We start from the raw sequence: 56,042 nt of genomic DNA on the forward strand, positions 1-56,042 counted from the left end.
CTAGACCCGGATTACGACAAGGCAGTCTCTTCATCAATAAAGGCAGTTGAGGAGATACTGCTTCCCCTCGTTAGCCCCACCAACGACGGTCACCGCACTTTGACGAAGAGTCTTGCCACGCTGAAACGTGAGGCATCCGACTGGGAGGTCGCGTTGCCGAACCTGCCTTCCGGCTCGTCCGCCATTTCGATCTTGAGCGACTTGATGCACGCAATGATGAAGGCGCACTCCTCGCGTCATGGTGGATCATCCACATCTCGAATTCCATTCGCAGTTGAAGCGGAAACCGTGCTCCACCTCGCGATTGCGCTTGTTCAAGTGCTATCGATCGGCGGGCTGAAGAAGGCATAGACCCGCATCGCCGCACAGCAGCCCACAGCAGTTCGGCCCAGCCCATCAGTCCGAAGTCCAGCACTCGCCGCCGCATCGTCGCTGAGCGCCGCGGCTGGTGCGCCCGGCCGAAGATCGAGCCTTCCGGTCAGCACATGTTCGGCCGCTACCGGATCGCCGGCCGCAATCCGGTAGCCGCGACGCACGTTGCGCGCCGCCAGCTCGGCGAACTTCATGATCAGCTCCGTTGTTGCTGGTCAGGCCGGGTTGGGGGACACGGAGACACGAGAGTCGGCAAAGGATCGGCCCCAATGCGCACAACCGACTCGGACTGTATGTGGGATGCCCAAGTCCACCAGGCTGAGGCACCATATCGTTCGTGTCGATGCCCTCACAGAGCACCAGCTCTTCTGGCAGTCATGATCCGCTGATCTCAGAAGCAACGATTTACTACACCTTCACCAGCGCCACCGAAAAGCCACTTGATCTACATAAGGCAGCGACACGACTACTCAAGTCCGGTGTGGCTGAAACTGTGTGCTCGCCAGCAGAAGGTGAGGTGAGGGTTTCACCGAGGTATCGCCAACTTGCCAAACTCCACCGAAAAGCCACCAGGCTCCAGGAGAGCCAGAGGTTACTGTCAGAGGGACAATTTCGGTCGCTGATTACACGGCACCCTCTTATGGCTATGCGGGTTGCAGCCTCTATCGGCCGCTCACTGCTTCGGGGTGAGATTCCCCAAGAGGACGTGGTAGAAGAGGACACGAGTCCTGATGATTCCACACTTGACGAGGCAATCGAGCTTATAGAGCGATCCGTTGCCGCCAGACAATCAGTTAGCGGTGCTCAACATGCCATAGAATCGACATTGCTTCGATCTGCCTATCGCGATAGCGAGCCGTACCTACGCTTGCTTCTACGACCATCTCGGCACTGGCTAATACATATGGCAGGCGGAACACAGCGCGAGATTGACGACTTCGGCTCCCCCAGTCACGTTGAGGCGCTTCTGCTAATTCACCGCTCTGGCGTACTACAGATTACGTTCGCACTAACCCTTCCCGAAAATCTCAAAGGCAGCGCCTTTTCCGCTTTTACCTTCGGCGGAAATCTTGTTTGTCAAGCATCCGAGATATCCGAACCAATAATTGCGAACGCCGCACGCGATCGTTACGAGAGAGATGTTTCACACTGGCTGGGAGAATGGAGGGAGGAGGAAGAGGAGGGAACACGCTGGCGGCGAATGCAGTTCAGGGAGCACGCAAGCTTTGCAGACCTGTTTGCGCTATATATTGACGCAATTCTAAAAGTCGTGAAACAGGATGGTGGGCATGAATGGCAGTGCTATCCAGTAATCTGTATCGACAAGGTCACATGCTGCGATGGCGAATCTGAGTGGCTAGAGGCTCACGGGGCATACATGGCGACCATCTGCAACGGTGGGCCGTCGAAGCTACGAGAGTCAGCCATTGCCGAGCTGTCACCAAAGAACCGATCCCTCGTGCCTGACCATTCAGTTTTCGTGACGGCTACCAATAGTTTGCGTATTGCGTGGACGGAGTCCGATTACGAAAGCTCCTTCATCGACCATCTTCAACTGATCGTTCCGATCGAAATCACTCTACTTCAACATTGGCAGCTCAGAAACCTTGAGTCCCGCCTACACGCTACAGATGAACGCGGATTCGATGTGCAGGCAGTCCAACACGAGGCAATCTACGGACTTCGCGAGTATCGACAAAGCAGCCTTCAGCACGGCACTGCAATCGAATTAACTGAGCACCTACTAGGTGCGTGGCGGACAGAGAGGCTCCACGCACGGATCATCGATTCGCTGGATCAGCTACAACAACTTGCAGCCATGGAGCAAACCCGCCAGTCGGCCAGCCGAGCCAACCGTCTAGCAGCGGCAGCAGTAGTGGTCGCCCTCGCTGTCGGATTGCCCGCCATCGAGGACACCATGGAAATCGCTAAGAAGATACCCGAAGATGGACTATGGGGAACGCTCGCATGGCCACTAAAGCACTTCGCCAATCAGGGCGATCTCGGCTATTGGAAGCTCTACATAGTCCTACTAGGAACTGTGACCGCCGCATACATCGCGCTGCTGCTAAAACGCTATCGTTTCGGGGTCATGGTACTGCGCAGGGCTGGATACTCTTGGCAACAGGTAACAATTGCCAGTCCGTCGCAGCGAAGCGAAGAGGGCGCTGACTCCGACGGGTAAGCCACATGCCGCCGTTAGACGGATGCGATCATGTAGCAAGCTCATCTGCGCTACTGAATTAGCGTCCGCTCGGCCCTCGCCTGGTTGGGTGGCAATGCCGGTAACACGGCCATCATGTCGAGGTCGCTCCAACCAGATCGGACACGGTCACGACCGGTAGCTGGACACCTCACCGACTTCGCGCTCGAAAAGAGCCCCGGAGCCGCGATGCCCATAGTTCATCGTCCGGACGTGTCGGAAGCCCTGACGCTCGTAGTAACTGTGGAGTGCGTGGTTCGTCTGCCATGCGTCGAGCCGAAGCCAGCGCTTGCCCTGGCGGGCGGCTTCAGCCGCTGCCCAGTCGAGAAGCGCCTTGCCCACGTCTCCGCCAGCCGCCTGACGGCTAACGATCATGCGGTGAACGTACAGTGCCTCTTCCGGCCGGTCCTCCGGAGCCCAGAATTCCGGGTCAGCGAATTCGTCGAGTGTCAACGTCCCAACAACCTGGTTATTGAGGCGCGCGACATAACATGTCCCGGCCAGGATTGCCCTCTCGATCCGCCCACGAACTTGCTCCAGGTGCTGCACCTGCGACACGCCAGCAGGCTGCCACTGCCCCAGCCCTTTGCTCTTCAACCATGCCTGCGCCTCGCGGTACAGATCGAAGATCGCGTCGAGGTCGGCCGGAAACGCAAGGCCCATCTCGAACATCAGCTTTCGGCTTCCTTCGCCCGGTCCCGCTCGAACACGATGACGTGGCGATCACCAGGAAGGATGTTGATCACGACGCGCACCGGACGGCCGTCCTCTGTTAGCCCAGTACAGATGTGGCAGGAGACAGGGGTTCCTGGACCGAGCTGGAGTCGTGCGGCCTCGTCTGGAGTGGGCATCCGTACGTAGATTTCATCAAGCGCGCGAACCTGATGTGCACCGTTCTCCGTGAGCACCTGATTCGCCCCACGCGCGATGTCGTGCGGCATCATGATCTCAGTTCCCTGCGCGAGCGCCAGCGGGAAGTAGCTGTCGTTAGTGTTGTACGGCTCGCCATCCAGATACCGGACGCGCCGGCGCACTACCGCCAACTCCCCCGGTTCGAGTCGCAGCCTCTTCGCAACATCTGATGATGGCTCGACTATCGCCACATCGATCGTCTGCTTAGGCTCTCGACCTGCTTCCGAATGCTCGGCAAGGAAGATGTCCATCTCAGGGCTCAGGGGTCGAGGCCGGAACTCGGTCTGCGGCCTGTAGTACAGCGGCTTGCGATCTTTGACGAAGTAACCACGTGGCGGCTGAGGCACGACGAGACCTTCGTTCACCAGCGCGGTTAGTGCCTGCCGTGCGGTCGCACGGGCGACGCTGTAGCGGCTCGTCAGCTCGCTCTCCGTTGGGAGCTGCGCACCTGGCGCGAGTGTTCCGTCAGTGACCTGATTGCGCAGGTCAGCTGCAATCTGCTGCCACTTGGACCGGCTCTGTCCAGGCATTCTCGCTCCCTCGGGACCTCCAGCGCACATCTGTCTAGACAGTATAGGCAGTGGCCTTGACAAGCCATCACCCATGCGTCACAGTCTTACTGTCTAGACAGTCTGGACTGACTAGACGAGGCTCTGCGTATGGCCAGGTGGATGCGGGGAAGGCGACCGACGTCGCACGCCCACAGCTGCCTGTGATCGGTCGTTCCTTGACAAGTGAATGGGTGGTCCACCTGCCCGAGAACGAAGGTGGACGCGCACGGCTGAGGTTCGTGTAGATCTGCCCGGCGTGGCCGGGCCTCAGAGCTTTGCAAGTAGCACCGGGACGCGGCCCGGCCTGGAAACCATCTGGCCGCGCCCCGGCTTCCCATCCACCCACTGAGTAGGAGGAGGTACCTCCATGGTCGCAAATCTGCGCGTCACGATCCGCAGCTGCGCCGTGTGGCGCACCTGCGAGTGCGGGGCGCTGGCTCCGCTGTCTGCCGACGAGGACCGCTGTGCGGACTGCCGCAGCGGCAAACGTGCCCCCGGCCGTCGCCGGTCGGTGCGTCCCCGAGGAAGGAAGTAGCGCAACCATGGCTTTCCTGGATGACATCGACGGCCCTTCCGATGCGGAGCTGGCCGCGGTCGAGCTGGAGTGGCCGCTGATCGCGGCCGAGATGGACCTCGCCGAGATCGAGGCGCAGATGCTGACCGCCGAGTGCGGTCCGGTCGAGCTGGACTGGCGCAGGCTGCGCCGGGCGGAGCGGCGCGTGCTGCGGGTCCTGGTCGAGCTGCTCGACCTCACCGACGACGCGAACCGGCAGAGCGAGCAGGAGCAGCGGTTGGCGGTGGCTGCCTGATGAGCGCGCAGATTCCGCCGCACGTGCCCCTGCCCCGGCTGGTGAAGCTCATCGACGCTCACGCCGCTGAGCTGCTCAACCCCACAGAGCTTTATCCACAGCTTGTGGACGCAGTCGGCAAGCGCCGCGCCCGCTGGATGTGGGCGGTTGCTCTGGCGATCATCACCGTTCGCGATGACCTGGTTCGCGATGACGTGTCCGCTACCGAGGTGTTCGCGTCGCTGTTCGGGCTGATCTTCCTGCTGCTGATGCTCGCGGTTGATGGCTGGTGGGACGGCGCGCTGTGCGGCGCGGCTGTCGCGCTGTTCGCGGTGTCGCTGACCAAGACCCTGTTCCGGCAGATCCGAGACGAGTGGTGGTCGTGATGGCCAGCCGCTCTGCGCTTCCCCTCACGCCCGGCGACGCCGGGGCCGTTCCCGCTTCCTGGAGGCACGAGATGGACACCCCTGAGCGGGCCAAGGGTCCGCTGCACCTGCTGTTCGTGTTCTACCTGGCCATGGCTGGGCTGGCGCTCTACGGCCAGTCCGATGGCCTGATGGCCTGGCTGAACATCGACCGTATCCCTGCGCTGCTGATCGGGTTCGCGATCGAGCTGCTCGCGGCGGTGCTGCTCGGGTTCGCCGACTGGCGGCGCACCGACCGGGGCGAGCAGGCGATTGCGGCCCGCCTCCTGTCGATCGCGGTGGCGCTGGGGGTGGCCGGGCTGAACTTCTTCGGCCATGACGCCAGCGTCGGGCAGCGGCTGCTATTCACCGGGGCGAGCCTGGCCGGATACGCGGTGTGGACGCTGCACAGCAACGCCCGTCGCCGTGACGCGCTGCGCGCGGCCGGTCGGCTTGCCGGCCAGCCGCCCGTGTTCGGGCTCGGGGCCTGGCTGCGGGAGCCGAAGGTGGTCTGGCGGGCGCGCCAGCTTGCCACCGCTGACACGGCGCTGAGCGTGCACGACGCGATGGCGCAGGCCCGTGCCGATATGGCGGCTGAGGAGCGGCACCGGGCGATCGCCGCAGCGCTGCGCCGCAAGCTGGCCAAGTCCCTGGACAGCACTTCGGCGGACATCGCGATGGTGTCTTACGACCTGGACGAGGTAGCCGCACGGCTGGCCAAGTCCGTGGACTACGGAAGGCTGACCGGACTGCTCGCGGCCGACATCCACCCGGATCGCATCGCCGAGGGCCGGACCGCCAAGCGCTCTGCCCCGAATGCTGCGCCGGACGCGGTCCGTGTCGATGATGCGGACAAACCGCAGCCTAAGCCCACCAATACCCGCAAGGCCGACAGCGGACGTAAGGCGGACGCGGCGACCCGCGTTCGGGCGGCGCTGGCGGACAACCCCGGCGCGACACAGGCCGAGATTGCCCGCGCGGCTCGGACCTCCGACCGGACGGTGCGGCGTGTGCTGTCGGCCGCGCGTCCGGACATCGTCGCCATCGCCGCTGCCGCCTGAGGCCGCGGTATCGGCCGATCGCCAACAACCTAACTGGCAGTTAGAGGCGGGCGCGTTCTGCGCCCATAGCGTCACTCGCGGTTGGACACAGCGGGGTGCGGCACCAGGCCTGAGAAACCGCGCCGCACCCCTCGCCCCTCTACCGAAGGAGCTGTCTTCAGCATGCCAAAGTACGAGTTCCGGACGGTGCAGCACACCCCCGCGCGGGTTGTGTACCGGTTCCTGTCCGGCCGATTCCTCGACGGAGAGCGGCGCACCGATGGCGGCTACCTGCGGCCCGGTCGCCGCGTGCTGGCCGAGTCCGGGCACGCCTCGAAGTGGGCGATGCTGCCGGGCTGGCAGCGTCAAGCCTGGCGACTGGGTACGCCCGTCGCGCTGTGCGGGGTTTCCTCCGCCTACCTGACCAGCCCCGACCTGACGGCCGGCACAGCCGCCGTACTGGCCGCTGTCGGCGGCACGCGGGTCGCTCGGCGGGCGCGGGCGGCGTGGCGGATGCGCAGGTTCAACGCCGCCTACATCAACCCCACCCTCGCCGCGCTCACGGGCGCGCTCGGGGACGCACCGGTGAGGCTGCACGTGTCACCGGAGCTGGGCAGCCTGGTGCCCCGGCTGGTCAAGCCGATGAGCCCTGCCGAGAAGGCCGTACGCGCCTGGTACGGCGAACACGTGGAACCGGCGGTGCGCTGGGCACCCGAGCACATCATGCGGGCGCTCTGGCTGGCGCAGAAGAAGGCCAGCCCGGTAACGCGCTGGCTGGAGCAGTTCCGACGACCGGTCGACAGCGACACCGGGCCGCGTATCGAGCTGCTCACGTCGGTGCCGTACCTGACCGATGACCAGCGCCGCTACGTGTCGTCGGTGGTCAATGCCAAGATTCCGGCCGGTGACCTCAACGAGCGCTGGGACCAGGTCGGCCCGCAGGTGCGGGTCACGTGGACGGTGCGCAAGCGCCCGCCGTCGAAGGTCGGCTACGCGGACCTGTCGGCGCGGCTGGCGCAGCTGGCTGAGTGGGAGTACTTCCTGGGGCTGGGCGTGGGCGGCAAGCCGGTCACGATCAGCCTTAAGGAGGACTCGCCGCACATCGCGTGTTCGGCCGGCAGTGGTGCGGGCAAGAGCGTGCTCGCGCAGACCGTCGCCGTTCAGGTCCTCGCCAGGGGCGGGCGCGTGGTCATCCTCGACCTGAAGGGCTCGCACCGGTGGGCGCTGAACCTGCCGGGCGTGGACTACTGCACCAGCCCGGAGCAGATGCACAAAGCCCTGGTCGCGCTGGCGCGGCTGGCTGAGGAGCGCAACAGCCGCGCGCTGCACGAGAGCGAGGACTGGGACCCCGGCTACCGGGTGTTCGTCATCGCCGAGGAACTGAACGCCACGTTCGCCAAGCTCAAGGACTACTGGAGCGAGGCACGCGGCACGGGGGACGCGAAGGTCAGCCCGGCAGTGCGCGCGTTCCGTGACCTGCTGTTCATGGGTCGCTCGGCGAAGGTGAACGTGTTCGCGGTCGCGCAGATGCTCACCGCGCACACCACCGGCGGGCCGGAATCGCGGGAGAACTTCGGCATCCGCGCCCTGGCCCGCTACACCAAGAACAACTGGCAGATGCTCGCTCCTGAGGCGGGCATGCCGCGTGCTTCGCGCACGCTCGGCCGGTGGCAGATCGTCGTGGGCGGTGTGGCCACCGAATGTCAGGTGGCGTACCTCAGCCCGGCTGAGGCGCGTCTGCTCGTGCACAAGCACGCGCCCGTGTCCCCGACCGCGCAGTCACCCTTGATGGGCGCTCACCAGGAAATGTCCCCGAGACAGACGACTGTCGGGGACAGCGTCCCGGCTGTCGTGGACCCGCTGAGCGAGACCGTGACCCTCCGGGACGCGGTCGCGCGAGGCATCTCCCCGTGGGCGTTCGACGCGACCAAGAAGCGGCTCCAGCGCGCCCGCAAGGCTCAAGCGCCCACGGCACCGGCGCCGGTGGGCAAGGAAGGGCTGGCCGACGTGTACCGCGTCGGCGACCTCGTGATCTGGATCGAAAGCGAGCTGGTGGCCTGAGCGCCGCCCGACATCCACGGAGGAACCAGTGATCAAGCGCATGTATGAGGCCATCATCGGCACGCCCTGGACCACGGGGCGCAGCTGCACCGCCGATTTCGGCCCGACCATCGCAGCCCGCTACGTGGCCGAGATTCTCAGCCTGACCGAGCAGGAGCTGCACGCGCTCCACCCGGCCATCGCGGTCGCCTACCTCGAACACGTCCGGGAGATCCACGCCCTGGACGACATGGAGCACCCGTCGGCGCTCACCCGCCACTGACCACACCGACCCGAGGGCGCGGCCGACCAGCAAGGTCGGCCGCGCCCTTCCGTAAGGAGGACCGGATGAGCGCCACCAGCACCGACATAGAAAACCGACGGGCTGGCGTACCCGCCACCCACCGTAAGGCTCGGACGAAGCAGCCCCGACTGCTCGACCTGTTCTGCTGCGCCGGCGGGGCCACCCACGGCTACCAGCGGGCCGGATGGCACGTCACCGGCGTCGACCTCCTACCCCGTCCCGACTACTGCGGTGACGAGTTCATCGCGGCCGACGCCGTCTCGTTCGTTCGGGCGCACGGACACGAGTTCGACGCGATCCACGCCAGCCCACCATGCCAGGACCACAGCATGCTCACCCGCTCCAACCGCAAGCGCGCCGGTTGGACAGACGGGCACGTCAACCTCATCCCGCCCACCCGCGCGGCGCTGCTGGCCACCGGCCGGCCGTGGGTCATGGAAAACGTCGTCGGCGCGCCGCTGCGCCCGGATCTGGTGCTGTGCGGGCTCATGTTCGACCTGCGGGTGTTCCGTCACCGCGTGTTCGAACTTCACGGCTTCGCCGCGTTCTCGCCCGCGCACCGCACACACCGTGGGCACCGGGTCGCCGGTTGGCGGCACGGCGTGCGCCACGACGGGGACATGGTCGCCGTGTACGGCGACGGGGGCGGCAAGGGCACCACCGAGCAGTGGCAGGCCGCGATGGGCATCGACTGGACCGCTGATCGGGAAGCCATCGCTCAGGCCATCCCACCCGCGTTCGCCCACTACATCGGCGATCACCTGATGACCGCTGTCGGGGCGATCGCATGAGCACGATCAGCACCGATGTCGAGATCTGGCTTACCGGCGACGCCGCCAGCGTCAGCCGCGCGATCAGCGCCCTGGCCGCCGATGCCCGGATCACTCAGCTCAGCGAGGAGCACCCTCTGGTGGGTGCCGACGCTGGCCGGGTGCGCCGTTACGTGCGGCTGGCCAAGCACACCAGCGGCCCGCAGCGACCCGCACGGCCCGCCGCCGAGCAGCTGCCCATCACGAAGGAGACAAGCCGATGACGACACCCCACCTGGTCGCGGTCGCCCTCGGCCTGGCCGAGCAGGGCTGGCACATCTTCCCCCTGATCCCCGGCGACAAGCGTCCCGCCGTCGAGCGTTGGGAGCAGCGCGCCACCACCGACCCTGAGCGCATCCGCCGCTGCTGGTCGGCTGGCCCGTACGGCATCGGGATCGCGTGCGGCCCGTCCGGGCTGGCGGTGCTCGACCTGGACCAGCCCAAGCCCGATCAGGCCGTGCCCGCACAGTGGACGGGGCACCGGGACGGCTGGCACGTGCTCGGCACGCTCATGCGCCGGGCGCACGCGAGCCTGCCGGCAACGTTCACCGTGCAGACGGGGCGCGGCGGGACGCACCTGTACTTCCGCCACCCAGCCAGCGGCCCGCAGCTGCGCAACACAGCTGGCAAGCTCGGCTGGCTCATCGACACCCGCGCCCACGGCGGCTACGTCGTCGCACCTGGCAGCACCGTCGCTGGCCAGCCGTATCAGATCGTGTGCGAGCTGCCCGCTGCCGAGCTGCCCGCGTGGGTCGCTGAGCGGCTCGCGCCGGAGGAGCTGCCGCCGCAGCAGCCGGTCACAGTCGCGCTCTCCGACGACCAGCACGGCCGCTACGTCGCCGCCGCGATCAGCCGCCAGCTCGCGCACCTCGCCCAGGCGGGCGAGGGAGAGCGCAACCACGCGCTATACCGTTCCGCAGTCGCGCTCGGCCAGCTCGCCGCTGGCGGGGCGATCGGGCAGGCAGAAGTAGAGGGCCTGCTGACGCAGGCTGCCTACAGCGCCGGGCTGCGCCCGGCCGAGACACGCCGCACCATTACCTCCGGTCTACGTGCGGGCGCGCGCCGTCCCCGGAGCGTGACCGCATGACCGCAGCGAACGCCGCGCACCTCAGCGTCGTGCCGGCAGGGCCGCAGCCGGAGCGCAAGCGGCCCGCGCTCGGCGGGACGTGGACGGCCGACAAGCTCATGGGTGCGGAGTTCCCGCCACCGGCGTGGGCGGTGCCGGGCATCCTGCCCGAAGGGCTCACACTGCTGGCGGGTGCGCCGAAGGTGGGCAAGAGCTGGCTGTCGCTTGGGCTGGGGCTGGCGGTCGCGTCCGGTGGCATGGCGCTGGACAGCATCCCCGTCCAGGCCGGGCCGGTGCTCTACCTCGCGCTGGAGGACACTCCACGGCGGTTGCAGTCGCGCATGGGGCGCATCCTCGGCGGGCAGCCCGCACCGGCAGGACTCACCCTGGCCACCGAGTGTCCGCCCCTGCGGGCGGGGGGTGCGCAGGCCATCGCCGATTGGATCAAAGCCAACCGGGGCGCGCGCATGGTCGTCATCGACGTGTTCGCCAAGGTGCGCGGCAACAACGCACCCGGCATCAGCCCATACGAAGCCGATTACGCCGCGATGACACCCGCCAAGATGCTCGCCGACCGGTTCGGCATCGCTGTCGTGCTGGTCCACCACGTACGCAAGGCAGCGTCCGAAGACTTCCTCGCCGAAGTCTCAGGCACCAACGGCCTTGCCGGCGCGGCTGACACCACGATCGTGCTCAAGCGCGGGCGTGGCCAGGCCGATGGCGTCCTGCACACCACCGGTCGTGACGTAGACGAGGCGGAGTACGCGCTGTCGTTCCACGCAGCGGCGGGCGCGTGGCAGTTGCTCGATGGTCCCGCCGTGGACCACACGCTGAGCGACACCCGCAGCGCGATCCTGCGCCACCTGCGCCAGCACGGCCAGGCACAGCCACCCAAGGCGGTCGCTGAGGCCACCAGCCTGGCGTACGACACGGTCAAACGCACCTGCCTGCGGATGGCCGCAGACGGACAGCTCATCTCTGACGCCAGCGGGCGCTACGGCGTCCCCGCCGATGGGGCACCCGCTGTCCCCCGTGTCCCTCGTGTCCCCCAATCAGGTCTGACCAGTGGTAATGAAACTGATCATGGGGGACACCGGAGTGACCATGCTGTCCCCCGTGTCCCCCATGTTCGCCAAATCGACGAGGAGAGGAGCACCGATGCCTGAGAAGTACCTCACCATCCCCCAAGTCGCCGAACGGCTCGGCACGACCGAGCGCTTTCCGCGACGCCTCGTCGAGGAACGCCGGATCGAGTTCAAGCGGTTCGGCCGGCACGTCAGGATCGGAGAGAGTGTGCTGGCCGCGTACATCGAGTCATGCACGATCACCCCCGTCGAGCGTCGGCGAGGTCGCACCCGCCGGAGCGTGAGCCGATGAGCGGGCGCAAACGGAGCCGCAAGCGCGAGTTCGGCAGCGTTCGAAAGCTTCCTTCCGGCCGCTACCAGGCCCGCTACACCGGGCCGGATGGAATGATCCGGCCCGCCCCGGACACGTTCGACACGCAGAAAGCAGCCACTGAATGGCTGGTCGAGAAGCAGGCCGAGATCCTTCGTAGCGAATGGATCGACCCTGATGCTGGCACCATCACCTTCGGCGAGTACGCCGCCCGGTGGGTTAAGGACCGCGACCTCAAGCCACGCACACGGGTGGAGTACGAACGGAACCTGCGGCTGCACATCAAGCCGCAGCTCGGAGAGAAGGCCCTCAACGGCGTCACTCCCCCACAGGTCCGGGCATGGCGCTCCGCCCTCCTAGCGGCCGGGGTGGGAAGACCTACGGTGGCGAAGAACTACCGCATCCTGCGCGCCATCTTCGCCACCGCCCTGGACGACGACTTGATCCGGCGCAGCCCCTGCCGGATCAAGGGCGCAGGCCAGGACACCGCCGATGAGCGGCCGACCGCCACGCTCGACCAGGTGTTCGGCATCGCGGCGGCGATCCAGCCGCGTTACCGGCTGATGGTGTTGCTCGCGACCTTCGCCCAGCTCAGGTTCGGTGAGCTGATCGCGCTGCGACGCAGCAGCGTCGACCTCGACGAGATGGAGGTCAAGGTTCAGCGCTCAACGAACGAGATGGAGGACGGCACCCAGTACGACGACGATCCCAAGTCCAAGGCTGGCAAACGTAGCGTGAGCCTGCCCAGTGCCCTCGGGCCAGACATCCGGGCGCACCTAGAACGGTTCGTGCCAGCCGGGCGGGATGCGCGGCTGTTCCTCGGCCCGCAGGGTGCGATCCCTCGCCGGAGGAACTTCAACCGGGTGTGGAAGGCGGCGCTCGACGCGGCTGGCATTCCGGCCGAGATGGGCCTTCACCTGCACGACTTACGGCACACCGGCGGAACCTGGTCGGGTCGGGGCGGCGCGACGCTCAAAGAGATCATGGCGAGGCTGGGGCACGCTAGCCCACGGGCCGCGATGATCTACCAGCACGCGACGAAGGACCGAGACCAGGCCATTGCGGCGGCGCTGGACGTGCTGATCGAGGAGGCACGAGGCAAGACCGAAGACTGATCTATCACTTTAAAGGAAATGCAGAAACGCCCAGGTTAGATGACCTGGGCGTTTCTGCATTTAGGCCACATCAGGCATCCGGTAGCAACTCACCCGTGACGGTTCGCATCCATCGCCGGTTAGAACTGTCCCGGAACTTAAGAGACACGAGGTAGAGCGACCGGTCGTCAACATCACGAAGCATCGACTCCTTGGCCAGGAAGAAGTGTGATCCGGGTGGCAACACCCGCCTCGTCACGCTGCCGCGTGGACCGCTCGGCTCACCATCGTTGATCAGTGGGGACGAGAAGTAGAAGTCGACCTGCACGTCATAGACCGGAACGCCAGAGCCATTAGCGATCGCAACGCCCCAGCCGTGCCTGGTCTCCGTCCCTGCCCCTGGAGCGGTGACCTCGTACGCGCGCCGCGTGTACCAGGCGGCAACCACGGAGGCTTGAGATCGAATCGCGTCATCATCCCGCTGCGCTTGTAGCTTCGCTGCGGTCTCGTCCCGCCGCGACTCAACACCGTAAACCTTGTAAGCCGTGAACCCAGCGAGCGAGGCCGCTAGAAACGCGAGCCAGGTCGGGGCGTCACCCCAGTCGACAGTCCACATCGCGCTACAGAAGGACACCCTGCCAAGCCTAGGCAAGCAACGATCTCCGCCAAGAGCCGTTCGTAGGTGAACAGATGGACATGCGGTGGACCTTCTCGCACGGAACATCCTAGAGAACTTTCTAAGCTCGACCCGCTTCTCTAGCTCTCTTCACCCTGCCCAGCCACGAAGCGAAGGACTGAGATGAGCAGGGCGGTCCCGCTCACAAAAGCACCAGCAGCCGTAAGAGCGGCAGCGGGGAGAGACGCGCCGCCTGCCCAGGCAAGCACGCCCACAGCCGCAGCAGCGATCACCGCCGCGAGAACACTGATCGCCATCCACAGGCCGCGTGCGACGGGATCCGTCATCGTGATCCTTTCACGTTGGGGTCGGATTGACGGAGGCGAACCATCTCCGTCGACACCCATCGTTGCGCACAGCCATGACCGCACGGTACGGTCACGCCGTGACAGAGTCTCGGACCGGTGAAGTGTCACAGCGAGTCGAATGGCTTACGCCGTTTCCCATGGACGGAATCCAGCCAGTCTTGGTCGAGAGTGACGACAGTCCTTGGCACGTAATCCCTCATTGGGCGCTCGTTGACGGCAAGGCCAAGCTGGTGGGAATCGACATTCGGTGTTTTGTTGAGGAATGCACCCCGGACGGTGAGGAGTTCCCTCGACGGCCCGTCAAGGATGCCCTCGTGGACCTGACCCAGCAGGTCCTTCGGGGTATCTCCCTCTCGGCAGTCCGGGCGGAGTCGCAGACCTACATCGCCGCGAGGTTTAAGAACCTCGCAGAAGTTATGCCGAGTTGTGTGGCCAGCGAGTACATCGACTCTGTGGGGTCAGCAGTGTCCGCGTCTGGAGTGCCACGCAAGCGCCGCGCTCCAGCTGGAGACCAACTCCTGGCGCGCGTCGCCCACCTGTATACCGTCGCCCTCTCCTCCGGCAGCCGGACGCCGGCCCGCGATGTCGAGGAGCAACTACGCGCAGAGGGTGCCCCCGTGAGCGCTCGCGGGGGGCGAGACCAGGTACGCAAATGGATACAACGTGCCCGGCAGCGGGACATGTTGCCGCCGGCATAGATCCAGCCCGGCCGCACATGGGCCTGGCCGCAAGAACGGCTTCCCAGACATCCGGCACGGATCTGGCACGACGGAGGTCTCGCGTCGGACATAGCGAAACGCCCAGGTCTTTCGACCTGGGCGTTTCTCCGGTGGAGCCGAGGGGACTCGAACCCCTGACCCCCACACTGCCAGTGTGGTGCGCTACCAGCTGCGCCACGGCCCCTTGTTCCTGGTAAGTCCCCGTTTGACGTTTCCGCCGCCCGGGCACCTGCGAAATATTACACGGCCCCACCCCCCGCGCAAAAACGGGTATCCCCGCGAGTCCACCCAGGCGGTGGGCACCCGACGCACCGGCCGACCAGGAACCTGAGTTCATGATCGGCCGAAACCGGCGCAGGTCAGTTGAGGGCCACGTCCGGCGGGAAGTTGGCCACCGCGGCGGTCAGGCCGCCCTGGCGGCGCAGCACCAGCGACCACAGCTCCTCGGGCTGGGTGCGGAACGGATCGCTGGGCAGGGCCTCGAACACCAGCCAGGAGTTCTCCTCGATCTCCTGCTCCAGCTGCCCGGCACCCCAGCCTGCGTAGCCGTGGTAGACGCGCACGCACTCCAGTCGCTGGCCGACCCGCGCGGGGTCGCGGCTGAGGTCCACCGTGCCGATCTGCCCCATCACCCGGCTGAAGCCGACGAAGCCCGCCACGCCCGCACGGGCACGGGCCACGCAGATCGCCGAGTCCGTGCCGACCGGACCGCCCTCGAAGAGCACGCCGGGCTCGCGCAGCAGCGACTCCCAACCGGGCAGGATGTCGCCCACCAGCGCTTCGGTGGGCCGGTTCAGCACCACCCCGAGCGCCCCGTCGGCCTCGTGGGCCAGAACGAAGACGACCGTACGTTCGAAGTTGGGATCCCGGAGCGAGGGCATGGCAACCAGCAGGTGCCCGGTCAGTGACTCCACTGCGTGCCGCCCCGTGCCCTTCCCCGCATTGTCGTGCCGCGTGGTGTGCGGCTCTCCCGACGCCATGAATGGCACCCTATCCGCCCGGAGGCGGCACGGTCAGGGTCTCGGCACGGCTTGTGCGCCAAACTTCCCCGTCTCGGTGACAAGGACCGTGCTGACCTGGGCCCGTCGGCTTACATGAGAGCTGTTCGACACGCCGCTAGACTTCGCGGGTGACTCTTACCGGCACCGTGACCCCCGACCGGCCGCTGATCGTCGTCGCGCTGCGGGAGGAGGCGGCGCATCTCGACACCGCGCACCCCGTGCTGCTGACCGGGGTCGGCAAGGTCAACGCGGCACTCGCGGTGTCCCGCGTGCTGGCCGCGGGCGTGCTGCCGCGCGAGATCGTGAACCTGGGCACCGCCGGTGCGCTGCGGCCCGGTCTGGCCGGCGTCCACGAGATCAGCCGGGTGGTGCAGCACGACTTCGACACCGCCACGATCCGCGCGGTGACCGGCCACACCTTCGGCGAGGCGCTCGACCTGCCCGGAGCCGGGCCGGTGCTGGCCACCGGTGACGTGTTCGTCTCGGACCCGGTGCTGCGCGCGGCACTGGCCGAGCACGCCGCGCTGGTCGACATGGAGGGGTATGCCGTCGCCGCGGCGGCCGCCGCCTACGGTGTGCCCGTACGGATGATCAAACACGTCAGCGACGAGGCCGACGGTGCGGCCGTCACCGGCTGGGCCGAGTCGGTCGACGCGTGCGCCCGCATCCTCGCCGCCTGGCTGAGCGAATGGCAGCACACCGCTCCCGCGCGCTGATCTCGCGACGAGGCGGTCAGGTCTCGCCGCCGAGGTCGACGCCGTAGGCCTGGTGCAGCACGTCGGCCGTGCGCTGGCGGTAGGCGGTGAGTCGCTGGGCGAGCTGTTCCTCGGCGTGCCGGCCGGCGGCCCGGGCGGTCATCGCGTCCAGCAGCGCCCGCCGGTCGCACTCCAGCGCCTGCACACTGTGTGTCAGCCGCGGGGCGTCCGCGATCACGTCACCGAGGCGGCCCGAGGGGCCGAGCACGGCGGTAGACAGCTCGTCCAGTGAATCGGTGGCCATACCTCACCCCCGGACCGCGAAAACGTCCTTGCGTTCGATGGTCACGCGGGACAGGCCCGAAGTCCATACCTTTGCCCAGGTTTGAACGCGCGTTCAGTCGGTCATGGGGGCAGCTACCAGGGCATATGTGGCGAACGGCCCCGGTCCTGAAGGACCGGGGCCGTTCATTGTCTGGTGGAGGTGCCGGGAATCGAACCCGGGTCCATCGCCGCATAAACAGGGCTTCTCCGAGCGCAGCTCACTATGCCTCTACTCGACCCCACCGATCACGTGAGCAAGACGGTGTGACGGGCCCAGTCGCGATTGATCTCGCCTCAGCAGCCCCGCGACGGGACTGAATCGGCCAGCCTACTAACTGATGCCGGTACACGGGCCATAGGCACTCCCGGACCGACAGACTTGCTACTCGCCTCAGGCGGCGAGAGCGAAGTCGCGCTTGACGTTAGTCTTGGCGCTTATAGTTTTCCGACGACGATTATCGAGACGACGTCGGCTTCCTCGGCTCGCTTCTCCTGCCGCAACGTACGATGTCGAAACCTGTCACCCCCTGGTCGCGCCGAAGCGCACACACAGTGACGATCACCGCGCTCGTAAAGAGTAACGCCCAGGACGACCAAAGTCATTCCGGTATCGGTCAACTCCCCGTGCAGGCGGTCCCGTCCACGGTGCAGGCGGTGATCGCCTGGCCGAGGGCCAGCAGCGCCGGGAAGCGGATGATGAAGGTCACCGATCCGTTGGCGGCCACGGTGCGGGCCGGGCCGACCGGCGTCACCGTGACCTTCGGGCCGTCCCGCGTGAAGGTCACCGCCGAGGTGGACCGGTTCTCGACCGCCCGGTCGGCCGGCATGGTCAGCACGACGGTCCAGTTCTCCCGCGGGGCGGTGCCGGGATTGCGCACCGTCACCTCGGTGTCGAACCCGCCCAGCCCGAGCAGCGCGATCGTGCGGTAGTTCGCGGTCAGCGGGGTGCCCGCCAGCGGTGATCCGGTCGCCTCGGGCAGCGGCGAGCCGCCGGCCGAGCCGGACACCACCGGCTGGGGCGAAGCGCCGCGCACGGCCGGCTGCGGGGTGCCGGAGGCGGCCGCGGCGGGGTCCGTGGCGGCCACGCCCGGCTGCACGCCGGAGCCCAGCCCGTACACCGGCTCGGTGTCGGCGCCGGGGGCGCCGCCGCTGTTGCCGCCGATCATGACCGCCACCGCCGTGCTGATCAGCACCACCAGCACCACCGCACCGGCCAGCGAGAGCAGTCGCAGCCGCTTCGAGCCGCCCGCGGGCGGTGCTGCGGGCGGCATCGGGCCGAGCGGGACCGTCTCCCGCCGCCGCGGGATCGCGGTGTGCAGGTCGGCTCGCACGCCACCCAGGTCGACCTCGCCGGAGGCGAGCCGGTCCAGGGCCGCGGGCAGCTGGTCGCCGAACATGAACTGGTATGACCGGCGCAGCTCGCGCCGCCGCTGCGTGCCGTCGACCCCGAAGAACCCCGTCTGCAGCACGGTCAGCCGGCAACCGGCCTCGGTGTCCGCCAGCGACCAGGTGACCTCGGTGTGCGTGTGGTCGTCGCGCCAGTGCATGGCCAGCCGCTCCTGCGCCGACACCGCCACGACGTCCAGATCGAACGGTGTCGCCAACCCGGCCAGGCCCGGCGGCGGGAAGGCGCGGAAGGTGTCCCCCGCGGTCGGCGTGAGATCGGTGGGCACGAACCACTCGCGCAGCAGTCGCTGCTCGGTGAGCGCCCGCCAGACCCTGGCCCGGGGGTGGGAGAGATCGACGTCGAGTCGCAGCTCGGTCACGGACCGACTATAGGGTCGCCCCACGACCCGCGGCACCCCCGAAATCGACCATGGTCGTGACCCGGGTGTCCGTTGCCGGACACAGGCTCAGCGTTTCGCGCAGCTCACGCCCTCGACGACGCAGCCCTCCGGCCGGGTGGCCCCGGACGGGTCACCCACCTGGAAGGCGAGCACGAAGTCCTTGCCCGCGGGCAGGCGGCGGTGCACGTCCTGCGGCGTGAAGGTCACCCGCGAGCCGTCCTGGCGGAAGTCGATCCGGTCCCACGCGCTGGTCACCGTGGCTCCCGCGGGCAGGGTGACGGCGGCCGACCAGCCATCCACCACGGCGACGGGCCGGATGGTGATCTCTCCGATGTAGCCGCCGCTCCAGGTCTCCAGCGTCCGATACGAGACGGCCAGGGCCGGGGCGGCGGCCTCGGTCGGGCCGGGACCGGCCGGAGCAGCAGCCGCCGCCGACGGAGCGGCCGCCGACGCGCTCGGCGAGGCGGCCGGGCTCGCGGAGCGCGCCTCCGCCGAGGGCGTCGTGGACTCCCCCGCCTGCACCCCGGACCAGGGGCCGCGAGCGCTGTCGACCGGTTCCGCCGCCGGGCCCGGCGAGCGCAGCACCAGCGTCGCCACCGCGGTCACCGCCAGCACGGTGAGCACCATCGCGCCCGCCGCCGACAGCAGCCGCAACCGCCGGTCCACCGGCATGTGGAACACCCGGGCCAGCAGCCCGCCGGAAAGCGGGCCTTCGTCCTCCGCTCCCGCCGACAGGTCCGGGTGGGAACCCGTCGCGAACGGCGCCCCGGCGTCGAGGCCCGGGTCCCGGGGGTCAGGGCTCGCCGCGGACGGCGTAGGCGGGTCTGGGATCGCCGCAGGCGGCATGCGCGGGTCGAGGCCGACCGCGGGCCGCGCGCCGGGCGCGAGGGCCGCCATGGACGCCCCGGCGGGCGGCCGGGCAGTCCCGGCCGCCGCGGACACGGTCGCCACGGCCGGCGGGCGGCGGGGCATGTCGGCGGCGTCGTAGATGTCCTTGCTGCGCCGTCGGCGCGCCGGCAGCGCGGCCGCCTCCTCCTGGCGGGCCAGCAGGGCGGGCAGCCGCTGCTCGAACATGGTGGCGTACGCCCGCTGCAGCTCGGCGCGGCACACCTGGCCGGCGATGCCGAGGAAACCGGTCTGGCTCACCCGCAGCCGGCTGCCGCCCGCGACGGTCGACAACTCCCAGACCACGTCGGCGTGCAACTGCTCGCCGCGCCAGCGCAGCGCCAGGCGGGTCGGGCCGACCACCTCGATCACGTCCATGTCGAACGGCGCCGTGAACCCCGGCAGGTCGCCGCCGGGGTAGGCCCGGTACACCCCGCCCGGCACGGGCATGAGGTCGGTCTGCAGGAACCATTCCCCCAGCAGCCGGCGATCGGTCAGCGCCTGCCACACCGACTCCACCGGGAAGGGGAGCTCCACATCGAGCCGCAGCACGGTCACGGGCCGAATATAGAGCCGGTCCGGCCGCTCCGCCGTCTGGTTTAGGGCGGAGTTAAGCCACTGCTCAGCCAGCCTTGCAGGCGACGTCGTCCACCGTGCAGGTGACCGCGAAGTCGCCCGGCCCGCGCCGGCCGATGAACCCGAAGGTCACCGTCGCGCCGGGAGAGAGCGCGCCGCGCTCGGGGGTGAAGACCCAGACACCGTCCTGACCGGACCGGTCGGCCTCCCAGTCGCCGTCGACGGTGCTGCCCTGCGGCAGCTGGATCCGCACCTTCCACGCCAGCGGGGTGGTGCCCGTGTTGCGCACCCGTACGGAGATCACGTAGCCGTTGCCCCAGGCGTTCACGTCGTAGGTCGCCGAGGCGGCGTCGGGCGGCGCCGCGGCGGGCTGGTTCGACGGCCGGGGCCCGCTGCTGGCGGGAGCGGGGCTCACGGTCGGGGAGGAGGCCGGAGCCGAGGCGGACGGGGAGGCGCTGGGACGCGCGGGCTTGGCCTCACGCGAAACGACGGCGCTGGGTGTCATCACGCCGAATCCGTCGGTGAAGCCGGCACCCGACGTGCTCGGCCGGCCGGTGGGCAGCGCCACCGACGGCTGCGGTGCGGGTGTGGCCAGGGCCCAGGCGGCCGCGCCGGACACCAGCAGGCACATGGTCGCGACGCCGATCACCAGCGGCTGCCTGCCGAGGCGACGCGGGGCGGGCTCCTCGACCTGCGCCGGGCGCTCAGCAGGACGCGGGACGGACTCCGCCGCCTGCGCCTGGTGCTCGGCCGGACGCGGGGCGGGCTCCTCCGCCGCCGGGTCCCCGACCGCGCGGGGCAGCAGGGTGGTCTCGTCGTCCTCGTGCAGCCGATGCTTGCTCACGACCCGCGAGGCTACCGTCCCCGCGCTCACCGCCGCGATCGGCCATCCGACTGTGGCTTGCCGCCGCCCTGTGGCCGGGCGCGGTCCTAGCGCATGCCCTTGGCGCGGCGGCCCAGCTCGCGGCTGATCTCCCGGTCGGAGTCGCGCTTGGCGATGTCCTGGCGCTTGTCGTAGGACTTCTTGCCGCGCGCCAGCCCGATCTCGACCTTGGCCCACCCGTCCTTGAAGTACATGGACAGCGGCACCATGGTCAGGCCGCCCTCACGGGTCTTGGTGAGCAGGTGGATGATCTCTTTCTGCTTGAGCAGCAGCTTGCGGATGCGCCGCGGCGCGTGGTTGGTCCACGTGCCCATGGCGTACTCCGGGATGTGCAGCGCGTGCAGGTAGATCTCGCCGTCGCGTTCCTGGCCGAACGCGTCGACCAGCGACGCCCGCCCGGCCCGCAGCGACTTCACCTCGGTGCCCATCAGGGCGATGCCCGCCTCGAAGGTCTCGAGGATGGTGTAGTCGTGGTACGCCTTGCGGTTCGACGCGATGACCTTGCGGCCCTTCTCCCGCGGCATGACGGCCCTCCTCTCCTCGATCACGGCAACCCGACAATGTTACCGATGACCAAGACCGAACCGCGATCGAGATAGCGCCTCACTCCCACACCGCACCCGGGTTCGGCCGCCGACGCACCCGCCAGGAGCGGAAGTCCGCGCAGCGGACGAGCGACCGGCGGGTAAGGGAGGCCTCCCAGGCCGAACCCCGCGCCCGCGAAGCGGGCGCCAGCAGCTCAGCTCAGCAGAGGCAGCCCGGGAGCCAGTTGAGGGGCTGGACGGGGTTGCCGTTCTGGCGGACCTCGAAGTGCAGGTGGAAGCCGGTGGAGGCGCCGGTGGTGCCGACCTTGCCGATGAGCTGGCCGCCACGGATCTTGTCGCCGACCTTCACCAGGATCTTCGACTGGTGGGCGTAGCAGGTGGAGATGACCTTGCCGCCGGACTTGCCGTGGGTGAGGCAGGTGTAGTTGCCGTACCCGCCGAGCCAGCCGGCGCTGCTGACGGTGCCGCCCGCCGCCGCGAAGATGGGCTGGCCGCCGCCCGCCGCGATGTCGACCCCGGCGTGCAGCTGCCAGACGCCGTAGTACGGGTCGTAGCGGTTGCCGAAGTCGCTGGACTTCCAGCCCTTGGTCGGCATGAGGAACTTCGCCCCCGGGCGCAGGATCGGCACGAACTTGCCGTACTGGCCCTCCCAGACCCGCAGCTCGTCGGCGATGCGCTCGCTCTGCTCCTTGACCTCCTGGTAATGCCGCTGGACCTCGGCCTTCTCGGCCTTCGCCGACTCCATCGCCTTCTTCTGGCGGGTGGCGAGCGTGTCGAGATCGCGGCGGGCCTGCTCGGCTTCCTGCCGCGCCTTCTCGGCGGCGAGCAGGGCCGCGCGGGCGATCCGGGCCGCGTCGGCAGCCTCCCGGCGCTTCAGCTCGGACTCACTGGTGATCTGTTTCGCGGCCCGGCGGGCGGCGACGAAGCCGTCGATCGCGTCCCGCCGGATGCGGGCGATCTGGTCGATGTAGTTGCCGCGGTCCAGGAACTCCTGCGGCCGGGTCGCGGCCATGAGCACGTTGAACTCGGCGAGGTTGGACCCGTGCAGGGTGGCCACGGCGAACCGGGCGAACCGGTCCCGGCCCTCCTGGACCTGGCGGACCGATGCCTGGTATGCCTGGTCGGTGACGGCCCAGGCGGCGGTGGCCTGGTCGGCGCGCCGCTGGGCGGACGCCGCCTTGGTCTCGGCGACCACCACGGTGGCCCTGGTCTTCGTGATCCGTTCCTGGGCGGCGGGCATGGCCGCGTTGGCCTCGGCGAGTTCGGTCGCGGCGGTGCGCGCCTTCGCGGACAGCGCCTCCAGCAGCGCTCCGGTCTTGGCCAGCTCGGCGTCGACGCGCTTCTTGTCGTCCTTGAGGTCGTCGGGGGCGGCATGCGCCGGCAGGCCGATCGCCACAGCGGTCAGCAGGGCGAACACCACCTGTACGAGTCGCCAGCGCACGGGACCTCCCTCGCCTGTCCCGATCACCCTACTGCCGACATATGCCCTGATTCCAGGCAAAACCGACATTCAACCGGAGTGGCGCAGAAAAGGTGACGGCCCGCCCCCGAAGCCGGGAGACGGGCCGTCGACGTGCGTCGCGCGACTAGACGCGGATGTAGAAGCGCAGGGTCACCCAGGCGGTGACGGCGCTGACCACCGAGCCGATGCCCGCCAGGATCGGCAGCATCAGGTTGACGTTGCCCCAGCTCACGGGCAGCAACAGGTCGGTCAGCGCGGCCAGCTTGCCGTCGATGAGCACGATCTTGCCGACGACCAGCATCACCCAGGCCAGGATCGAGCCCAGCAGCGCGGCGAAGACGGCCTCCAGCACGAACGGCGCCTGAATGAACCAGTTCGACGCGCCGACCAGCTTCATGACCGCGACCTCGCGCCGCTTGCTGTACGCGGCGACCTGGATCGTGTTGGCGACCAGCAGCAGCGCGGCAAGGCCCATGAAGCCGGCGACGACCAGCGACAGGTTCTGGACCGAGCCCAGGATGTCGAAGATCTTCTGGAGCAGTTTCTGCTGGTCGACGACCGTGTCCACGCCCGGCAGGCCGGCGTAGGCAGCGTTGATCTTGTCGAACTCCTGCGGGTTCTTCAGCGCGACCCGGAACGACTCCGGCAGCTCGTCCGCGCCGATCGCGTTGACCAGGTCGGGGGCGTCGCGGAACTGCTCCTTGAAGTTCTCGTACGCCATCTCCTTGGTCTCCCAGAGCACATCCTTGACCAGGGGATCGCTGTCCAACTTCGACTTGATGTCGGACCGCTGCGCGTCGTCGATCGACTTCTCCAGGTAGATGGAGACCTCGACCTGCTCGTAGTAGTGGCCCTTCATCTCGTCGACCTGCATGTACATCAGCAGGCTGGCGCCGAGCATGGAGAGCGACACGATCATCGTAATGATCATGGCGATGGTCATCGTGACGTTGCGCCACAGCCCGACCAGCATTTCGAGCAGGACATACTTCGCACGCATCGGGGGAAATCCTCCGGGGGAGACGATCAGGACGTCAGGGACAGGGGCTCAGCGATGTCGGCTCAGCCGTACACACCGCGGGCCTGGTCGCGGACGATCCGGCCGCCCTCGATCTCGATGACGCGACGGCGCATCTGGTTGACGATGTTCGAGTCGTGGGTGACCATGACGACGGTCGTACCGGTCCGGTTGATCCGGTCCAGCAGACGCATGATCTCGATGGAGGTGTCCGGGTCGAGGTTACCGGTGGGCTCGTCGGCCAGCAGGATCAGCGGCCGGTTCACGAACGCGCGCGCCACCGCGACGCGCTGCTGCTCACCACCGGACAGCTCGTGCGGGTAGCGGTGCTCCTTGCCGCCGAGGCCGACCAGCTCCAGCACCTCGGGCACCACGCGGCGGGCGACCGCCTTCGACTTGCCGATGACCTCGAGCGCGAACGCGACGTTCTCGTAGGCCGTCTTGTTCGGCAGCAGGCGGAAGTCCTGGAAGACGCAGCCGATCGAGCGGCGGAAGCTGGGGATCTTCCACCCTCGCATCGAGCTGATCTCCTTGCCGTTCACGATGACCTTGCCCTTGTTGGGCTTGATCTCGTGCAGCATGAGCTTGACGATGCTTGATTTGCCGGAGCCGGACGGACCGATGAAGAAGACGAAGTCGCCCTTCTCGATCGAGACCGACACGTCGTCCAGTGAGGGCCGGGACGCCTTCGGGTAGGTCTTGGTCACGTGCTCAAGTCGAATCACGGCGGAGAGTCTACGCGGTGTCGCCGTTTCGCCAAGCCCGCAGGGGTTGAGATGCCGGTATTGCCGTGAATGTTCCTGGAAAATTCCGTGATCTGCCCGTGATCAACTGTCACCGACAGTAGTCGCTTCACCCACCCGGGCGACACGCCAGAGATGTCCATACATGAAAGAAACTCCGCCCGGCTGCGGGAACAGCCGGGCGGAGTGAGGCTCACTCAGCCGATCAGGCGGCGGCTTCCAGCTCGTTCTGCTTGCGCCAGCGGATGCCCGCCTCGACGAAGCTGTCGATCTCGCCGTCGAAGACCGCGGACGGGTTGCCCGTCTCGAACTCGGTGCGCAGATCCTTGACCATCTGGTACGGGTGCAGCACGTACGAGCGCATCTGGTCGCCCCAGGAGCCGGCCGCGTCGGTCTTCAGGCCCTCCATCTTGGCCCGCTCCTCCTGGCGCTTGCGCTCCAGCAGCCGGGCCTGCAGCACGCGCAGGGCCGATGCCTTGTTCTGCAGCTGGGACTTCTCGTTCTGGCAGGTCACCACGATGCCGGTCGGGATGTGCGTGATGCGCACCGCCGAGTCGGTGGTGTTGACGCTCTGGCCGCCGGGGCCGCTGGAGCGGTAGACGTCGACCTTCATCTCGTTCTCGGGGATGTCGATGTGGTCCGTCTGCTCCACCACCGGCAGCACCTCGACCCCGGCGAAGCTGGTCTGGCGGCGGCCCTGGTTGTCGAACGGGCTGATGCGCACCAGGCGGTGGGTGCCGGACTCGACCGACAGCGTGCCGTAGGCGTACGGCGCCTTCACCGCGAACGTGGCCGACTTCAGCCCGGCCTCCTCCGCGTACGAGGTGTCGTAGACCTCGGTCTGGTAGCCGTGGCGCTCGGCCCAGCGCAGGTACATGCGCAGCAGCATCTCGGCGAAGTCCGCGGCGTCCACGCCGCCCGCGCCGGCCCGGATGGCGACCAGCGCCTCACGGGAGTCGTACTCGCCGGAGAGCAGGGTGCGCACCTCCAGCTCCTCGACCGCCTTGGCCAGCGAGACCAGCTCCGTGCCGACCTCGGCCATGGAGGAGGCGTCGTTCTCGGCCTCGGCCAGCTCCATCAGCACCGCGACGTCGTCGATGCGCCCGCGCAGCTTCGTCAGCCTGTTGATCTCACCGGTCGCGTACGCCAGCCGAGAGGTGACCTCCTGCGCCTTGGCCTGGTCGTCCCACAGGTCCGGGGCCGAGGCCGCCTCCTCGAGCCGCTCCTTGTCCCGGCGCAGCCGGGCGATGTCGAGCACGGACTCGATGTTGCGCATGGTCGCGTCAAGGTTCTTGAGCTGATCGGCGTAGTCGGCAGTCACGTCAACAAGACTAGTGGCATCGGCCGCACGGTTTTCCGGGGCGCTCCCGCGACTTGACAGCGGCCACCGTCGCGGCAATAGTAAATCTACTTTCCTATTACGCGAGGAGGGCACGTGGCACGGCTCGCCGGTTCGTCCAAGCTGCTCCGGGCCATGAACGAGAGCGCGACCATGGCGCTGCTCATCGATCGGGGCACGCTCACCCGCGGCGAACTGCGGGAGCTGACCGGCCTGTCCAAGCCGACCACCTCCGACGTGCTGCGCACGCTCACCGAGGCGGGGCTGGCGATCGTCGTGGGCCACACCAGCGGCGGGCCCGGCCCCAATGCGGAGGTGTACGCGGTCAACCCGGCCGCAGCGACGGTGCTGGCGATCTCGGTACGGGACGTGAGCGAGACGTTACACGCTCCGTTCGAGGCGGCGCTGTGCGATCTCGGCGGAGCGGTGCTGGCCCGCGCGGCGTACCCCAGCGACCCGGCCGACGGCGACCCGGTGGGCACGGTGCGGGCGATCGCCGGCGACCTGTGCGCACGCGCCGGGCTGGCGGGTGACCGCGTCACCCACCTGCACCTGGGCGTGCCCGGCTCGTACGACCCGGGCACCGGCGCGATCCGGCACATCGACGTCACCGGCTGGGGCCGCCCGGGGCTGGTCCCCGAGCTGGCCGCCGCGCTGGGCGTGACCGTCGAGGCGGACAACGACGTGAACCTGGCGGCGATCGCCGAACGCCACCGCGGCGCGGCCGCGGGCAGCGGCAGTTTCGCCCTGCTCTGGCTCGGCGCGGGTCTGGGCTGCGCCATCGACCTGGGCACCTCGCTGCTGCGCGGGGCGACGGGCGGGGCCGGCGAGATCGGCTACGTGCCGCTCGGTCTGGCCGCCCCCGGCCAGCCCCGCGACCTGCAGAGCCTGGCCGGCGGCCCGGCCGTGGCGGCGCTCGGCGCGGCACACGGCTTCACCGGGGCCACCCCGGAGGAGATGGTCGCCGACGCCGCCCGCGCGGACTCCCCCGCGGCCGCCGACTTCCTCGCGGCGCTGGCCGACCGGATCGCGGTCGTGCTGGCCGTGGTCGCGGCACTGGTCGACCCGCCGCTGGTGGTGCTGGCCGGCGAGGTCGCCCAGGCGGGCGGCCCCCGGCTGCGCGACCTGGTCACCGAGGCGTTCCACCGCAACACCCCGCTGCGCACCCCGGTCGAGGTGACCGCGCTGACCGACGACGCGGTGCTGCTCGGCGCCATGGACTCGGGTCTGCGCTCGGTGCGCGAATCCCTGGTCGACTCGCTGAACGCCCGGCCCATCCCCGGTCCCGTGCTGCGCTCGGCCTGACCGCCGACCGCCCGAACCACCCGTCCCCCTCAGCTCCGCATGACAGAGAGAGCACCAATGAAGATCGCAGTCGTGGGTGGAGGCTCCACCTACACCCCCGAGCTGGTCGACGGGTTCGCCCGGCTGGCCGGCAGCCTCGACGTCACCGAGCTGTGCCTGATCGACCCGGCCGGGTCACGGCTGGACGTCATCGGCCCGTACGCCCGCCGCCTGATGGCCCACCACGGCCACCCCGGCACGCTGACCTGGACCACCGACCTCGACGCCGGGCTGACCGACGCCGCGGTGGTCGTCGTCCAGCTGCGCGTCGGCGGGCAGACCGCCCGGATCAGCGACGAGACCTTCCCTCTGGAGTGCGGCTGCGTCGGGCAGGAGACCACCGGCGCGGGCGGCCTGGCCAAGGCGCTGCGCACGGTGCCGGTCGTGCTCGACGTCGCCGAGCGGGCCGCGCGACTGGCCGCACCCGGCGCGTGGATCGTCGACTTCACCAACCCGGTCGGCATCGTCACCCGCGCCCTGCTGGACGCCGGGCACAAGGCGGTCGGCCTGTGCAATGTGGCCATCGGCTTCCAGCGCCGGTTCGCCGCGCTGCTCGGCGTGGAGCCGGGCGCGGTCACCCTCGACCACGTCGGCCTGAACCACCTCACCTGGGAGCGCGCCGCGTACGTCGACGGCGTCGACCGGCTGCCCGAGCTGCTCGCCGGGCACCTGGACGAGCTGGCCGGGCCGGTGCAGCTGCCGCCGTCGCTGCTGCGGCTGCTCGGCAACGTGCCGTCGTACTACCTGCGCTACTTCTACGCCCACGACGAGGTCGTGCGCGAGGAGCGCGACGCCCCCACCCGCGGGCAGAAGGTCGCCGAGATGGAGACCGAGCTGCTGAAGATGTACGCCGACCCGGCCCTCACCACCAAACCGGACCTGCTGTCCAAGCGGGGCGGGGCATTCTACTCCGAGGCGGCCGTCGGCCTGATCACGTCGCTGCTCACCGGCGACGGCGCGGTGCACGCGGTGAACCTGCGCAACGGCGGCCACCTGCCGTTCCTGCCCGACGACGCGGTGATCGAGGTCAGCGCCCGGGTGGACCGCGACGGCCCGGTGGCCGTCAAGGCCCCACCGGTCGGCCCCGAACTGTCCGGCCTGATCGCCGGCGTCGCCGCGTACGAGGAGCTGGCCGTGCGCGCCGCGGTGCACGGCGGCCGCGACCGCGTCTACGCCGCGCTGCTCGCCCACCCGCTGGTCGGCCAGCACGAGTACGCCGAGGCGCTCACCGGGCGCCTGCTCGCCGCCAACGCCGAGCACCTGCCGTGGGCCCGATGAGCGAGCACAGCGAACTTTTTCTGGCGATCGACGGCGGGAACTCCAAAACCGACGTGGTGCTCGCCGACTCGGACGGGCGGGTGCGCGGCTACGTCCGCGGGCCCGGCTCGTGCCCGCAGGTGATCGGCCTGGACACGGCCGTCGCGCTGCTGGACCGGCTGGTCGGCGCGGCGCTGCGGGAGGCCGAGACGCCCCCGTCCGTGCCCGTCACGCGCGCCGAGGTCTACCTGTCCGGTCTCGACCTGCCGGAGGAGGTCGAGGCGGCGGCGAAGGCGGTCGCCCAGACCGGGTGGGCGGAGTCCTACCGGTTGGACAACGACACGTTCGCGCTGCTGCGGGCCGGCACCGACAGCCCGGACGCGATCGCGGTCGTCTGCGGGGCCGGGATCAACTGTGTGGGGCGCAGCGCCGACGGGCGCACCGCCCGGTTCCCGGCGCTCGGCCCGATCTCCGGCGACTGGGGCGGCGGCCTGCACCTGGCCTCGCTGGCGATGTGGCACGCGGCGCGGGCCGAGGACGGCCGCGGGCCGGCCACGGCGCTGGCCGGGGCGGTGGCCGCGCACTTCGGGCAGGCCTCCGTCAACGACGTGATCACCGGCCTGCACCTGGGCAGCCTCAGCCAGGACCGGATGATCGAGCTGAGCGAGGTGCTGTTCGCCGCCGCCGGGCAGGGTGACGAGGTCGCCCGGCGCGTGGTGGCGCGTCAGGCGACCGAGATCACGTCATTGGTGACGGTTGCCGCGGACCGGCTCGGGCTGAGGGAGGAACCGTATGCCGTGGTCCTGGGCGGTGGTGTGCTGCGCGCCCGGCATCCCTTGCTGCAGGACGCCGTGGACGCGGGGGTGAAGGCCCACTCGTCGAAGGCCCGGTTGACCGTGCTCGCACAGCCACCGGTGGTGGGAGCGGGCCTTTTCGCACTGGACGCGCTGGGCGCGGCGCCTGCCGCCGCGGCCGCGTTGCGTTCCGCGCTGGAGGAGGCAAGCCCGCACCTCGCCCAGCGCTGAGGCGCTACTTGGCGATGGCGGTCTTCAGCCAGTTCAGCGCGGCCTTGTGGTAGGCGACGGCGAACTCCAGCCCTGCGGCGGTGAAGTCGTCGCCTTCCTTCTTGGCCTCCTTGGCCTGCTCACGGGCCTCCGCGAGCGCCTCGGTGTGGTGCGAGTTGGCGCTGTTGAGCAGCGAGTCGAACTGGTTGGTCGCGTGCGTGGATCCGAACGCGACACGCAGTGCATACGGGTTGCGCACCAGCTCGCGGCCGGGCTCCTCGTTCAGCCAGCGGGCGAAGGCGCGCTTGCCCGACGCGGTGATCGCGTAGGGCTGGCTCGCCCGCGGGCCGGGCTTGCCGAGCTTGACGAATCCGAGCTCGGCGAGGACCGGCAGTTCGCGGTAGACCTGAGACCGGGTCATGGACCAGTATGGGCTGAGCCGACGTTCGGCTGCCGCCATCAGCTGGCCACCGGTCATGGGGCCGTCGTGCAGCAGGCCGAGCACGGCCGCCGCAGTAGCGTTGATTCCTACCTCTGCCATGACTCAACGCTGCCACTTTCACAGCCTTCTGTCCAGGATATCGGCCCATCCACAGTGCACATTCCCCGCCGGACAGTCCCTTTCCGACTGTCTGATCAGACAGGAATATGTCCGTTTCCTGCCTCCGAAGTCCCGCCTGACGGGATAACACAAACCGCCCGATATCTCTCCCCTCGGCGTGTCGCCCCTTTTCGCCCCCCGCCCACACCCACCCGATCTTGCCCAGTACCCAACGATCACCCCAAACCCGACATATCCACAGGTCAGTCCACAGGATCCTCGCGATGATCGCCGTTTCCGGTCAAGACATGGGGCCGTACTCGGCTTTCTGCCCCGAACAGCGATCTCCATCCGCTCCGGACCGGGACGGGGCGGGGCCCGGCGGGGCGTGCGGTCAGAGGGCGGCGCGCAGGGACCAGAGGGCGGGGTAGAAGCGGGTGTCCAGGCGGGAGCGCAGGTAGGGGCTGCCCGCGGAGCCGCCGGTGCCGGGTTTGGCACCGATCTGGCGTTCGGCCATCAGCACGTGCCGGGCCCGCCACAGCGACCACGCCTGGTCGTGGGCGATCAGCGCCTCGGCCAGGTCCCAGAGCGCGCCGTGGTGCTCCCGGTCGCGCGCGATGGCCACGAGCGCCGCCAGCACCTCGTCATCGGAGCCGACGGCGAAGCCGTGCGCGGCCAGCAGCGCCAGGTAGCCGTCCCAGAGCGTCGGCTCGGCTAGCCGGCGGCGCAGCCGCTCCTCCTCGGCGGGGGCCAGGCCGCGCAGCCGCTCCAGGAAGCCGGGGTCCTTGAGGCCGGAGATGAACTCGATCTCGCGGAACTGGGCGGACTGGAACCCGGAGGCGGGCGCGAGCAGCGTGCGGAAGGCGAGGAAGTCCTGCGGGGTCATCGTGTCGATGACGTCGACCTGACCGACCAGCAGCACCTCGACCGCGTGGCAGCGCTCCAGGCGCACCCGGGGCAGGTAGCTCTCCCCCGCCAGCATCCGGTCCCGGGCGTCGGCCAGCTCGTGCAGGAGCAGCTGGAACCACAGCTCGTACGCCTGGTGGATGGTGATGAACAGCAGCTCGTCGTGGGCGGCCGGAGCGGACTGGGGCACCTGCTGGGCCAGCAGCTCGGGCACGCGCAGGTAGCTGCCGTAGGTCAGGCGGCCACCCTGCTCCCCGAAGCTCTGCACGCAGTCACGGTACTCGGACATATACGAAAGAAGGGGCTGTATCGCCTGGATACAGCCCCTTGCTCAGCTCAGCGCATCACGGACGCGGGTGGTCGGTGTCCATGTGCGGGTAGCGGTGGTCGGTCGGCGGGACGAACGTCTCCTTGATGGTCCGCGGGGACATCCAGCGGATCAGGTTGTGCCAGGAGCCCGCCTTGTCGTTGGTGCCCGAGGCCCGGCCGCCGCCGAAGGGCTGCTGGCCGACGACCGCGCCGGTCGGCTTGTCGTTGAGGTAGAAGTTGCCCGCCGCGAAGCGCAGCTCGTGCGACATCCACTCCAGCGCCCGGCGGTCCTGCGCGAAGATCGCGCCGGTCAGCGCGTACGGCGCGACGTTCTCCATCTGCTTGACGACCGTGGCGAAGTCGGCGTCGTCGTAGACGTACACGGCCAGGATCGGCCCGAAGTACTCGGTGGTGAACACCTCGTTGGCCGGGTCGGTGCAGACGATCACGGTCGGCTGCACGAAGTAGCCGACGCTGTCGTCGACCTCGCCGCCCGCGACGATCTCGCAGGACTCCGACGCCTTGGCCTTCTCCAGCGCGGCCGCGTGCCGGGCGAACGCCCGGTCGTCGATCACCGCGCCGCCGAAGTTGCGGAAGTCGGTGACGTCGCCGTAGGTCAGCGACTCGGTGTCGGCGACGAGCTGGTCGCGCACGCCGGACTCCCACAGCGAGCGCGGCACGTACGCCCGCGACGCCGCGGAGCACTTCTGCCCCTGGTATTCGAACGCGCCCCGGACCATGGCGGTGACCAGCGCGGCCGGGTCGGCCGACGGGTGCGCGACGATGAAGTCCTTGCCGCCGGTCTCGCCCACGATGCGGGGGTAGGAGCGGTAGCCGGCGATGTTGTCGCCGATCTGCTTCCACAGGTGCTGGAACACCCGGGTGGAGCCGGTGAAGTGGATGCCGGCCAGGTCGGGGTCGGCCAGCGCGACCTCGGAGACGGCCAGGCCGTCGCCGGTCACCATGTTGATGACGCCCGGGGGCAGGCCCGCCTCCTCGAACAGCCGCATCAGGAAGTGCGCCGAGAACTGCTGGGTGTGCGCCGGCTTCCAGAGCACCGTGTTGCCCATCAGGGCCGGGGTCGCCGGCAGGTTGCCCGCGATGGCGGTGAAGTTGAACGGGGTGACCGCGTAGACGAAGCCTTCCAGCGGGCGGTGGTCGAAGCGGTTCCACACGCCGGCCGAGGAGACCGGCTGCTCGGCCAGCAGCTTGCGGCCGAAGGCCACGTTGAAGCGCAGGAAGTCGATCAGCTCGCAGGCCGAGTCGATCTCCGCCTGCTGCACGGTCTTCGACTGGCCGAGCATGGTGGCGCCGTTGAGGGTGTCGCGCCACGGGCCGGAGAGCAGATCGGCGGCCTTCAGGAAGATCGCGGCGCGGTCGTCGAAGGACATATCACGCCAAAGGGGGGCGGCTTTCTTCGCGGCCGTCACCGCCGCCACCGCATCGGCGTTGGTGGCATTGTGGGTGACTCCCAGCACATGCGCGTGCTTGTGCGGCTGGACGACGTGGATCGCGTTGCCGCCACCCATACGCTGCTGCCCGTCGATGGTCATCGTCAGCTCGAGCTGCTCCGAGGCGAGCTCCCCGAGACGTTTGTGCAGACGGGATCGCTCAGCGCTGCCCGGTGCGTAGGTGTGCACCGGCTCGTTGTGCGGCTCGGGCACCACGGATACGGCGTCCATCGATGGCTCCTCCGGTCGGAAGGTACGTCAACGTTCTTTGCATACTTGCACGCAAAGTACCGCCACAGACCGGCCCGGCGGCAGACATGTGATCCGTTCGACCATGACCGGGTCGGCTACCACCGGGTCGACCGCGATCCGGTCCAGGTCACCGGGCCCGCCCTACCGCTCCAGCCTACCCACCCCTCCGGCCTGGCTAGGCTAGGTCGCCGGACCATGGAGCCCCGCTCGTCCAGGCCTGCCGCGCCGTCGGCGGCCCGGTCGGCCGGACCCGTTCCACCGGTGGCCACGCGCCAGCCGTCCAGGCCCTTCCGACACGGGGCCGCCGCGGCGAGCACCACGCCGTCGGCAGGCCCACTGTCGCCCAACAGGAGACCACGATGACCGAGCCCGCGATCGCCACGTCCGCCCACCCCCAGCGCAAGGCCGGGTCGCAGCCCCCCGCCGGGCCGGAGGCGCCGCGTACGCCGTCCACGACCGGCTGGCTGGCCTTCTCGGCCCTGGCCTGGCTCCTGGTGACACTTCTCTTCTACCGCACCGCGTTCACCGGCGAGGCGGGCGACTCGAGCCTGGTGATGGCGGCCATCCTGCTGCCGCAGGTGGTACAGGCCAACCTCCTGGCCGGGGTGGCGGTCGGGCTCTGGTCCACGCTCGTGCTGGGCCGCCGCAAGCCGTGGGCCGAGCGGGGCGTCGGCCGCTGGGCCGTGGGCACGGCCGCCGGTCTGCTCACCGGCACGCTGGCCAGCGGCGCCGTCCTGCTGGCGTACGGCATGTCGGCCCGCGCCGTCGGCGTGGTGGCGATCGCCGTCGGGGTGGCCGGCGCGCTCGGCGGGGCGCTGGGCGCGATCCGCCCCGCCCGCATCCTGGCCGCCGGCCTGTCCGCCACGCTGCTGGTGCTGGTCTTCCTCAACGTGGTGGCGCTGTTCTCGACGCCGCTGCTGGACGCGTTCGGCAGCGGCGACACCGCGGCCGACCGCTACTCGGCGAACGGGCTGCTGGCAGGCACCACCGCGATCATCGCGGGGCTGCTGGCCGGACTCGTCGCCTACTGGCGCATCCGGCGTGCGGCCGCGCGCAGCGGGGACACCCCGAAGTGGCCGGTCTACCTGGCCGCGGGCGCGTCCGCCGGGCTGCTGCTGATCGTCGCCCACTTCTGCACCCGGCTGGGCGTCGCGCAGCTGCTCTCGATGGCCGAGGGCGAGATCTCCGCGGACACCGAGATCCTCTCCTTCATCGCGGCGTCACGCCTGAACACCGGCCTGGTCGTGCTGTTCGTCGGCGCGATCACGACGACCATCGCGTACGGCCGGACGCTGCCCAAGGCCGTCCGGGACTGACGCCGGCTCACCGGAGGAGCTCGTCGAGCTCCTCCGGTGCGTACCACAGCAGGTCCAGATCCTCGGCCGAGTCGACGGTGAACTGCGCGTCCGGGTCGCCGCCGGCGGCCCGCTCGACCACCTCGGCGGCCTCGGCCACCACCGGCTCCGCCTCGGGCTCGTCCACGTGGAAGGCGGCGATCGCGGCGCGGCGCACCGCGCCGTTCAGCCGCACCGTGCTGGTGCCCAGGTCACGGTTCTCGACGGTCACCTGGCTCGCGGGCACGTCGGCGGAGACGACCACGCGCCGCCGGGGCGCGGCCGGGTCGTCGCGCAGCAGGCGCAGCGCGTCCTGGGCGGCCCGCATGAAGGCGACGTACTCCAGCTCCTCCTCGTCGCCCTCGGCGTACCACTCGCGCAGGGCCGGGGTCACCGCGTGCGCGGTCGCGCCAGGCAGCTCCTCGGCTTCGCGCAGTGCCGCGACCAGCCGCACCGTCGCCGGCACGTACACCCTCACGAGATCGTTCGCCACGTCGGATCCCTCCGTCCCGTTCGCCTGCGGACAGTCTCGCACGGCGACACCGGACTCCCCGCGACACACCATCCGATGGCAAACTGAAGCAACCGCACGAATCAGCCCCTCCTCAGGAGATCCGCCGCCATGACCCAGCCGTTGCCCCGCTTCCTCACCCTGGAGCAGGTCGCCGAGGAGCTCAGCACGTCCACGGCACAGATCTACGCGCTGGTCCGGCGGGGCGAGCTGCCCGCCATCCGGCTGGGTGGCCGGGGACAGTGGCGGGTGGAGCGGGCCCGGCTGGAGGAGTTCATCGCCCAGCTCTACGACGAGGCCCAGCAGTACGTGAAGGACAACCCGCTGTCCGGCGGCGAGGACTGACGTCCCGATACGGGCATCCGCTGCACCAAGATCGTGAGATTGGCATTGACCGATGCCTCAATCACCGGCTACAAATGTCAAACGGAGGCAAACTCAAGCAAACACAAGATCAAAGGTGGTGGTCCCGATGACGGCGCTCGCCGTTGCTGCCGGATCCGTCCGCATCCATCGCGCGCCCCCGCTCGACCCGCCGTTCGACGACGAGCTGCGCCCCACCACCTACCGGCCGGTCCGGCCCGAGCCCCGCGAGATCATCCCGCCGGAGGCCGTCGCCGGGGCCTCGCCCGAGTGCCACACCGCGGCCCTGCGCTTCCTGAACCTGTGCCTGGAGCTGTTCAACGGCTTCCGCTCCCCCGGCCAGCTGCGCCCGCTGCTGCGCGTCACCGAGGCCAACGACGTGCTCGACGAGCTGGCCCGCGGCCTGCGCCGGCTGGCCGCGCTGCGCCAATCCGTCCCGGCGGGCACGCCGCGCCGGCCCGTCCGCCGCCGGCAGCTGCGCACGTGCGAGCCCCGCCCCGGCGTGGCCGAGGTCGCCGCCGTGCTCAGCGACGGCCGCAGCACCTGGTCGGTGGCGTACCGCCTGGAGCGCGACTCCACGAACTGGCGCTGCACCGCCCTGATGGTGCTGCTCTGACCCCCGGGGCGGGCGACTGCACACCTGAGACCGCGTCGCCCGTTCCGGGCTCCACAGCGAAGAAGGACCGGCCGTCGGCCGGTCCTTCTTCGCTGTCTTGCGGCGACCCGGCGCGACCGGCCCCGCCATGCCCGAGGGCGTGTCGTGGGGGTCAGCCTCGCCGGACCGCCGTCAGTGGGTCACGCCGCGCCGTGGCAGCGCTTGTACTTCTTGCCCGAGCCGCAGGGACAGGGGCTGTTACGGGAGGCCGGAGCGGCCACCGCGCCGCGGCCGGCGCTGCGCGGGGACGGCTTGCGGCCCCCGTCGTTGCCGGCGTTGCCGATGCCCAGCGCCGGAGCCTGCTGCACCTGCGGCGCACCCGCGCCCGCGGCGCCGTCGATCGTCGGCGAGGTGTACTGCACCCGCTGCGGCTGCTGGCGCTGGCCCAGGCCCTTGGCCCGGACCTCGACGTGCGACTCGCCGTCGGGCAGCGGCACGCCGGGCGACGACGGCGCGGCCGGCGCCTGCTCGACCTGGACCTCAAGGTTGAACAGGAAGCCGACGGCCTCCTCCTTGATGCCCTCCATCATCTGGGCGAACATGTCGAAACCCTCGCGCTGGTACTCGACCAGCGGGTCGCGCTGCGCGTAGGCGCGCAGGCCGACGCCCTCCTGGAGGTAGTCCATCTCGTAGAGGTGCTCGCGCCACTTGCGGTCGATGACGGCCAGCAGCACCTGGCGCTCCAGCTCGCGCATCGCCTCCGGCCCGAGCTGCTCCTCGCGGCGGTCGTACGCGTCGTGCGCGTCCTGCTTCATCCGCTCGACGAGGAACTCGTTGTCGAAGGTGGTGCGCTCGGCGCCCGCCTCCTCCTCCAGCTCCTCGATCGTGATGGTGACCGGGTAGAGCTGCTTGAGGTTGGTCCACAGCTGGTCGAGGTCCCAGTCCTCGGCGTACTCCTTGCCGGTGCCGACGGTGCCGCCCGCGACGTACGCCGCGACCACGTCGTCGATCATGGTGTCGATCTGGTCGTGCAGGTCCTCGCCGTTCAGCACGCGCCTGCGCTCGGCGTAGACCACCTGACGCTGCTTGTTCATGACCTCGTCGTACTTGAGCACGTTCTTGCGGATCTCGGCGTTCTGCGCCTCGATCTGCGTCTGCGCGCCCCGGATCTGGCGGGTCACCATCTTCGACTCGATCGGCACGTCCTCGGGGATGTTGAAGCGGTCCATGACCGCCTCGACCGCGCCGGAGCGGAAGCGCCGCATCAGGTCGTCCTGCAGCGACAGGTAGAACCGGGACTCGCCCGGGTCGCCCTGGCGGCCGGCACGACCCCGCAGCTGGTTGTCGATCCGGCGCGACTCGTGCCGCTCGGTGCCCAGCACGTAGAGGCCGCCGGCGCCGGTGACCTCCTCGGCCTCGGCCGCGCAGGCCTCCTCCCAGGTGGGCAGGATCTCCTCGAGCGCCTTGTAGTAGTCGTCCCCGTGCTCCTCCTCGGTGAGGCCGCGCTGGCGCAGCTCCGCCGCCGCGAGGAACTCGGGGTTGCCGCCGAGCAGGATGTCCGTGCCACGGCCGGCCATGTTGGTGGCCACCGTGACGCCGCCCTTGCGGCCCGCCTGCGCGATGATCTCCGCCTCGCGGGCGTGGTACTTCGCGTTGAGGACCGCGTGCGGGATGCCCTTGCGGCGCAGCAGCTGCGACAGGATCTCGGAGTTCTCCACGGAGACCGTGCCGACCAGCACCGGCTGGCCGGTGACGTGGCGCTCGGCGATGTCCTCGACGACCGCCTGGAACTTCGCCTTCTCGGTCTTGTAGATGACGTCCGACTTGTCCTGGCGGACCATCGGGCGGTGCGTCGGGATGCTCACCACGCCGACGTTGTAGACCTTGTTGAACTCGCCCGCCTCGGTCTGCGCCGTGCCGGTCATGCCGGACAGCTTCTCGTACATGCGGAAGTAGTTCTGCAGGGTGACCGTCGCCAGGGTCTGGTTCTCCTGCTTGATCTCGACGCCTTCCTTGGCCTCGATCGCCTGGTGCATGCCCTCGTTGTAGCGGCGGCCGTGCAGGATGCGACCGGTGAACTCGTCGACGATCAGGACCTCGCCGTCGGAGACGATGTAGTCCTTGTCCCGCTTGAACAGCTCCTTGGCCTTGATGGCGTTGTTCAGGTAGCCGACCAGCGGGGTGTTCACCGACTCGTACAGGTTGTCGATGCCCAGGCGGTCCTCGACCCGCGAGACGCCGCGCTCGGTGACGGCGACGGTGCGCTTGGACTCGTCGACCTCGTAGTCGCCCGCGCCGTCCTTGCCGCGCTCCAGGCGGGCCACCACCGCGGAGAACTCGCCGTACCACCGCTGGGACTGCTCGGCCGGGCCGGAGATGATCAGCGGCGTGCGGGCCTCGTCGATGAGGATCGAGTCGACCTCGTCGACGATCGCGAAGCCGTGGCCGCGCTGCACCATGTCCGCGGCCGACCAGGCCATGTTGTCGCGCAGGTAGTCGAAGCCGAACTCGTTGTTCGTGCCGTACGTGATGTCGCAGTCGTAGGCCGCGCGGTGCTCGTCGGACGGGCGGTTGGGCAGCACCGTCCCGACGGTCAGGCCGAGGAAGCGGTGCACCCGCCCCATCCACTCGGCGTCACGCTGGGCCAGGTAATCGTTGACCGTGATGACGTGCACGCCCTTGCCGGCCAGCGCGTTGAGGTAGGCCGGCAGGGTGGACACGAGGGTCTTGCCCTCACCGGTCTTCATCTCGGCGATGTTGCCGAAGTGCAGGGCCGCGCCGCCCATGATCTGCACGTCGTAGTGACGCTTGTGCAGCACCCGCTTGGCGGCCTCGCGCACCGTGGCGAACGCCTCGGGGAGCAGGTCGTCCAGGGTCTCCCCGTCGGCGAGGCGCTCCCGGTACTGGTCAGTCAGCGCCCGCAGCTCGGCATCGCTGAGGTCGACGTAGTTCTCCTCGATGGAGTTGACGGCGTCGGCGATGGCCTTGAGCCGACGGAGCATCCGCCCCTCACCGGCACGGAGGATCTTCTCGAAAATCGACACGGGTGTTCAACGCTCCCTAGACAGTCTGCCGACCCATCGTAGGCGCATCGGACGGCGAATCGTCACCCCCGGGGAAGTGATCCGGCAGAATCGGGCAGCAAGTCACAAACCTCCAGGCCCGCAGCCCGTCCGTACGGCGCGTTCTCCGCGCCCCCGGGCGGCGGCCTAATCGGCGTGCCGGCCTGCGGGGTGATGTGCCAGGGTGGGGGCCATGACCGACCTGTACGACAGCCCCCAACCGGTCCTGCACACCGTCACCGATCGGGGCGCGAAGCTCACCCTGCGGCCCGCCCAGCTCGGCGACGCACCCGGTGTCCTGGCCGCCTGCCTCGACCCGGAGACGCTGCGCTGGACCACGGTGCCCCTCGGCTACGACCACGAGAAGGCGGTCGACTTCGTGACCGGCTACGCCCCCGGCTGGTGGGAGCGCCGGCAGGGTGCCGCGTTCGTGCTCGCCGACGCCGACGACGCCTACGTCGGTCAGATCGACCTGCGGGTCTCCGGCGACCCGCAGGTCGCCGACGTCGGCTTCCTCACCGCACCGCACGCCCGCGGACACGGCTACATGAGTGCCGCGCTGCGCGCCGTCGCCGAGTGGGGCATCCGCGAACTCGGTCTGGAACGGGTGGAGTGGAAGGCGTACGTCGGCAACGACGGCTCGCGCCGGGTGGCCGAGCGGGCGGGCTTCACCTATGAGGGCGTCCAGCGCAGCGGCTGCGCGCACCGCGGCGAGCGCCGTGACGCCTGGGTCGCCGCCATGGTGCGCGCGGACCTGGCCGCCGGCCGGGCGAAGGCGTGACCGGCCCCCGCGAACCCGTGACGCTCGACGGCGGCACGGTGCGGCTGCGGCCCTGGCGGGTCCGTGATGCCGAGCAACTGCAAGCGGCCTGCGACGATCCGGTGACGGCGCACTTCATGGCGCAGATGCCGGCGCCGTACACGATGGAGCACGCGCGGTGGTGGATCACCGAGGGGTCGCCGGAGTCCTGGCAGACCGGCGGGGCGTCCTGGGCGGTGGTCGACCCGCTCACCGACGAGGTGCTGGGCGGGGCCGGGCTCAGCCACCTGCAGGAGGACCGCCGCCAGGCCGAGGTCGGCTACTGGGTCGCGCCGTGGGCACGCCGCCGCGGCGTGGCCACCGCGGCCACCCGGGCCATCACCGACTGGGCGTTCGGCACGCTGGGCGTGATCCGCATGGAGCTGTTCACGGTTCCCGACAACGCGGCCAGCCAGCGGGTCGCGCTGGCGGCGGGCTTCACCCGTGAGGGCGTACGCCGTGGCGCGTCCACCCGCCGCGACGGCTCCCACGGCGACTACGTGGCATTCGTCCGGCTGGCCGTCGACCCGCCCGGCCCGGTGCCGCCCGGCCTGCCCGAGTTCCCCGACGGCGAGCTGACCGACGGGCGGGTGCGGCTGCGCCGGATCGCCCGCGACGACGCCGAGGACTACTTCGCGCTGGCGCAGCTGCCGGAGGTGGCCCGCAGCAACGTCGGCGGCCCGATCACCCTGGACGGGGTGCGCGAACGCTGTGCCTGCGCCGAGGCCGACTGGCTGGCGGGCACCCGCGCCACCTGCGTCGTCCTGGACGCCGAGAGCGGCGCGTTCGCCGGCGAGATCGGCCTGTACTACCACGAACGGTTCCTTCAGCAGGCGATCCTCGGCTACGCGCTGCGCCCGGAGTTCCGCGGGCGGGGTTTCGCCACCGCCGCAGCCCGGCTGCTCAGCGACTGGGCGATGGAGCAGGCGGGCGTGATCCGCGTGGTCGCCGGGACGTTCCCCTACAACGAGGCGTCGCGGCGGGTGCTGGAACGGGCCGGATTCGAGCTGGAGGGCACCCTCAAGGCGCGGCTGCCCACGCGGGACGGCACGCGCGTCGACGACATCCAGTACGTGCGGATCGCCGAGAAGCACCGCTGACACGAAGATCGGCCTGTCCCATCCTGAGGATGGGACAGGCCGACGCCTGCCTATCGACTCACCAGGCCAGCGTCAGCAGGCCGTAGTCGTATGCCTTGCGGCGGTAGACGACGCACGGCCGCCCGCTGTCCTTGTCGTGGAACAGGTAGAAGTCGTGCCCGACCAGCTCCATCTGGTACAGGGCGTCGTCCACCGTCATCGGCTCACCGGAGAACTCCTTCTCCCGCACGATGTGCCACGGCTGGTCCTGGTCCTCCAGGGCGTCCATCGGTCCGCCCGCGCCGTTGGCGGAGCGCGCGAGCGTGGCGGTGGCCGTGCCGCCCGTGGGGGGTTCGAACAGGGCCAGGTTCGCGGTGGCCTCGGCGACGGAGACCGGGGCGCGACGGCCGCGGTGCACCCGGCGGCGGTCAGCGGCCTTGCGCAGGCGACGGTCGAGCCGCTCGACGGCCTCGTCCAGTGCGGAGTAGAAGTCGCTGGCGGCACCGCAGGCGCGGATGACGGGGCCGCGGGTGACGCAGGTGATCTCGATGTGCTGGCAGGAATCAGCTTGGCGCGGGTTGCGCTCGTGGATTAGCTCGACGTCGAATTCAATGATCTTCTGGTCGTAACGTTCAACTTTTTGCAGCTTGTCGGCCACATGAACCCGGAAATGATCCGGAACTTCAACATTACGACCCTTGACCTCGATGTCCACGCCTGACCTCCCACGGTCTGTCCGAGTGCGGAACACCCCGGCAACTGGTGTCCGGGGCGCACTTCTGTAAGCCCCTTCCGACGCTCTCGTTCACCGCTGAGCGGTGACCCCCATCAGGTGGTTGGCTTCTGACGCTAGCCTCTTGTCAGCCACTCGTCATCCCTTGTACCAAGACTGTTTTGACGAGATTCGCCCTTTCGGTACCGCGCGTCACGGAGCCGTCACCCAGCATCGATCCAGCCATTATCCGAAGATTACGGCTATATTGCGCGTTGCGGTAGGTACCGGCGTGTCGCGGCCAGTGCCACGCACGCATCGACGCGCATCCCCACGCTCTCCAGCAGCACCGACGCGGCCGCCAGAGTCGCACCGGTGGTCACGATGTCGTCCAGCAGGACCGTCACGGACCCGGGCGCGGCGCGCCGGGCTCGCTCCACCGCCCCGCGCCGCAGCGCGAAGGCTCCCGCGGCGCTCGCGGCCCGCTGCGCCGACGACAGGTGCGCCGAGTCCGCCTTCGGCAGTGCCCGCAGCGGTGCGGCGACGGCGGCCTGCCGACCGGCCGTACGCAGCCGCTGCGCCGCACCGAGGGCCAGCCGCCGCATGTGGTCGCCGTGCCGGGCCCGGGCCGCCGCGGCCGTGTCCGGCACGTAGACCAGCAGCAGCGGCCGCCGTGGGTCAGCCGTCGCGGCGACCGCCTCGGCGAGCAGTGCACCCAGGGGCCGGGCCAGCCGGTGCCGCCCCCGCTCCTTGAACGCGAGGATCAGCTCCCGCAGCGGGCCGTCGTATCCGCCCAGCGCCACGCACGCGGGCAGGCCGTCCGGAGCCGGATCGGGGCGGATCGGCGCGGCACGCAGCGACTCGACCGCGCGAGCACAGTCCGCGCAGACCTCATGGCGCAGCGCCAGTCCCGAGCCGCCGCAGCCGGCGCAGGACGCGGGCAGCACGAGATCGGCCAGTGCCTGCCAGATCGCACCGACCGGCACGGCTCAGCCCTCGAAGCAGGCTGCCGTGACGGTGGGCTCCACCGGTGGCGGCGGTGAGGCCGACGAGGACGGGTCCGGGGTAGGCGACGACTGCGGGGGCAGCAGCAGCAGCTCCTTGCGCAGCGGATCCAGGGTCCCCCCGTAGAACCCCCGGCTCGCCCGGTTGTCGACGTCGAGCAGGACGTTTCCGCTGGTCTCGGTCCGGCCGGCGTTGCCGACAAACGCGGTGAGGTTGGTGAGGACCGCTTTCCGGCCGGTCGTGAAGGTGCTCTCGATCGCGCCGTCGACGGTCACGTACGCCAGCTCGGCCACGTCATCGGTCGTGCTGACGACGACCGTGTCCTCCTGCAGGAACGCCACCTCGCGCAACCGGCCGGCCAGGCTGGTCGCCACCCTGCGTGGCTTGCCCACCTTGAACGACTTGGCGCTCGCCCGCAGCAAGGGGGCGACGTAGAGTCTGCCGCCGATCACCAGCGCCATCCGGCGCCCATCGGGCGCGACGGTCACCCCGGTGATCTTCCCGAAAGCGACCAGCGCCGTGTCCACGCCGGTCGGGCTGGTGCCGTGCACCGGCACCACCGAGAGCTTCCCGTCGTGCAGCACCAGGGCGGTGGCGCCCGCCCGGTCCAGCCAGATCGGGCGGGAGATCGAGTCTCCGGTCAGGCCGGTGCTGTGGATCGTCGGCTTGGCAGCCGTGTCGTTGGTCGTGGACTTGTCCTGCGGGGCGCTGCGCGGGCCGATGTACAGCTCCTGCTTGCCGCCGCCGCTCCGGCGCACCAGCGCGAACGCGGTCTCGTCCTTGGCCACCGCCGCGGAGACCAGGTCTTCGTTGACGGCATCGGGCAGCAGGTTCTCCAGCGGCGGGTACGACTCGCCCTGCCGCGCGACGCGGGTGAGCTTGCCGTCCACCACGGCGTAGCTCTTGGGATCGCGCGCGCTCGGCGACGCGGCCAGGTTCTTGTCGGGGAACTGGTAGTCCGTCGTGACATCACGCCCCTCCAGCTGCAGCTGCAGTCGCTGCCGGCCCTCGGGCCACAGCGTCCAGTACAGCTGCGCCGCGAGCCCGTCCCGCACCGCCGCGTCGGCCAGCGCACCCAGGTTGACCGTGATCTGGTTGGCGTCCTCGACGACGCTGCCCAGCCGGCGGGTGCCCTCCGGCAGCCCCAGCACGGCACCGGACAGCCAGGCGGACGGCCCCTTCACCAACCAGTCGAACAGCCGGTTGTTGACCTGCTCTTCCGGCACCGCCCGAGGCAGGTAGCGCAGGTCGGGCACGAGCGAGATGTTGTCGGTGTTCCAGAAGTAGATGGGCAGCCGCAAGTAGTACGTCTTCAACTTGTCCACGTCGAGCAGCAGCTCCTGCGGCGGGTCGGTCAGCACCAGACCCCCGCCCGCGGCTGGGCCGAACTTGAACGTGTACTTGTCGTGCTCCGTGCCGTCGTACGGCAGCACCTGGCCGTCGGGCGTCAGCACGCCGAGGCGGCGCACCTCCACGTCGACCGTGTCACCCGCCCGCGTCATCTGCTCCACCTTGACCAGCACGACGTTGGAGCCGGGGCTCCACTCGTCCTGCTCGTCGGGGGCGATGTACTGCCGCGCCGCCCCCATGATCGTCTCGTGGGCGGCGCCGTGATCGCCCGCGGCCGCCTGCAGGAAATCCCCCACCAGCTTGGCAGGGTCGGTCTCGTCCCGGCGCCAGGGCGGCGGCTTCACCCCGTCGGAAGAGGTCAGCTCAGGGCCGGCGGACGGCCCCAGCCCGTCTCGCACGACGTCGTCGCGCACGCCTATCCCGCACCCGGCCAGGGCCACCGCGGTCGCCCCGGCGAGCAGCACGCTCAATGTCCGCCTCATGCCGGCACCTCCGCCGCGTTCCCGTGCTGCCGGACCACCGTCACGTCGGCGGGGATCAGCGGCAGCGGCGAGCCGGACAACCGGCCGCCCGCCCGCACCGGCAGGGTCAGCCGGAACTGCGCGCCCTGCCCTGGCGATCCCCATGCCTCCAGCCAGCCGCCGTGCAGCCGAGCGTCCTCCAGGCTGATGGACAGGCCCAGACCGGTGCCACCGGTCTGCCGGGCGCGCGACGGGTCAGCCCGCCAGAACCGGTTGAAGACCAGCTTCTCCTCGCCCGGCTTCAGGCCCACCCCGTGGTCCCTCACCGTGATCGCGATCGCGCGCGCGTCGACGCCCAGCGTGACCGTCACCGGACGGCCCTCGCCGTGGTCGACGGCGTTGCCCACCAGGTTGCGCAGGATGCGCTCGACCCGGCGGGGGTCGATCTCGGCGATGACCGGCGGGTCCGGTGAGACCAGTTCCAGGTTGATCCCGACCCGGTCCGCGACCGACTCCAGCCGCTCGGTCACCCGGCGCACGACGGTGATCAGGTCGGTGGGCTCGGAGTCGAGCATGGCGAACCCCGCGTCGAAGCGGCTGATCTCCAGCAGGTCGGTGAGCAGCTCCTCGAACCGGTCGAGCTCGGCCTGCAGCAGTTCGGCGCTGCGCGCCGACGCCGGATCGAAGTCCTCGCGCTGCGAGTAGAGCAGGTCGGCGGCCATCCGTACGGTGGTGAGCGGCGTCCGCAGCTCGTGGGACACGTCCGAGGTGAAGCGGCGCTGCAGCCGGGACATCTCCTCCAGCCGCACGATCTGGCGCTGCAGGTTGGCCGCCATCTGGTTGAAGGCGTCGGCGAGCAGCGCCATCTCGTCCTCGCCGTTGACAACCATGCGCTGGTCGAGCAGACCTGCCGACAGGCGCTGCGCGGTGCGGGCCGCGACCCGGACGGGACTGACCGTGGCCCGGGTGACCAGCGCGGTGACCATGCCGAGCAGCAGCACCAGCGCCACCCCGACGAAGATGACCGTCGACCTGATGTCCTTGGCCACCTCGACCTCGGTGTCCACCGGGAAGAGGTAGTACAGCTCCACCGAGCCGCCGCCCCGCCAGCGCGGGGTGGGCACGTTCGAGCCCCACACCAGGTAGGTGTGCGTCCCGTCGCCGAGGTTCGCGCTGACGTACTGGAACGACCGGTACCCAGGGGTGCCGGTGACCTCGCGCTCGAGCTCCTTGGTGATCGCCGACCGCAGGTCGAGACCCTGCGGCCAGGCCGATCCCGTACTGCTCAGCGCCGAGGCGGTGGCCACCTTCGTGAACCGCATGGTCACCACGACACCCTCCTGACCTCCGGTCAGGGAGCTGAGCAACCGGATCACGTTCCCCGGGGTGTCCGGGCTCTCCGGGTTCGGGATGGCGCTGAGCTGTTGCTCGGCGATCTTCACGCCGCTCGTGACCTGCCGTCGCGCGTCCTGCTCTGCCCCGGCCAGCAGGCTGTCGGTGCTGCTCTTGGCGATCAGGTAGCCGAAGCCGCCGACCAGCACGCTGGAGCACAGCAGGGTGATGGTGACCATACGCAGCTGCAGCGAGCGCCGCCAGATCCGGCGCGCCTGGCGCACCCCCGGGGCCAGCCGCCGGGCCGTGGGGCGCAGCGCCGGCACCCGGGCCGCCTTCTTGACCAGCTGCTTGAGCGTGGTGCTGGCCTGGGCGAGGCGTCCGGACACGCCCGAAGGCTGCCCGTCATGCCCCGCCTCGCGGGGTTCGGGCAGCTCAATGGGGGTGGGGGTGGGGGTGGTCACGGTCAGGCAAGGTTAGCTGGTGCCGGCCTTGTAACCCACGCCGCGCACGGTCAAGATGATCTCCGGACGCTCGGGGTCCGGTTCGATCTTGGCGCGCAGGCGCTGCACATGCACGTTCACCAGGCGGGTGTCCGCCGAGTGGCGGTAGCCCCAGACCTGCTCCAGCAGCACCTCGCGGGTGAACACCTGGCGCGGCTTGCGGGCGAGCGCGACCAGCAGGTCGAACTCCAGCGGGGTGAGCTTCACCTCGGCCCCGTTGCGGGTCACCGTGTGCGCGGGCACGTCGATGATGATCTGGTTGTCCGGCGGCCCGATGGTCAGCAGCTCGGGGGTCACGTCCTCGCCGCGGCGCAGCCGGGCCCGCACCCGGGCCACCAGCTCCTTGGGCTTGAACGGCTTGACCACGTAGTCGTCGGCGCCGGACTCCAGGCCGAGCACCACGTCGACGGTGTCGCTCTTGGCGGTCAGCATCACGATCGGCACGCCGGACTCGGCCCGGATGGCGCGGCACACGTCCAGCCCGCTCATGCCGGGCAGCATCAGGTCCAGCAGCACCACGTCGGGCCGCGCCTCGCGGAACGCGGCCAGGGCCCGCTCCCCGTCGGCCACGAAGGCGGGCACGAACCCCTCGCTGCGCAGCACGATGCCGAGCATCTCGGCGAGCGCGGGATCGTCGTCCACCACCAGGACACGCGCCCTCATGCGGTAAACCTCGGCATCATCGGCTCGCTCATGCCGTCCAATATCCCATCCCACCCGCCGAGACACGAACCCGCTTCACCGATCTCGTCCGATCGGCCAGGGTAGGGGCCACGTATGTGGCCACGCCGTGCCAGGATGGCGGCGGCCTCCGCCACCCCCGGAACACGGCTCTTCCCCGGCATTTGCCGCGGGACCGGCTCCGTTTCACCGACACCCCTCGGAGCGACGATTGGAACGCGCCACGCCCTCGGCCGCGCACCGGCTGCCGCGTGACGCGGCGCTGCCGCTGCGCCCGCTCACCCTGGGCGAGCTGCTGGACACGGCTTCCGAGCTGGTCCGCCGCCGCGCCGTCCCGCTGCTGGCCACCGCCGCGGTGCTCGCGCTGCTGGAGCAGGCGGTGCTGGTGCCGGGTCGGCTCACCCTGGACATCCGCCTCGGCGACGGCCCGCCCGGCCTCAGCGGCGGTTACTGGCTGCTGCTGGCGATCGGCGCGGGACTCGAAGCCTTGATCATCATCTGGCTCGGGCCGGTGGCGGGCCGGGCTGCCGTCTCGGCCGTCACCGGCAAGCCGGCGCCCCGGCCCGGCTGGCGTGACCGGCTGCGGGAGGTCGAGGCGACGGCCCTGGTGGGCCTGGTCGCGGCGGTGCCCGCCGCGCTCGGGGCGTTCCTCGGGCCGCTCTGGCTGCTCGGGTATCCACTGTTCGGGCTGGCCGCGGTCGCGGTGACGATCGAGCGGCGCGGACCGCTGAGCGCGCTGAAGCGGGCCGCCGGGCTGGCCTTCCGCGGCGGCATGCGCGGCGCCGCGGTCCGCGTCGTCGGCTACTTCTCCTGGCTGCTCATCCGCTTCGCCTTCTACCTGGGCCTGCTCGCCGGGGTGAGTTATCTGGAGCTGCCCGGCGACACGGCGGAGTGGCTGCTGGTGCCGATGATCGTCGTGGCCAACGCGCTGGCGTACGCGAGCCTGGCGGCACTGGACGCAGCGCTGCTGATCGAGTCGCGGGTGCGGCTGGAGGGCCTCGACCTCTGGCTCACCGGCGCCGCCCGGCACCGTGAGCCCAGCCACGAGATGCTGGCGGCACGCTGATGCGATGGTGGAACGAGGCGGTCGCGGCCTTCGACGACGTCATCCCGTTCGGGCTGGCCGCCTTTCTGCTCCTGCTGCTCGCGGCCGTCGCCGGGGTGCTGTGGTACACCTTCCCGGCCTGGCTGCCCACGCGCTGGCGGGTGCGCCGGGAACGGCCGGCCGGCGAGCCGGTGCGCGACGTGGAGCCGGCCGATGACCGGCCGTCCGCGGACGAGGACGGCGGCGGAGCCGAGGAACTGCCCACCCTCGCCCCGGAGGTCTACCTCTCGCAGGCCGACCGGTACGCGGCCGAGGGCCGCTGGGCCGAGGCGGTCCGCGAGCGGTTGCGTGCCATGGTGCGCGAACTCGTCGACCGGGGCGTCGTCGAGCACGTGCCCGGCTGGACGGTGACCGAGCTGGCCCGCGCCGCCGGTGGAGCCCGCCCCGAGCTGGGCCCTGCCCTGCAGGGCGCGACGGGGATCTTCTCCGGCATCTGGTACGCCCAGCGCCCGGCGACCGCCGGGGACGACGAGCAGATGCGGGGCCACCTGGCCACCGTGCACGAACTGGTGCGAGGTGGCCGATGACGAGCCCGACGCAGCGCCGCCGGCGGTGGCGGCTGGTGCTGCCCATCCTGCCGGTGTTGGCACTGATCGCGTACTCGGTGACCGCGCACATGGTCGAGGAGCCGTCGCCGTCCGAACCGGCGTACCTGGCCCCCGCCGGTGACGGTCCCGACGGCGCGGCCGGGCTGGCCGAGCAGTTGCGTGCCCGGGGCGTGACGATCCGTACCTTCACCGACAGCGACGACGCGTTCGGGGCACTCCGATCGACCCGCGGCGATGCGACGCTGTTCGTGCCCAGCCCCGGGTTCCTCTACCGCGGCCAGCTGGACTGGCTGCGCTGGCTGCCCGACCGCGTCCGGGTGGTGCTGGTCGAGCCGGACGCCGCCCAGGTCGCCGCGGCCGTCGACTCGGTCGGGGCGACCGGGCGGCGCTGGGCGACCGGCGTGGCCCCGCGCGGCGCGGACTGCGGGCTGACCGACGCCGGACCCGCCGCGGTGGTGCGCACCCGCTACGGGCGGCTGGAGGACTCCGCCACCGCCGTCGAGAGCTGCTACGACGGCGGGCTGGTCCGGGTGTTCGAGCACGGCAAGGAGTTCGTGCTGGTCGGCAGCCCCGACCCGTTCCGGGCGGAGCGGGCCGGTGAGCACGACAACGCCGCGCTCGCACTCGACCTGCTCAGCGCGAAGAGCACCCTGATCTGGCTGGACCTGCACGAGCGGGAGCCGGTCCCGCCGCAGCCGTCGAAACCACCGGTGGTCGAGCACGAGCAGGGCGACTACGACCCGCCCAGCGGCAACGGCGCCAAGCCCGCCAAGGGGCCGAGCCCGTTCCCGGACTGGCTGTTCTGGGTGGTGCTGACGCTGCTGGCCGCGACGCTGACGGTCATGCTGGCGCGCGGCCGTCGACTGGGCCCGCCCGTGCCGGAGGCCCTGCCGGTGGAGGTGCCCGGCGCGGAGACCGCGGCCGGACGGGGCCGGCTCTACCGGCGCGTCCGGGCTCGCGGCCCGGCGCTGGAGACGCTGCGCGCCGCCGCCCGGCGCAGGCTGGCCGTGGCACTGAACCTGCCCGCCGCCGCCGGCCCGGAGACGCTGCTGCCGGTGCTGCAGGCACGCACCGGCGACGACCCGCGACGCCTCGGCGAGATCCTCTACGGGCCGCCGCCGCAGACCGACCAGGAACTGCACGACCGTGCCGTGGAACTGCGGCGCCTGGTCGAACACGTGACCGCACGACCTGTCAACGAAGGAGAGCACCGGTGACCGAGCCGTCGACTACCGAAACCGCCGAGCCCGCCCGCGCTGAGCCCATCCACAGCGTCCTCGGCCGGCTGCGCGCGGAGGTGGCCAAGGCGGTGGTCGGCCAGGACGGCGTCGTCGCCGGGCTGGTCATCGCGCTGCTGTGCCGCGGGCACGTACTGCTGGAGGGCCCGCCCGGGGTGGCCAAGACCCTGCTCGTACGCAGCCTCGGCGCAGCCCTGGACCTGGAGATGAAGCGCATCCAGTTCACCCCGGACCTGATGCCCGGCGACGTGACGGGTTCGGTGGTCTACGACCCGCGCAGCGCCGAGTTCCAGTTCCGGCCCGGCCCGGTCTTCACCAACCTGCTGCTGGCCGACGAGATCAACCGGACGCCGCCGAAGACCCAGTCATCGCTGCTGGAGGTGATGGAGGAGCGCCAGGTGTCCGCGGACGGGGTGACCCGGCCGCTGCCCGAGCCGTTCCTGGTCGCCGCGACGCAGAACCCGATCGAGCACGAGGGCACCTACCCCCTGCCCGAGGCGCAGGTGGACCGTTTCCTGCTGAAGCTGACCGTGCCGCTGCCCGCCCGCGACGAGGAGCTGGGCGTGCTGCGCGCGCACCACGCCGGCTTCGACCCGCGCGACCTCGGCGCGGTCGGCATCAAGGCGGTCGCCGGGCCCATGGAGCTCGCCGCGGCCCGCGAAGCGGTCGGCCGGGTCACCGTGACCGAGCCGGTGCTGGCATACATCGTGGACGTGTGCCGGGCCACCCGGGCCACCCCGTCGGTGGAGCTGGGCGCGTCGCCCCGCGGCGCGACCTCGCTGCTGGCCACCGCGAAGGCGTGGGCCTGGCTGGGCGGCCGCGACCACGTGACCCCGGACGATGTCAAGGTGATGGCGCGGCCCACGCTGCGCCACCGGCTGCGGCTGACGCCCGAGGCCGAGCTGGAGGGGGTCACCGCCGAGTCGGTCCTCGACTCCGTGCTCGCCTCCGTGCCCACCCCGCGGTAGCGCGCCGTGCCCACCGCTCGTGCCGCCCTGCTGGTCGCGCTGTGCGCGCCGGTCGTCGGCGGGCTGTCCGCGCTGTACGGCATCCCGCCGTGGGCGCTGTGCGGCGTGCTGCTCGCGCTCGTCGCGGCGGCCGTGCTCGCCGACTGGGCGCTGGCCGCCGACCCGCGCCGGGTCGCCGTCCGGCGCGAGGCGACCGGTGCCGTGGTGCGCCTCGGCGAGGACGTCGAGGTCACGCTGACCGTGGCCAACCGTGCCGGCGCCGACGCCCGGCTGCTGGTCCGCGACGCCTGGGTGCCCTCGGCCGGGGCGCGGCCGTACGCCCACCGGGTGGCGCTGGCCGCGGGCGACGCGGCGACCCTGACCACCACGCTGACGCCCACCCGGCGCGGCGACCGGGCCGCGGAGCAGGTCACCGTACGCAGCCACGGCCCGCTCGGGCTGGCCGTGCGCCAGGCCTCCCACCGGCCGCCGTGGACACTGCGGGTGCTCCCCCGCTTCACCTCGCGCCGGCACCTGCCGGAGAAGCTGGCCAAGCTGCGCACCGTCGAGGGCGCGACCGCGATCCGGGGCCGTGGCCAGGGCACCGAGTTCGACGTGCTCCGCGAGTACGTGCCCGGCGACGACGTGCGCTCGATCGACTGGCGGGCCACCGCCCGGCGGCGCGACGTCATGGTGCGCACCTGGCGGCCCGAGCGCTCGCGGCGCGTCGTGTGCGTGCTGGACACCGGCCGCACCAGCGCGGTGCGGGTCGGCGACGAACCCCGCCTCGACGCCGCCATGGACGCCGCACTGCTGCTGGCCGCGGTCGCGCAGGAGGCCGGCGACCAGGTCGACCTGATCGCGGCCGACCATCGGGTGCGTGCAGTGGTGGCCGGCTCGCACGGCCGGGCCACCCTGCCGCGCCTGATCAACGCCGTGGCCCCGCTGCAGCCCGCGATGGTGGAGACCGACTTCGAGCTGATCACCAGCGAGGTGCTGCGCCGGGAGCGCAAGCGCTCGCTGGTGGTGGTCTTCACCGCGCTGGAGCCGGGGGCGCTCGGCGAGGGCCTGCTGCCGGTGCTGCCCCGGCTGGCCGCCCGGCACCGGGTGCTCATCGCCGCCGTGCACGACCCGGCCCTGGCGGCACTGGCCGCGACCCCGCTGCACGGCGCGAACGAGGTCTACGCCGCCGCGGCCGGCACCCGTGCGCTGGCTGAACGGGAGAAGCTGAGCGGCGCGCTGGCCCGTCACGGCGTCGAGGTGCTCGACTTCCCGGCCGACACGTTCGCGAGCCAGGTCACCGACGCCTACCTGGCTTTGAAGGCCACCGGCCGGCTCTGACCGCCGACGGCGAGCACGGGTTCCCCCTCGCGCTCGGCTCGGCGGCCCAGTACGAAGACGTACGCCAGGAAGGCGGTCCACACCAGCACGCCGATCGCGTCCCGCACGAGCAGCGGCAGGACCGACGGCGTCACGAACGCCTCCAGCAGCCCGGCCACGGCGAGCACGCCGACCAGCCCGACCGCGCCGACGATGCCCTGCCGAGCGGCCGCGGCCAGCGACTGCCCGCGGGTCAGCAGCGGCCCCGGCACCACCCACGACCAGCCGACCCGCAGCCCGATGCCGGACGCCACGAAGATGGCGGTCAGCTCCAGCAGGCCGTGCGGGGCGATCAGGCCGAAGAAGACGTCGGCCCGGCCGTGCCCGATCATCAGGCCGCCGGTCAGCCCGATGCTCAGCGCGTTCTCCCACAGGATCAGCGCCACGGGCAGCAGCAGCACACCGGCGGCCAGGCTCTGCGCCGCGATCCAGGCGTTGTTGGTCCACACCAGCAGGCCGAAGTTGGGCGCGAAGTGCTCGCTGTAGTAGTCCTCGAAGTCGTGCTGGACGAGACTGTCGATCTCGGCGGAGGTCATCCCGAAGGCACGCGGCAGGGTGGGGTCCTGGATGACCCAGGCCGCGATCGCCCCGGCCACCAGCAGGAAGCAGACCGCGGCACTGATCCACCAGCGGCGTGCCTGGTAGATGGCGAGCGGCAGGTCGTGGGCGAGGAAACGCGGCACCCGCCGCCAGTCCACCGGCTGCGCCCCGGTGATCGCCGCGCGGGCCGACAGCACGAGCCGGGACAGCTCGGCCACCAGCGCAGGATCCGGGGTGCGGCTGCGCACCACGGACAGGTGGGTGGCGACCCGCTGGTAGAGCAGCACCATCTCGTCGGCCTCGGCCGCGGTGGGCTTGCGCCGCCGGCTCAGCGCCTCCAGGCGCCGCCACTCGCCGCGATGCTCGGCCACGTACGCGTCCAGGTCCACCCGTTCGTCCTCTCCCCGGTTGTCCGCCGACCGGCAGCCTAGCGGGGACAGTCGCGGGGCGCGGGCCTGTGATTCACTGTGCCGATGCGGCACGGGCGGGATACGGCGGAGAGCACGGCTGGGCTGGTCAGCGGCGAGGCCGTGCACCTGGAGGTCCGGCTGGCCCGGGCGGGCTCGCGGGTGCCCGCTCTGCTGATCGACATCGTCGCGCAGGTCATGGTGTTCTTCCTGCTGGTGCTGCTCCTGGTGGCGTTCTTCGGCATCACCCGGCTCGGCGACGCGGCCAGCTCCCAGGCCTCGTACATCATCGCCCTGGTGCTGACGACCGTGGGCTACCCGACCCTGCTGCTGGTGCTGACCCGGGGCCGGTCGCTGGGCAAACTCGCGATGGGCCTACGGGTGGTACGCGACGACGGCGGCCCGATCACACTGCGCCAGTCGCTCACCCGCGCCCTGGTCGGGGCCACGCTGGAGTGGCCGGGCCTGCTGCTGATCGTCAACTGGGCGGTGAGCCTGGTCGTGCTGACCGGCTCGCCGCGCGGCAAGCGCCTGGCCGACGTCGTCGCGGGCACCATCGTCATCCACGACCGCTCCCCGCAGGGCTGGGGCTGGGTCCCGACGACCCCGCCCCCACTGGCGCGCTGGGCGTCGACCCTCGACCTGACGGGCCTCGACGACGAGCTGGCGCTGGCGGCACGCCACTTCCTGGCCCGCAGCCGCGGGCTCAGCGAGCCCTACCGCACCCGGCTCGGGCACGCCCTGGCCACCGAGATCGCCACCTGTGTCACCCCGGCTCCCCCGCCCGACACCCCCGGCTGGGCATACCTGGCCGGCGTGATCGGCGAGCGGCACCGCCGCGCGTCCCAGCGCCTGGCCCGGGACCGCGCCAGCCACGCCATGCTGTGGCCGGAGCTCTTCGCGCCCGTGCCCGCGCCCGCCCCGGTGCCTGTCGGCTCCGGCACTGGGGACGCGGCACCGTTCATCCCCGTCCAGCCGAACGGCCCGGCCGCCGACCCGCGCTCGCTGCGACCGGCCACCCCGGTCTGACCTGCCGCACCAGCCCGCGCCGCCTGGCGCGAACACCCGGCGCTGCCCGGCACCACCACCGCTGCTACGGATCCGAGGCTCCGTCCGGCCGTTCGCACGGCGGGGCGGAGCCTCGGTCTCGGCTGCGGTCGGGTCAGGCGAACAGTGCCCGGCCCCAGTGGTCGCCGTCGCCGGTGACGCCCGGCGGGCAGGCCCACAGGCCGCTGGAGACGTGCCGGATGTACTCGTTGAGGATGTCGGCGCGGGCCAGGCTGCGCTGGACCGGCACGAACTGTTTGCGCGGGTCGCGCTGGTAGGCGATGAAGAACAGCCCTGCGTCGAGGCGGCCGAGGCCGTCGGAGCCGTCGACGAAGTTGTAGCCGCGCCGCAGCAGGTGCGCCCCGTTGTTGAAGTCGGGGTGGGCCAGCCGGATGTGGGCCTGCTTGGCGATGACGGGCTCACCGTCGGCGCCCTTGACCGCGAAGTCCGGCTCGTCGAACTCCTTGGCCTGCCCGAGGGGCGCGCCCTCGCCCTTGTCCCGGCCGAAGATCGCCTCCTGCTCGGCCAGCGGGGTGCGGTCCCAGGTCTCGACGGTCATCCGGATACGCCGGGTGACCAGGTAGCTGCCGCCGGCCATCCAGGCCGCGCCGTCCTCGGCGCGCGCCCACAGCTGCTCGCGCAGCAGGTCGGTGTCTTCCAGCTTGAGGTTGCGGGTGCCGTCCTTGAACCCCATCAGATTGCGGGCGGTGGCCTGCTCTCGTGAGGTGCTGGAGGTGCGCCCGAAGCCCAGCTGGGAGTAGCGGATGCTGACCGTGCCGAACCCGATCCGGGCCAGGTTGCGGATCGCGTGCACCGCGACCTGGGGATCGTTGGCGCAGGCCTGCACGCACAGGTCGCCGTCGCTGATCTCGGGCCGCAGCGCGTCGCCCGGGAAGTGCGGCAGCGCCTCCAGCGCGGCCGGCAGCCGGTCGGCGATGCCGAACCGGTCGGTGCCCGCGGCGTCGCGGAACAGGCTGCGCCCGAAGCCGATGGTCAGGGTGAGGCCGGAAGCGGGCAGCCCGAGCGCCTCGCCGGTGTCGTCCGGCGGCGCCTCGGCCTGGCCGCCGACCGCGCCGAGCAGTCCCGCGTCGCGGCCCTGGGTCATCCGGGCGGCCGCCGCGGTCCACTCGCGCAGCATCTCGACCAGCTTCGCGCGGTCCTTGGTGATCACGTCGAAGGACGCGAAGTGCAGCCGGTCCTGCGCGGGGGTGACGATGCCCGCCTGGTGCTCACCGTAGAACGCCACCGCGTCGCCGGGCGAGGCCGACGCCGGCGACCGCTCGTCGTCCATCATCGCCGCGCCGACGGCGGCAGCGCCCGCCACACCCGCGATGCCGACTCCGGCCGCGGTCAGGGCGACCCGTCGCGAAACCATCTGCTCCACCTCTTCTCCGGTCCGGCGCCGGTCCGGCAGGCCTGCCCGAGGGCGTACGGCCTGCCGGACCGGCGGGCGACTACTTGGCGACGACTGCGGCGACCTTGCTGATCGGCTCGGCGAGCGCGTTGATCACGTCGCTGAGCTCCTTCAGCTCGGCCTGGGTGAGCTGGTTGTGCAGCTTCCAGCCGTCACCGGCGCGGTGCTTGCCCAGCGCGGTCTCCACGTTCGCGAACGCGGTGTCCAGGGCGGTGACCAGCTCCGGCGCGCGCTCCTCCAGGGTCGGGCGCAGCGCCTGCACGGACGCCTTCGAGCCTTCGACGTTGGCGGCGAAGTCCCACAGGTCGGTGTGGGAGTAGCGGTCCTCCTCGCCGGTGATCTTCCCGGAGGCGACCTCGTCGAGCAGCTCCTTGGCGCCGTTGGCCAGCTGCAGCGGCGACAGCTTCTCCGCGTTGGCCTTGGCCACGATCTCCTTCACGTCGACCAGCAGCTGGTCGGCGATCGGACCGGACTTGGAGATGTCCTTCTTCTCCCACAGGTCCTGCTCCAGGCGGTGGAAACCGGTGAAGGCCATGCCCTCCTCGATCACCTCGGCCCGGCCGTCGATCTTCGGGTCCAGGTCGCCGAAGATCTCCGCGACCGGCTCGATGCGCTCCCAGTAGGTG

The 56,042-nt window shown here is 70.4% G+C and carries 55 protein-coding genes, 1 tRNA gene and 1 other RNA gene (2 of these 57 only partly in view); 28 read left to right on the forward strand and 29 right to left on the reverse strand.

Translation table 11 applies throughout. The features are described 5' to 3' along the window. A protein-coding gene (locus F9C41_RS33110; RefSeq protein WP_155390784.1) for a hypothetical protein crosses the window boundary here: on the forward strand, positions 1–351 show its 3' end. The gene continues 471 nt to the left of window position 1, outside the view; 351 of the gene's 822 nt are visible here — the last part of the coding sequence; its start codon lies off the left edge, out of view; the stop codon is at positions 349–351. Here the strand turns inward: F9C41_RS33110 and F9C41_RS33115 are convergent. Continuing rightward, on the reverse strand, positions 315–566 hold the full coding sequence (locus tag F9C41_RS33115; RefSeq protein WP_155390785.1) for a hypothetical protein: 252 nt from the start codon (positions 564–566) through the stop codon (positions 315–317). The two genes, F9C41_RS33110 and F9C41_RS33115, sit on opposite strands and share 37 nt — an antisense overlap. 143 nt (positions 567–709) lie before the next feature. Here F9C41_RS33115 and F9C41_RS33120 point away from each other — a divergent pair, with 143 nt between their 5' ends. Then, positions 710–2,557, forward strand: a complete 1,848-nt coding sequence (locus F9C41_RS33120) for a hypothetical protein (protein ID WP_155390786.1) — start codon at positions 710–712, stop codon at positions 2,555–2,557. Between the two features lie 147 nt (positions 2,558–2,704). Here the strand turns inward: F9C41_RS33120 and F9C41_RS33125 are convergent, their stop codons facing one another. Together F9C41_RS33125 and F9C41_RS33130 are read right to left on the reverse strand one after the other, a co-directional pair. Beyond that, the gene (locus F9C41_RS33125) at positions 2,705–3,247 is read right to left on the reverse strand and encodes a GNAT family N-acetyltransferase (RefSeq protein ID WP_155390787.1); all 543 of its coding nucleotides are present in this window, start codon (positions 3,245–3,247) and stop codon (positions 2,705–2,707) included. Then, positions 3,247–4,017 (reverse strand): GntR family transcriptional regulator, encoded by a 771-nt coding sequence (locus F9C41_RS33130; RefSeq protein ID WP_155390788.1) that lies wholly within the window; start codon positions 4,015–4,017, stop codon positions 3,247–3,249. Before F9C41_RS33130 ends, F9C41_RS33125 begins: the two co-directional genes overlap by 1 nt. A 563-nt stretch (positions 4,018–4,580) precedes the next feature. Between F9C41_RS33130 and F9C41_RS33135 the strand changes: the two genes are divergently transcribed. The 11 genes from F9C41_RS33135 (at position 4,581) to F9C41_RS33185 (ending at position 12,999) form a co-directional block, all read left to right on the forward strand. Beyond that, on the forward strand, positions 4,581–4,847 hold the full coding sequence (locus tag F9C41_RS33135) for a DUF6284 family protein (RefSeq protein ID WP_155390789.1): 267 nt from the start codon (positions 4,581–4,583) through the stop codon (positions 4,845–4,847). Further along, positions 4,847–5,212, forward strand: a complete 366-nt coding sequence (locus F9C41_RS33140; RefSeq protein ID WP_155390790.1) for a hypothetical protein — start codon at positions 4,847–4,849, stop codon at positions 5,210–5,212. The genes F9C41_RS33135 and F9C41_RS33140 overlap by 1 nt, the downstream gene beginning before the upstream one ends. A 71-nt stretch (positions 5,213–5,283) precedes the next feature. Then, the gene (locus F9C41_RS33145) at positions 5,284–6,291 is read left to right on the forward strand and encodes a hypothetical protein (protein ID WP_155390791.1); all 1,008 of its coding nucleotides are present in this window, start codon (positions 5,284–5,286) and stop codon (positions 6,289–6,291) included. Positions 6,292–6,453: 162 nt separating this feature from the next. Beyond that, positions 6,454–8,331 (forward strand): helicase HerA domain-containing protein, encoded by a 1,878-nt coding sequence (locus tag F9C41_RS33150; RefSeq protein ID WP_155390792.1) that lies wholly within the window; start codon positions 6,454–6,456, stop codon positions 8,329–8,331. 28 nt (positions 8,332–8,359) lie between these two features. Next, complete coding sequence (locus tag F9C41_RS33155) at positions 8,360–8,593, forward strand: hypothetical protein (RefSeq protein WP_155390793.1); 234 nt, start codon at positions 8,360–8,362, stop codon at positions 8,591–8,593. 65 nt (positions 8,594–8,658) lie between these two features. Then, a complete protein-coding gene (locus tag F9C41_RS33160) occupies positions 8,659–9,405 on the forward strand; it encodes a DNA cytosine methyltransferase (RefSeq protein ID WP_230690200.1) in 747 nt (248 codons plus the stop codon). Continuing rightward, the gene (locus tag F9C41_RS33165; RefSeq protein ID WP_155390794.1) at positions 9,402–9,647 is read left to right on the forward strand and encodes a hypothetical protein; all 246 of its coding nucleotides are present in this window, start codon (positions 9,402–9,404) and stop codon (positions 9,645–9,647) included. Before F9C41_RS33160 ends, F9C41_RS33165 begins: the two co-directional genes overlap by 4 nt. Continuing rightward, positions 9,644–10,510, forward strand: a complete 867-nt coding sequence (locus tag F9C41_RS33170; protein WP_155390795.1) for a bifunctional DNA primase/polymerase — start codon at positions 9,644–9,646, stop codon at positions 10,508–10,510. Before F9C41_RS33165 ends, F9C41_RS33170 begins: the two co-directional genes overlap by 4 nt. Continuing rightward, positions 10,507–11,655, forward strand: coding sequence for an AAA family ATPase (locus F9C41_RS33175; protein WP_155390796.1), 1,149 nt, complete (start codon positions 10,507–10,509; stop codon positions 11,653–11,655). The genes F9C41_RS33170 and F9C41_RS33175 overlap by 4 nt, the downstream gene beginning before the upstream one ends. Then, complete coding sequence (locus tag F9C41_RS33180; protein ID WP_155390797.1) at positions 11,648–11,866, forward strand: excisionase family DNA-binding protein; 219 nt, start codon at positions 11,648–11,650, stop codon at positions 11,864–11,866. Before F9C41_RS33175 ends, F9C41_RS33180 begins: the two co-directional genes overlap by 8 nt. Continuing rightward, entirely contained in the window at positions 11,863–12,999 is a 1,137-nt protein-coding gene (locus F9C41_RS33185) for a tyrosine-type recombinase/integrase (protein WP_155390798.1), read from the forward strand. The genes F9C41_RS33180 and F9C41_RS33185 overlap by 4 nt, the downstream gene beginning before the upstream one ends. 70 nt (positions 13,000–13,069) lie before the next feature. On the opposite strand, the gene F9C41_RS33190 is transcribed toward F9C41_RS33185, so the two are convergent. From F9C41_RS33190 to F9C41_RS33200, 3 genes are all read right to left on the reverse strand, one after another. Beyond that, on the reverse strand, positions 13,070–13,594 hold the full coding sequence (locus F9C41_RS33190; protein WP_155390799.1) for a hypothetical protein: 525 nt from the start codon (positions 13,592–13,594) through the stop codon (positions 13,070–13,072). A 1,198-nt stretch (positions 13,595–14,792) separates the two neighbouring features. After that, positions 14,793–14,865 (reverse strand) — tRNA-Ala (locus tag F9C41_RS33195). A 175-nt stretch (positions 14,866–15,040) separates the two neighbouring features. Further along, on the reverse strand, positions 15,041–15,661 hold the full coding sequence (locus F9C41_RS33200; protein ID WP_120316836.1) for a YqgE/AlgH family protein: 621 nt from the start codon (positions 15,659–15,661) through the stop codon (positions 15,041–15,043). 149 nt (positions 15,662–15,810) lie between these two features. Between F9C41_RS33200 and F9C41_RS33205 the strand changes: the two genes are divergently transcribed. Next, positions 15,811–16,398 (forward strand): nucleosidase, encoded by a 588-nt coding sequence (locus F9C41_RS33205; protein ID WP_155390800.1) that lies wholly within the window; start codon positions 15,811–15,813, stop codon positions 16,396–16,398. A gap of 16 nt (positions 16,399–16,414) precedes the next feature. On the opposite strand, the gene F9C41_RS33210 is transcribed toward F9C41_RS33205, so the two are convergent. The 10 genes from F9C41_RS33210 to prfB form a co-directional block, all read right to left on the reverse strand. Continuing rightward, positions 16,415–16,681: a hypothetical protein gene (locus F9C41_RS33210; protein ID WP_155390801.1), complete on the reverse strand. Its 267-nt coding sequence runs from the start codon at positions 16,679–16,681 to the stop codon at positions 16,415–16,417. Positions 16,682–16,853: 172 nt separating this feature from the next. Further along, positions 16,854–17,229: a transfer-messenger RNA gene (ssrA, locus tag F9C41_RS33215) on the reverse strand. A gap of 86 nt (positions 17,230–17,315) precedes the next feature. Next, a complete protein-coding gene (locus F9C41_RS33220) occupies positions 17,316–18,467 on the reverse strand; it encodes an SRPBCC domain-containing protein (RefSeq protein WP_155390802.1) in 1,152 nt (383 codons plus the stop codon). An 87-nt stretch (positions 18,468–18,554) separates the two neighbouring features. Next, a complete protein-coding gene (locus tag F9C41_RS33225; RefSeq protein ID WP_155390803.1) occupies positions 18,555–19,931 on the reverse strand; it encodes a cellulose binding domain-containing protein in 1,377 nt (458 codons plus the stop codon). A 64-nt stretch (positions 19,932–19,995) separates the two neighbouring features. Further along, on the reverse strand, positions 19,996–20,793 hold the full coding sequence (locus F9C41_RS33230) for a cellulose binding domain-containing protein (protein WP_155390804.1): 798 nt from the start codon (positions 20,791–20,793) through the stop codon (positions 19,996–19,998). Between the two features lie 86 nt (positions 20,794–20,879). After that, positions 20,880–21,356 (reverse strand): SsrA-binding protein SmpB, encoded by a 477-nt coding sequence (gene smpB / locus F9C41_RS33235; protein ID WP_155390805.1) that lies wholly within the window; start codon positions 21,354–21,356, stop codon positions 20,880–20,882. 220 nt (positions 21,357–21,576) lie between these two features. After that, positions 21,577–22,818: a murein hydrolase activator EnvC family protein gene (locus F9C41_RS33240; RefSeq protein WP_155390806.1), complete on the reverse strand. Its 1,242-nt coding sequence runs from the start codon at positions 22,816–22,818 to the stop codon at positions 21,577–21,579. Positions 22,819–22,963: 145 nt separating this feature from the next. Further along, positions 22,964–23,839 carry a permease-like cell division protein FtsX gene (gene ftsX / locus F9C41_RS33245; protein ID WP_155390807.1) on the reverse strand — a complete coding sequence of 292 codons (876 nt, stop codon included), beginning with the start codon at positions 23,837–23,839 and terminating at the stop codon, positions 22,964–22,966. A 62-nt stretch (positions 23,840–23,901) separates the two neighbouring features. Further along, positions 23,902–24,582: a cell division ATP-binding protein FtsE gene (gene ftsE / locus F9C41_RS33250; protein WP_155390808.1), complete on the reverse strand. Its 681-nt coding sequence runs from the start codon at positions 24,580–24,582 to the stop codon at positions 23,902–23,904. A 223-nt stretch (positions 24,583–24,805) separates the two neighbouring features. Beyond that, positions 24,806–25,921, reverse strand: a complete 1,116-nt coding sequence (gene prfB, locus F9C41_RS33255) for a peptide chain release factor 2 (protein ID WP_269059012.1) — start codon at positions 25,919–25,921, stop codon at positions 24,806–24,808. 114 nt (positions 25,922–26,035) lie between these two features. Between prfB and F9C41_RS33260 the strand changes: the two genes are divergently transcribed. Genes F9C41_RS33260 through F9C41_RS33270 form a run of 3 tightly spaced genes read left to right on the forward strand, consistent with a single transcriptional unit; the run spans position 26,036 to position 29,565 of the window. Beyond that, positions 26,036–27,244, forward strand: coding sequence for an ROK family transcriptional regulator (locus tag F9C41_RS33260; RefSeq protein ID WP_155390809.1), 1,209 nt, complete (start codon positions 26,036–26,038; stop codon positions 27,242–27,244). 57 nt (positions 27,245–27,301) lie between these two features. Continuing rightward, a complete protein-coding gene (locus F9C41_RS33265) occupies positions 27,302–28,561 on the forward strand; it encodes a 6-phospho-beta-glucosidase (RefSeq protein WP_155390810.1) in 1,260 nt (419 codons plus the stop codon). Next, a complete protein-coding gene (locus F9C41_RS33270; RefSeq protein ID WP_155390811.1) occupies positions 28,558–29,565 on the forward strand; it encodes an N-acetylglucosamine kinase in 1,008 nt (335 codons plus the stop codon). The genes F9C41_RS33265 and F9C41_RS33270 overlap by 4 nt, the downstream gene beginning before the upstream one ends. Positions 29,566–29,569: 4 nt before the next feature. Here F9C41_RS33270 and F9C41_RS33275 read toward each other — a convergent pair whose 3' ends face one another. From F9C41_RS33275 to pruA, 3 genes are all read right to left on the reverse strand, one after another. Further along, a complete protein-coding gene (locus F9C41_RS33275; RefSeq protein ID WP_155369679.1) occupies positions 29,570–30,085 on the reverse strand; it encodes a PadR family transcriptional regulator in 516 nt (171 codons plus the stop codon). 394 nt (positions 30,086–30,479) lie between these two features. Beyond that, positions 30,480–31,280, reverse strand: a complete 801-nt coding sequence (locus tag F9C41_RS33280; protein WP_155390812.1) for a tryptophan 2,3-dioxygenase — start codon at positions 31,278–31,280, stop codon at positions 30,480–30,482. Positions 31,281–31,335: 55 nt separating this feature from the next. Continuing rightward, on the reverse strand, positions 31,336–32,982 hold the full coding sequence (gene pruA, locus F9C41_RS33285; RefSeq protein ID WP_155390813.1) for an L-glutamate gamma-semialdehyde dehydrogenase: 1,647 nt from the start codon (positions 32,980–32,982) through the stop codon (positions 31,336–31,338). A 380-nt stretch (positions 32,983–33,362) separates the two neighbouring features. Here pruA and F9C41_RS33290 point away from each other — a divergent pair, with 380 nt between their 5' ends. Beyond that, positions 33,363–34,319, forward strand: a complete 957-nt coding sequence (locus F9C41_RS33290) for a hypothetical protein (protein ID WP_155390814.1) — start codon at positions 33,363–33,365, stop codon at positions 34,317–34,319. A 7-nt stretch (positions 34,320–34,326) separates the two neighbouring features. On the opposite strand, the gene F9C41_RS33295 is transcribed toward F9C41_RS33290, so the two are convergent. Next, positions 34,327–34,830 carry a DUF6912 family protein gene (locus F9C41_RS33295; protein WP_155390815.1) on the reverse strand — a complete coding sequence of 168 codons (504 nt, stop codon included), beginning with the start codon at positions 34,828–34,830 and terminating at the stop codon, positions 34,327–34,329. A 129-nt stretch (positions 34,831–34,959) separates the two neighbouring features. On the opposite strand from F9C41_RS33295, the gene F9C41_RS33300 reads away from it, so the two are divergent. Beyond that, positions 34,960–35,193: a helix-turn-helix transcriptional regulator gene (locus F9C41_RS33300; protein WP_120316854.1), complete on the forward strand. Its 234-nt coding sequence runs from the start codon at positions 34,960–34,962 to the stop codon at positions 35,191–35,193. A 127-nt stretch (positions 35,194–35,320) separates the two neighbouring features. Continuing rightward, positions 35,321–35,827 (forward strand): Rv3235 family protein, encoded by a 507-nt coding sequence (locus F9C41_RS33305; RefSeq protein ID WP_155390816.1) that lies wholly within the window; start codon positions 35,321–35,323, stop codon positions 35,825–35,827. 179 nt (positions 35,828–36,006) lie between these two features. Here F9C41_RS33305 and secA read toward each other — a convergent pair whose 3' ends face one another. Next, a complete protein-coding gene (gene secA, locus F9C41_RS33310; RefSeq protein ID WP_155390817.1) occupies positions 36,007–38,850 on the reverse strand; it encodes a preprotein translocase subunit SecA in 2,844 nt (947 codons plus the stop codon). A 211-nt stretch (positions 38,851–39,061) separates the two neighbouring features. Between secA and F9C41_RS33315 the strand changes: the two genes are divergently transcribed. Together F9C41_RS33315 and F9C41_RS33320 are read left to right on the forward strand one after the other, a co-directional pair. Beyond that, positions 39,062–39,649 carry a GNAT family N-acetyltransferase gene (locus F9C41_RS33315; protein ID WP_155390818.1) on the forward strand — a complete coding sequence of 196 codons (588 nt, stop codon included), beginning with the start codon at positions 39,062–39,064 and terminating at the stop codon, positions 39,647–39,649. Further along, positions 39,646–40,767, forward strand: coding sequence for a GNAT family N-acetyltransferase (locus tag F9C41_RS33320; RefSeq protein ID WP_155390819.1), 1,122 nt, complete (start codon positions 39,646–39,648; stop codon positions 40,765–40,767). Before F9C41_RS33315 ends, F9C41_RS33320 begins: the two co-directional genes overlap by 4 nt. Positions 40,768–40,825: 58 nt before the next feature. On the opposite strand, the gene hpf is transcribed toward F9C41_RS33320, so the two are convergent. The 5 genes from hpf to mtrA all read right to left on the reverse strand — a co-directional run bounded on the left by hpf (position 40,826) and on the right by mtrA (position 46,772). Beyond that, positions 40,826–41,461, reverse strand: coding sequence for a ribosome hibernation-promoting factor, HPF/YfiA family (hpf, locus tag F9C41_RS33325; RefSeq protein ID WP_155390820.1), 636 nt, complete (start codon positions 41,459–41,461; stop codon positions 40,826–40,828). Positions 41,462–41,721: 260 nt separating this feature from the next. Further along, positions 41,722–42,444, reverse strand: coding sequence for a ComF family protein (locus tag F9C41_RS33330; RefSeq protein WP_155390821.1), 723 nt, complete (start codon positions 42,442–42,444; stop codon positions 41,722–41,724). A gap of 3 nt (positions 42,445–42,447) precedes the next feature. Next, the gene (locus F9C41_RS33335; protein ID WP_155390822.1) at positions 42,448–44,295 is read right to left on the reverse strand and encodes an LpqB family beta-propeller domain-containing protein; all 1,848 of its coding nucleotides are present in this window, start codon (positions 44,293–44,295) and stop codon (positions 42,448–42,450) included. Continuing rightward, a complete protein-coding gene (gene mtrB / locus F9C41_RS33340) occupies positions 44,292–45,953 on the reverse strand; it encodes an MtrAB system histidine kinase MtrB (protein ID WP_407924764.1) in 1,662 nt (553 codons plus the stop codon). Before mtrB ends, F9C41_RS33335 begins: the two co-directional genes overlap by 4 nt. Positions 45,954–46,082: 129 nt before the next feature. Next, positions 46,083–46,772 (reverse strand): MtrAB system response regulator MtrA, encoded by a 690-nt coding sequence (gene mtrA, locus F9C41_RS33345; protein WP_120316862.1) that lies wholly within the window; start codon positions 46,770–46,772, stop codon positions 46,083–46,085. A gap of 229 nt (positions 46,773–47,001) precedes the next feature. Between mtrA and F9C41_RS33350 the strand changes: the two genes are divergently transcribed. From F9C41_RS33350 to F9C41_RS33370, 5 genes are read left to right on the forward strand one after another with little or no spacing between them, the layout of a single operon-like run. Further along, positions 47,002–47,856: a hypothetical protein gene (locus tag F9C41_RS33350; protein WP_155390823.1), complete on the forward strand. Its 855-nt coding sequence runs from the start codon at positions 47,002–47,004 to the stop codon at positions 47,854–47,856. Continuing rightward, positions 47,856–48,422, forward strand: coding sequence for a DUF4129 domain-containing protein (locus F9C41_RS33355; RefSeq protein WP_230690201.1), 567 nt, complete (start codon positions 47,856–47,858; stop codon positions 48,420–48,422). Before F9C41_RS33350 ends, F9C41_RS33355 begins: the two co-directional genes overlap by 1 nt. Next, complete coding sequence (locus tag F9C41_RS41915) at positions 48,419–49,660, forward strand: DUF4350 domain-containing protein (RefSeq protein ID WP_155390825.1); 1,242 nt, start codon at positions 48,419–48,421, stop codon at positions 49,658–49,660. Before F9C41_RS33355 ends, F9C41_RS41915 begins: the two co-directional genes overlap by 4 nt. Next, positions 49,657–50,649, forward strand: a complete 993-nt coding sequence (locus F9C41_RS33365; RefSeq protein ID WP_155390826.1) for an AAA family ATPase — start codon at positions 49,657–49,659, stop codon at positions 50,647–50,649. The genes F9C41_RS41915 and F9C41_RS33365 overlap by 4 nt, the downstream gene beginning before the upstream one ends. Before the next feature lie 6 nt (positions 50,650–50,655). Beyond that, on the forward strand, positions 50,656–51,969 hold the full coding sequence (locus F9C41_RS33370; protein ID WP_155390827.1) for a DUF58 domain-containing protein: 1,314 nt from the start codon (positions 50,656–50,658) through the stop codon (positions 51,967–51,969). On the opposite strand, the gene F9C41_RS33375 is transcribed toward F9C41_RS33370, so the two are convergent. Continuing rightward, positions 51,936–52,937 (reverse strand): stage II sporulation protein M, encoded by a 1,002-nt coding sequence (locus tag F9C41_RS33375; RefSeq protein WP_155390828.1) that lies wholly within the window; start codon positions 52,935–52,937, stop codon positions 51,936–51,938. The genes F9C41_RS33370 and F9C41_RS33375 overlap by 34 nt on opposite strands. Positions 52,938–53,021: 84 nt before the next feature. Between F9C41_RS33375 and F9C41_RS33380 the strand changes: the two genes are divergently transcribed. Further along, positions 53,022–53,984: an RDD family protein gene (locus F9C41_RS33380; RefSeq protein ID WP_155390829.1), complete on the forward strand. Its 963-nt coding sequence runs from the start codon at positions 53,022–53,024 to the stop codon at positions 53,982–53,984. A gap of 133 nt (positions 53,985–54,117) precedes the next feature. Here F9C41_RS33380 and efeB read toward each other — a convergent pair whose 3' ends face one another. Together efeB and efeO are read right to left on the reverse strand one after the other, a co-directional pair. Beyond that, positions 54,118–55,377 (reverse strand): iron uptake transporter deferrochelatase/peroxidase subunit, encoded by a 1,260-nt coding sequence (efeB, locus tag F9C41_RS33385; RefSeq protein WP_155390830.1) that lies wholly within the window; start codon positions 55,375–55,377, stop codon positions 54,118–54,120. Positions 55,378–55,456: 79 nt separating this feature from the next. Continuing rightward, positions 55,457–56,042, reverse strand: partial view of an iron uptake system protein EfeO gene (gene efeO, locus F9C41_RS33390; protein ID WP_155390831.1) — the 3' portion only. It continues 542 nt past the right edge of the window; the window shows 586 of its 1,128 coding nt (coding positions 543–1,128); the start codon falls outside the window, past its right edge; its stop codon occupies positions 55,457–55,459.

Source organism: Catellatospora paridis (assembly GCF_009720365.1).
Taxonomy (GTDB): domain Bacteria; phylum Actinomycetota; class Actinomycetes; order Mycobacteriales; family Micromonosporaceae; genus Catellatospora; species Catellatospora paridis.

Coding starts and splice junctions, on each gene's coding strand:
- F9C41_RS33115 (WP_155390785.1), bottom strand. CDS start 566: ATGAAGTTCGCCGAGCTGGCGGCGCGCAACGTGCGTCGCGGCTACCGG.
- F9C41_RS33125 (WP_155390787.1), bottom strand. CDS start 3,247: ATGTTCGAGATGGGCCTTGCGTTTCCGGCCGACCTCGACGCGATCTTC.
- F9C41_RS33130 (WP_155390788.1), bottom strand. CDS start 4,017: ATGCCTGGACAGAGCCGGTCCAAGTGGCAGCAGATTGCAGCTGACCTG.
- F9C41_RS33135 (WP_155390789.1), top strand. CDS start 4,581: ATGGCTTTCCTGGATGACATCGACGGCCCTTCCGATGCGGAGCTGGCC.
- F9C41_RS33140 (WP_155390790.1), top strand. CDS start 4,847: ATGAGCGCGCAGATTCCGCCGCACGTGCCCCTGCCCCGGCTGGTGAAG.
- F9C41_RS33145 (WP_155390791.1), top strand. CDS start 5,284: ATGGACACCCCTGAGCGGGCCAAGGGTCCGCTGCACCTGCTGTTCGTG.
- F9C41_RS33150 (WP_155390792.1), top strand. CDS start 6,454: ATGCCAAAGTACGAGTTCCGGACGGTGCAGCACACCCCCGCGCGGGTT.
- F9C41_RS33160 (WP_230690200.1), top strand. CDS start 8,659: ATGAGCGCCACCAGCACCGACATAGAAAACCGACGGGCTGGCGTACCC.
- F9C41_RS33165 (WP_155390794.1), top strand. CDS start 9,402: ATGAGCACGATCAGCACCGATGTCGAGATCTGGCTTACCGGCGACGCC.
- F9C41_RS33170 (WP_155390795.1), top strand. CDS start 9,644: ATGACGACACCCCACCTGGTCGCGGTCGCCCTCGGCCTGGCCGAGCAG.
- F9C41_RS33175 (WP_155390796.1), top strand. CDS start 10,507: ATGACCGCAGCGAACGCCGCGCACCTCAGCGTCGTGCCGGCAGGGCCG.
- F9C41_RS33180 (WP_155390797.1), top strand. CDS start 11,648: ATGCCTGAGAAGTACCTCACCATCCCCCAAGTCGCCGAACGGCTCGGC.
- F9C41_RS33185 (WP_155390798.1), top strand. CDS start 11,863: ATGAGCGGGCGCAAACGGAGCCGCAAGCGCGAGTTCGGCAGCGTTCGA.
- F9C41_RS33190 (WP_155390799.1), bottom strand. CDS start 13,594: ATGTGGACTGTCGACTGGGGTGACGCCCCGACCTGGCTCGCGTTTCTA.
- F9C41_RS33200 (WP_120316836.1), bottom strand. CDS start 15,661: ATGGCGTCGGGAGAGCCGCACACCACGCGGCACGACAATGCGGGGAAG.
- F9C41_RS33210 (WP_155390801.1), bottom strand. CDS start 16,681: ATGGCCACCGATTCACTGGACGAGCTGTCTACCGCCGTGCTCGGCCCC.
- smpB (WP_155390805.1), bottom strand. CDS start 21,356: ATGCCGCGGGAGAAGGGCCGCAAGGTCATCGCGTCGAACCGCAAGGCG.
- ftsX (WP_155390807.1), bottom strand. CDS start 23,839: ATGCGTGCGAAGTATGTCCTGCTCGAAATGCTGGTCGGGCTGTGGCGC.
- F9C41_RS33265 (WP_155390810.1), top strand. CDS start 27,302: ATGAAGATCGCAGTCGTGGGTGGAGGCTCCACCTACACCCCCGAGCTG.
- F9C41_RS33270 (WP_155390811.1), top strand. CDS start 28,558: ATGAGCGAGCACAGCGAACTTTTTCTGGCGATCGACGGCGGGAACTCC.
- F9C41_RS33275 (WP_155369679.1), bottom strand. CDS start 30,085: ATGGCAGAGGTAGGAATCAACGCTACTGCGGCGGCCGTGCTCGGCCTG.
- F9C41_RS33280 (WP_155390812.1), bottom strand. CDS start 31,280: ATGTCCGAGTACCGTGACTGCGTGCAGAGCTTCGGGGAGCAGGGTGGC.
- pruA (WP_155390813.1), bottom strand. CDS start 32,982: ATGGACGCCGTATCCGTGGTGCCCGAGCCGCACAACGAGCCGGTGCAC.
- F9C41_RS33290 (WP_155390814.1), top strand. CDS start 33,363: ATGACCGAGCCCGCGATCGCCACGTCCGCCCACCCCCAGCGCAAGGCC.
- F9C41_RS33300 (WP_120316854.1), top strand. CDS start 34,960: ATGACCCAGCCGTTGCCCCGCTTCCTCACCCTGGAGCAGGTCGCCGAG.
- F9C41_RS33305 (WP_155390816.1), top strand. CDS start 35,321: ATGACGGCGCTCGCCGTTGCTGCCGGATCCGTCCGCATCCATCGCGCG.
- F9C41_RS33315 (WP_155390818.1), top strand. CDS start 39,062: ATGACCGACCTGTACGACAGCCCCCAACCGGTCCTGCACACCGTCACC.
- F9C41_RS33335 (WP_155390822.1), bottom strand. CDS start 44,295: ATGAGGCGGACATTGAGCGTGCTGCTCGCCGGGGCGACCGCGGTGGCC.
- mtrA (WP_120316862.1), bottom strand. CDS start 46,772: ATGAGGGCGCGTGTCCTGGTGGTGGACGACGATCCCGCGCTCGCCGAG.
- F9C41_RS33355 (WP_230690201.1), top strand. CDS start 47,856: ATGCGATGGTGGAACGAGGCGGTCGCGGCCTTCGACGACGTCATCCCG.
- F9C41_RS41915 (WP_155390825.1), top strand. CDS start 48,419: ATGACGAGCCCGACGCAGCGCCGCCGGCGGTGGCGGCTGGTGCTGCCC.
- F9C41_RS33380 (WP_155390829.1), top strand. CDS start 53,022: ATGCGGCACGGGCGGGATACGGCGGAGAGCACGGCTGGGCTGGTCAGC.
- efeB (WP_155390830.1), bottom strand. CDS start 55,377: ATGGTTTCGCGACGGGTCGCCCTGACCGCGGCCGGAGTCGGCATCGCG.